Origin of the sequence: Bradyrhizobium sp. S3.3.6 (assembly GCF_040546905.1) — a bacterium.
GTDB classification, from domain to species: domain Bacteria; phylum Pseudomonadota; class Alphaproteobacteria; order Rhizobiales; family Xanthobacteraceae; genus Bradyrhizobium; species Bradyrhizobium cytisi.
This window is the reverse complement of record NZ_JBEPOT010000002.1, coordinates 728085-785084: the sequence shown is the minus strand read 5'-3', so window position 1 is coordinate 785084 and position 57000 is coordinate 728085. Positions and strand designations below refer to the sequence as shown.

Here is a 57000-nt window from a genome sequence, read left to right as displayed (position 1 = left end):
TGGGTGAACTGCCAGATCACTGTGACGATCAGGATGGGGGACGAGAGCGGCAGGATGATGCGCCAGAAAATACGGAAGAACCCGGCGCCGTCGATGCGTGCCGCCCGGATCAGTTCATGCGGAATGGCGACATAGTAGTTCCGGCAGAACAGCACGGTGAAGGAAAGCCCCTGGATCGTGTGAATCAGCACGAGGCCCCACAGCGTGTTGATGAGCCCGATGTCCCGCAACACGATGGTCCAGGGCAGCAGGCGCATCTGCTGGGGCAGGAAGAGGCCGAGGGTGACGATGCCGTAGATCCAGTTGTCGCCGCGAAAACGCCAGAGCGACACGGCGTAACCCGCCACAGCACCGAGCAGGGTGGAGAAAATCGTCGCGGGGATCGTGATGAGCGCGGAGTTCAGCATGTATGGCCGGATTCCGGCGCAGGTCTCGGCGATGCAAAAGCCGCTCCAGGCAGTGAGGTAGTTGCGCCAGGCCATGTGTTGCGGCCAGCCGATCATCGAACCCTGCGCAATCTCCTCATTGGTCCGGACCGAGTTCAGCACGACGACGACCAGCGGCGCGAGATAAGCGGCCGCGAACAATGTCACGACGAGATAGATCAAAATCCTGCTCGGCGCGAAGCTGCGGTCACGCATGGGCGGCCTGCCGTCGCTGGACATAACGCCACGCCGCATAGGGCAGCAGCACGGCGAGAAGGATGAGCAACATGAGCACCGCCGCCGCCGCGCCACGGCCGAGCTGGCTGCGCTGGAACATCAAATCGTAGACGACAAGGGCCGGCAGCTGGGTCGCGATGCCGGGCCCGCCGTTGGTGAGCGCGCGGACGAGGTCGAAGGCCGAAATCGCAAATTGCAGCTGGACGACGACGACGGTGATGGTGATCGGCCAGAGCGTCGGCAGAATGACGCGCCAATAGGTTCGGATCGGCCCAGCGCCGTCGATCTGCGCGGCCCTGATAATGTCGGTGTCGACGGAGCGAAGGCCGGCCAGGAACAGCGCCATGGCGAAGCCCGAGGATTGCCAGATCGCAGCGATGACGATGGTCCAGATCGCCATGTCGCGATTGACCAGCCAGTCGAAGTGGAAGGAGCTCCAGCCGAGATCATGGACGAGCTTCTCGATCCCGATACCGGGATTGAGCAGCCAGCTCCAGACCGTGCCGGTGACGACGAACGATACCGCCAAGGGGTACAGGAAGATGGTGCGCAGCACGTTCTCGCCGCGAATGCGCTGATCGAGCAGGATCGCCAGCACGAGACCGGTGATCAAGCTCAGCAGCACGAACGCGATGCCGAACAGCAGCAGATTGTCGAAGGCGATTTGCCAGTTCCGCGACGCCAGGACCGAATTGTAGTTGCGCAGACCCACCCAGCCCGTGACCGGCACAAGGGTGGATGGCGTGAACGAAATCCAGATCGTCCAGATCGAAAACGAAATGAGGTGCGCTGCGGACAACAGCAGCGGCACCCAGATCATCAGATATTCGGGCAGCCGGCGCACCATGTCAAAGGTCGCCGGCCAGCCCGGTCGCGTTGCTGTGGAGACGGCGTCGGTCAACGCGAGCCCTCGACGGCCTCGGCAAGGCGGGTGACGGCTTGATCCGGCGTGATCGTCTTGTTCTTCGCGTATTCGGTGAACACGTCGATCATCGCAGCGGTCAGGCCATTTTCCTGCGCCATGTTGTGGGCGAGGCTCAGGACGGCCTGATTGCTGGCGACAGCGTCCTTGAGTGCGGCTGCGGTTCGCCGTTGACCATCCGACCAGCCCTCACCGGACAGATCGACATCGGTGCGCACGGGGATCGATCCCGTGATTTGCGAATACATGGTCTGGATCGCCGGGTCCATGACGAGCTGGGCCATCAACATCTGGCCGGCTTGCAGATCGGGCTCCTTGCGCTGCCAGAAGATGAAGGCATCGGCATTCAGCAGGAATACCGGCTTGCCATTGTCGCTGGGGCCTGGCGCGATGACGAAGTCATCGAACTTGAAACCGGCGTTCCGCAGCACGCCCTGCGCCCAGCCGCCCATGATCAACATGCCCATGTCGCCATCGACGAAGCGCTTCAAATTGATGGCATAGGGTTGGGCGCCGACATTGGGGTCCATCCAGTTGGTGATCTTGCGCATCTGTGCGAAGGCAGCCTTGATCTCGGGACCCTCCAGGGCCTTCTTGTCGAGATTCATGGCGGCTGCGCGATATGCAGCGGGACTGATGCCGGCGAGCGAGGCCTCGAATTTTTGCCCATCGTCGGCGCGGGTGCCACCGTTGGCGACGGGAAAGGTGACCCCGGCGGTTTTCATCTTCTCGGCAAGATCGTTGAAGTCAGCCCAGGTCACGGGGGGCTTGTCGGCCTTGGCTTTGTCCATCGCGCGCTTGGAGAGAAACAGCATGTTGGTGCTGTAGATCTGCAAGGGCAGGGCAATCCACTTGCCTCCCGGCTTGTGCAATTTTGCAAGGTCCGGCGCGACGACCTTTTCGTAGCCGGCGGCAGCGACAACGGCGTCAAGATCGACGGTCGGCGCAATCTTCGACCAGGCGGCAATCTCCGGGCCCTTGAGCTGCGAGCAGGCCGGCGGATCGCCGGCGATGATCTGGGCGCGCAGCTTGTTCATCATCTCGGTGGTGAAGCCGGGGACGGGCGAGTGCTGCCAGATGCCGCCCTTCTCCTCGAATTTCTTGCCGAGCGCAGTGATCGCCGCTCCGTCGCTGCCTGCGGACCATTGCGAGATCGCGGTGAGGCGCGGCTTGACTGCGCCTTGCGCGCGAGCAAAGGCCGGCAGCGCGAGCGCGGCAGCAGATCCAGCGAGCAGACGGCGCCTTGTTGTTGTGATCGGCATGGCAAGTTCCTCCCGGGTGTGAACTCTTTTGCGCGAGAGCCGCGCAGGCTATGTCAGGCGGCCTCCGTCGATGCGGCCGGCATGCCGCCGCTTCTGGTCAGGCAGAGCGCGGCGAAGGCAAGTGCTGCCTGCGGATCGTTGCCCATCGAGGGCGGCACGAAGGCGAGCGACACCTGCGCCAGTTTCCGGCCGCCGAGCAGGCAGGAGTCGATCCCGTCGATGACGGCCTTTCGATCGTCTTCAGTGAGCAGCGACGGCCAGCCGCTGACGACAACGCCGCGGCATGGCTTGACGTTCAATGTGTTGCCGATGGCGAGGCCAAGCCTGAAGAGGCGCTGGCGCAATTCCTGGCGCACCCGCGATGTGAGGGGGATCGTGGTCACCCATTCACTGCCGAGTCGGAGCAATTCTGCTTCGGTGACGCGCAGAAGGTCGGCCAGCGCCGGCAGCGACGTATAGGCTTCGACGCAACCGTGATGTCCGCAGCGGCAACGCGGGCCGTCGGTTCCGAACACCATGTGGCCGAGCTCGACCGGGTCGAGCGCGTCGTTCTCGATCGGATCATCCAGCCAGGCGCCCGCGACGCCCTGGCCGACGAAGACGAACAGATGCGCATCGCTGAACGGATAGTTCTCGGTGCGGCAGCGGTGAAATGTGGCGTGCGCCACCACCGAATTGGTGAAGGTGACCGGCACGCCCGCGAACAATTCGCCGAACATGTCCCCGATAGCTCCGACGTCGCACGGAATGATCGGATTGCCTGATACACTCAGGCGGCCGAGGCCGGGAACGGTCACGCCGACCTGTGCGAGCCTGATGCGGCGCCGGCGCGTCCAGTCGCGCAGCAATGCCAGTGCTTCGCGAAACACCCGGCCGACGGATTCAACGGTCGGCTTCTTCGGCAGCGGCACACGCTCGGTGTAATGCAGTTCCCCTGACAGGCCGCCAACGCCGACGCTGAGCCATTGGCCGGTCAGCTCGAGGGCGGCAAGCGCCACCGTGCGGTCGAGCGACACCAGACCCGTCGGGCCGCCGACATAAGGGGCGGGGCGCCGCACTTCCTCGATCAGGCCTTCGGCTTTCAAGTCGAACAGGATACGCGACAGGCTTGCTTCGGACAGGCGCACGGCGCGCGCCAGGGGCGGCCGGAACGAGCCGCCGGACTGGAGCAAATGAGTCAAAATGGCAGCACGCGTCTGCCGCCGACTTCTCGGCTGCTCCGGCATTTCCATCCCTGTCGTCATTCTTACTTAGTGTAAGAATGCGCGCGGAGCATTTCGACTGTCAAGCGTTCGCCGGCGCGATGCTGCGACTTGTTGTTGTGCGCGGCAGCAAGATTGGGGCGGCCCACGAGTTTCGTAGGGTGGGCAAATCGAAGCGTGCCCACTATTTTTGTCGCGCTCGCAGAGTTGCGGTGGGCACGCTGCGCTTTGCCCACCCTACAAGGTGATCGCAAAAACAAAAACGGCGCCATCCGGAGACGGCGCCGCATTGATAGCCCTCAGGCTGAGACTTACTTGCGATCCTTGATCGCGACGTAGTCGCGGCGGGTGACGCCGGTGTAGAGCTGGCGCGGACGGCCGATCTTCTGCTGCGGGTCCTCGATCATCTCGCTCCACTGGCTGATCCAGCCGACGGTGCGGGCGACCGCGAACAGCACGGTGAACATCGAGACCGGGAAGCCCATCGCCTTCAGCGTGATGCCCGAATAGAAGTCGACGTTCGGATACAGCTTGCGGTCGATGAAGTACTGGTCGCTGAGCGCGATCTTCTCGAGCTCGAGCGCCACCTTCAGCATCGGATCGTCGCCATGGCCGGTCTCCTTGAGAACGGCGTGACACATCTTCTGCATGATCTTGGCGCGCGGATCGTAGTTCTTGTAGACGCGGTGACCGAAGCCCATCAGGCGGACTTCGGAGTTCTTGTCCTTCACCTTGGCGATGAACTCGGGGATCTTGTCCACGGAGCCGATCTCGGCAAGCATCGCGAGCGCAGCTTCGTTTGCGCCGCCATGCGCCGGGCCCCAGAGGCAGGCGATGCCGGCGGCGATGCAGGCGAACGGGTTGGCGCCGGAGGAGCCGGCGATACGCACCGTCGAGGTCGAGGCGTTCTGCTCGTGGTCGGCGTGCAGGATGAAGATCTTGTCCAGCGCGTCAGCGAGCACCGGGTTGATCTTGTACTCCTCGCACGGAACGGCGAAGCACATGTTGAGGAAGTTCTCCGCGAAGGAGAGCGAGTTCTTCGGATACACGAAGGGCTGGCCGACCGTGTACTTGTAGGCCATCGCGGCCAGCGTCGGAATCTTCGCGATCATGCGCATCGAAGCGATCATGCGCTGCTTCGGGTCGTTAATGTCGGTGCTATCGTGGTAGAACGCGGCGAGCGCGCCGACGGAGGCAACCATCACGGCCATCGGATGGGCGTCGCGGCGGAAGCCCTGGAAGAAGCGGGCCATCTGCTCGTGCACCATCGTGTGATGGATCACGCGGTGGTCGAAATCCTTCTTCTGCGCGGCAGTCGGCAGATCGCCAAAGAGCAGCAGGTAGCAGGTCTCGAGGAAGTCGCCGTTCTCGGCGAGCTGCTCGATCGGGTAGCCGCGGTATTCCAGCACGCCCGCATCACCGTCGATATAGGTGATCTTGGACTGGCAGCTCGCAGTGGAGGTGAAGCCGGGATCGTAGGTGAACAGTCCGGACTGGCCGTACAGCTTGCCGATATCGATGACATCAGGTCCGACGCTGCCGCTGTGGATCGGAAGATCGTAGTTCTTGTTTCCGACCGTCAGCGTGGCGGTCTTGTTGCTTGAGTTTGCGTCCATCAGAGGTCCCCGATGTAAGGTGAAACGGGCCGGACCCGGAAGGCCCCGATGACATGGGTGGGGCAGGCCGGATGTTCCAGAATGTACGGGGAGATGGGTATATTATTGCTGTGTGCACTGCAAGATCATGGCAGCTATGGACTTACGTCGTAGACTGATCCTTAAGCCGCCCCAGGCTTTCCTGGCGTCCCAGCACGTCCAAAACCTCAAAGATCCCAGGCGACGTGGTGCGCCCGGTCAGCGCGGCCCGCAACGGCTGGGCGACTGCGCCGAGCTTGAGACTATTTTCCTCGGCAAAAGCACGCAGTGCGGCCTCCGTGGTGGCGCCGCTCCAGGTCGCGACATTCTCCAGCGCGGAATGCAGCTGACCGATCAGCTTGCGGTTCTCAGGCGTCAGCAGGGCGGCCGCCTTGGGATCGAGCTGCAGAGGCCGGTCGGCGAAGATGAAATAGGCGCCGTCGATCAGCTCGATCAGCGTCTTGGCGCGCTCCTTCAGGGCCGGCATCGCCTTGAGCAGCTGGGCGCGCGTGGTGTCGTTCAGCTTGGCCTTAATCTCGTCGCGGGCGGGCACCAAATGGTCGAGCACGTCCTCGAACATCTTCACGAGCGATTGATCGTCGGCGTGGCGGATGTAATGGCCGTTGAGGTTTTCCAGCTTGGCGAAATCGAAGCGGGCGGCGGCGCGGCCGACATTGGCGAGGTCGAAGGCTGCGATCATCTCCTCGGTCGAGAAGATCTCCTGGTCGCCATGGCTCCAGCCGAGGCGGACGAGGTAGTTGCGGAGCGCGGCCGGGAGGTAGCCCATGGCGCGGTAGGCATCGACGCCGAGCGCACCGTGCCGCTTGGACAGCTTTGAGCCGTCCGGACCGTGGATCAGGGGGATGTGAGACATGCTCGGCAGTGCCCAGCCCATCGCATCGTAGATCTGCTTCTGGCGCGCGGCGTTGATCAGATGGTCGTCGCCGCGAATGACGTGGGTGACGCCCATGTCGTGGTCGTCCACGACCACTGCGAGCATGTAGGTCGGGTTGCCATCACCGCGCAGCAGGACGAGATCGTCGAGGTTCTCGTTCTGCCAGACCACGCGGCCCTGGACCTGGTCCTCGATCACGGTCTCGCCGGTCTGCGGCGCGCGCAGGCGGATGGTCGGCTTGACGTCCGACGGTGCCGTCGCCGGGTCGCGGTCGCGCCATAGGCCGTCATAGAGACGGGTGCGGCCCTCTGCGCGCGCCTTCTCGCGCATGGCGGTGAGCTCCTCGGCGGTGGCGTAGCAGCGATAGGCCTTGCCGTCCGCCAGCAACTGCTCGGCGACCTCGCGGTGACGGGCGGCGCGGCTGAACTGGTAGATGACGTCGCCATCCCAGCCGAGCTCCAGCCATTTCAGCCCGTCCAGAATCGCGCCAATCGCAGCCTCGGTAGAGCGCTCCCGGTCGGTGTCCTCGATCCGGAGCAGCATCTTGCCGCCGTGCTTCTTCGCATAGAGCCAGTTGAACAGCGCCGTGCGGGCACCCCCGATATGGAGGAAGCCGGTCGGGGAGGGAGCGAAGCGGGTGACGACGGAATTGGTCATTCGTGGCAGGGCCTATGCATGGGAGGCGGTGGTATATAACAGGACCGGAGCATAACTAAAGCCCGGCAGCGGACCGCTTAAGGCCTTGCTTAAACCCTTGGCTCAGCCAAGCAAATTTGGCAGAAGGACCGCTGATTTCCCTACAGGATTTTCGTAATGACAGAACTGGTGGCGACTGAGGTTGGGCGCGATTTCATTCGTGACATCATCCAGGCCGACCTCGATCAGGCCAAGTACAAGGAGATCGTGACCCGGTTCCCGCCGGAGCCGAACGGCTACCTGCATATCGGCCACGCCAAGTCGATCGCCCTCAATTTCGGTATCGCCCAGGAATTTCCGGGCCGCTGCCATCTGCGCTTCGACGACACCAATCCGGTCAAGGAAGAGCAGGAATATATCGATGCCATCCAGGCCGACGTGCGCTGGCTCGGCTTCGACTGGGGCAAGAACCTGTTTTTCGCCTCGGACTATTTCGACCGCCTGTACGAATGGGCGGAGAAGCTGATCCGCGATGGCTTGGCCTATGTTGACGATCAGACCCAGGAGCAGATCCGCACTTCGCGCGGCACGTTGACCGAGCCGGGCAAGAACTCGCCGTTCCGTGACCGCAGCGTCGACGAAAATCTCGACCTGTTCCGCCGCATGAAGGCCGGCGAATTCCCCAACGGCGCGCGCGTGCTGCGGGCCAAGATCGACATGTCCTCGGGCAACATCAATCTCCGTGATCCGGTGCTGTATCGGATCCTGCATGCGCATCATCCGCGCACCGGGACCAAGTGGAGCATCTATCCGAGCTACGACTATGCCCACGGCCAGTCGGACGCGATCGAGGGCATCACCCATTCGATCTGCACGCTGGAGTTCGAGGACCACCGGCCACTTTACGATTGGTTCATCGAGAAGCTGCCGGTGCCGTCCAAGCCGCACCAGTACGAAATGGCGCGGCTCAATTTGACCTACACGCTGCTGTCCAAGCGTGTGCTGACCCAGCTCGTCCGCGACGGTCATGTCGCCGGCTGGGACGATCCGCGCATGCCGACCATGGCGGGGATGCGCCGCCGCGGCGTGCCGCCGGCGGCTTTGCGCGAATTCGTCAAGCGCATCGGCGTGGCCAAGGCCAACAGCGTTGTCGATGTCGGCATGCTCGAGTTCTGCATTCGTGAGGAACTGAATCGCACGTCGCAGCGGCGCATGGGCGTGCTGCGGCCGCTCAAGGTGGTGATCGAGAACTATCCGGAAGGGCAGACCGAGGAGCTCGAGGCGATCAACCACCCCGACGACGCTAGCGCGGGCACGCGCAAGATCACGTTCGGCCGCGAGCTCTATATTGAGCAGGACGACTTCATGGAGAATCCGCCCAAGAAATTCTTCCGCCTGTCGCCGGGCAACGAGGTGCGGCTGCGCTACGCCTATTTCGTCAAGTGCACCGGCGTGATCAAGAACGACGCCGGCGAAGTGGTGGAGCTGCGCTGCACCTACGATCCCGCGACCAAGGGCGGCAATGCGCCCGATGGCCGCAAGGTCAAGGCGACCATGCACTGGCTGCCGGCGGCGAGTTCGGTGCCGGCGGAGATTCGCATCTACAACCAGCTGTTCGCCAATCCGAGCCCGGACGCCTCGAATTTCGCGGCCGACCTCAATCCGCAGTCGCTGGAGATCCTCGCTGATGCCCGGATCGAGGCATCGGTTGCGGAAAGCAATTCGACCGAGCCGATGCAGTTCGAGCGCCAGGGCTATTTCGTGCGCGACAGGGACTCGACGCCAGGCAAGCCGGTGTTTTCGCGCACCATCGGCCTGCGTGACACGTTCGCGAAGGAAGTCGCCAAAGGCTGAGACACGCATGAGCCGAGAAGCCGACGCGATCGTTTCCGCCATCGTCGCGAAATGGTGCGCCGGCTTCATGCCTCGTCACGCGCGCCGTTGATCTGACGGGGCACACGGCATCGTCATTCCGGCGAGGCAACGAACGCGTCCCCTGCGCGTTGTGTGGGTCCCCAATTGAGGATCTCCCATGCAGAACATCGCAGAGCATATGGAAGTCATCGGCGCCGACGGCGTCCACATCGGTACCGTCGACAAGGTCGAGGGTAATCGCATCAAGCTGACCAAGAAGGACAGCGGCGAGGGCAGCCACAAGGGTCATCATCATTTCATCGACAAGGGGCTCGTCGCCGGTGTCGAGGGCAACAAGGTCCGGCTGTCGGCCAAGGCGGATGTCGCCGTGACGATGGAAGAGGAAAAGTAGGGCTGCGGCCCCTTCGTTCCTGATCCGTACCGCTATTCGCACCGCTGCACGTTCCGGTAGCCTCTGCGCCAGTCGCGTATCGCAGGGTTGCTAAGGAATGGCGGAGCCGGGTCGGCCGCAACGGGTCTCGCAGGGTATCGCCGGCGCGCCGATTGCAGGGACTTGGCCAACCGGCCGGACCGCATCGGCGGGCGGCTTTGTGCCGGCGGGCTTTGACGTTTGGCCCGCGATCGTCGCGCGGCTTCGCGAATGGGCCAAGGCCGAAGCCGGCGCCGGGCGACTGTTTCCCTGGGTGCCGATCGCCTTCGGCTGCGGCATCGCGCTCTATTTCGCGGCCGATCATGAGCCGGTGCTGTGGGTCGTTGCCCCGACGACGGTGGCGCTGGCGCTCGGGGCGGTGTTGTTGCGCCGGAGCCGGTGGTTTGCGCCGGCGATCATGATCGCGGCGGTCGCGGCCGGCTTTGCCATGGCAACCTGGAAGACGGCGCGCATCGCCCACACGGTGCTCGCAAGGCCGCTTTATTCGGTGTCGCTGTCGGGCTTCGTCGAGACCCGCGACATCCGCGAACGCACCGACCGTTTCGTGCTGCGCGTCACCGCGATGGAGGCGCAGCGCAGCGACGTGAAGCTGGAGCGCGTCCGCCTCTCCGTGCGCAAGGGGACGGCGCCCGATGTCGGCAGCTTCGTGCAGCTGAAGGCGCGGCTGATGCCGCCGCTCGCGCCGTTGCGGCCGGGCAGCTACGATTTCTCGCGCGACATGTTCTTCCAGGGCATCGGCGCCTCCGGCTTCGTGATGGGATCGATCACGGCCGTGGCGCCGCCCGATGCCGGCGGCCTGCAACTGCGCTATGCGGCGGTGATGCAGGGCCTGCGCGATGCGATCGACGCGCGCATCCGCGCCACGCTCGACGGCGACAACCGCGCGATCGCGACTGCGCTTTTGACCGGCCGCCGCGATGCCATCACCACGCCCGTCAACGATGCGATGTTCATCTCCGGCCTCGGCCATGTTCTGTCGATCTCCGGGTACCATATGGCTGTCGTCGCCGGCGTCGTCTTCTTCGCGGTTCGCGCGCTGCTGGCGCTGATCCCCGGGCTGGCGGTCGGCTTCGCAATCAAGAAATGGTCGGCCGCCGCGGCGCTGGTCGCGTCCGCGTTCCATCTGCTGCTCTCGGGCGCGGAGGTTGCGACCCAAAGGTCGTTCTTCATGACCGCGGTGGTGCTGATCGCTGTCATGGTTGACCGCCGCGCCATCACCTTTCGCACGCTGGCGGTGGCAGCGCTGATCGTGCTTGCGGTCGCGCCTGAGGCGCTGGTGCATCCGAGCTTCCAGATGTCCTTTGCGGCAACGCTCGGCCTGGTGGCGCTGGTGCAGATCGGTATGCCGAACCTGTTTGCCTCGCCCGATCACTCGACAACCGCGCGCATCGCGCTGTGGGGCGGCCGCGAGATCGCGATGCTATTCATGGCCTCGATGATCGCGGGGTTTGCGACCACGCCCTATGCCGCCTTCCATTTCCATCGCGTCACGCCCTATGGCGTGCTTGCCAATCTCGGCGCGATGCCGGTGGTCTCGGCGCTGGTGATGCCGGCCGGGCTGTTGGGATTGCTCGCGGCACCGTTCGGGCTCGACGGGGTGTTCTGGTGGTTGATGGGGATCGGTATCGACTGGATGGTGGCGGTCTCGCGATGGGTCGCGGCGCTGCCCGGCGCGATCGGCCACGTCAGTGCCTTCGGCACTGCGCCGCTGATCGCGGCGAGCCTCGGCCTCGTCCTGATGGGACTGCTACGCACGCCGCTGCGCTGGTCGGGCGCGTTCGTGCTCGTGGCGGCAATCGTCTGGGGTCTGTCGGTCCGGCAACCCGATATCCTTATCGCCGGTGACGGCCAGAGCGTTGCCGTGCGGGGCAGGGACGGGCAGCTGCACCTGATCAGGACGAGCAAGGACAGCTTTCTGCTCAAGGAGTGGCTCGCGGCCGATGCCGACTCTCGCGATCCCGGCAGCGTCGCGCTTGCCGATGGTGTGTCGTGCGACGAGTCAGGCTGCGTGACGCCGCTTGCCGACGGACGCATCGTTGCGCTGGCGTTGCGCATTGACGCGCTGGGAGACGATTGCAGCCGCGCGGCACTGGTGGTGACGGCAAGGCCCGCGCCGCCGGATTGTGGTGCGATGGTGGTCGATCGGCCACGTCTCGTGCGTCAGGGCGCGCTGGCGCTGACGCCGCGTGGCGACGGCTTTGCGATTCAGGCGGTAAAGGCGAGGGGCGCAAACCGCCCCTGGTCGCCGGCGGCGGCCGGCGATGGAGATTTCGAACAGACCCTCATGCCGCGGTCGGCAGCTCCGCGCTCCAAAGACGCAACGCCGTCTGACACCGACCTGCAGGCCGATGACTGAGATCGACGGCTTAGCCGATCGGCAGGCGCGGGGACGTGGAGCGGCTGTCGGCGACCTGCGGCTTGTGCTCGCGCTCGCCGAGCGGCTGGGTCACGGGCAGTTGCAGCACGGTTGCGCGCTGGCCTTCGACCAGCTGCGTCACCAGCACGTATTTGCCGTCGGGGAATTCGATCGCGTCGTGATGGCGGTCGGGAATGTGCGGATCGACCTTGCCGAACTTGCCGACGCGCGAGTTGATGGTGCGCGTCCAGATCCAGCGATTGTCGTAGCGGACGTTGTCGGCGAAGGCGAGCTCCGTTCCCGGCAGCAGGCAAACCGCGACGGACATGTCGGCTTCGGAGGCGAAGCCGCGCGTCGAGGTGCCGCGGAACGTTGTCGTGACGATCGTCTCGCCAACTTCTGCGGGACGCGTCGCGACGGCATGCAGGCTATAGTCACACATCGGGTGCTCCTCAATCAGGATAGAGCACCCGCGCCTCTGTCTCGGAGGCGCAGGCCCCTATCAGAGTGGAAGCTCATCTTATGCTTGTTTGTGGGCAAATCTGCGGCTCGCATCAGCAGAGCGCGATCACATTATCTTTTTCAAATGCACGAGGAACAAAGCCTGCTCCCGCGCATTCGGTGAGCGCGTTGCTTCAGCGGCCGGCTGGCGCTGACCAGCCCGAATATTGCCAAGCCGGCTGCGCGACGGCGTTACGGGCATTGCGGAATTGCTCGGTCGTTGCGCGCGGTGCTTTGCGAGCGTGGTGCTGCGGCTGCGCAGCCAAGGCTTGCGACCCCAAGGCTTGCGACCCCAAGGCTTGCGAGCCCAAGGCTTGCGACACTAAGGCCTGCGACGCTGATACTGCGATCAGCGTCATCGTGACGGTGCTCAAAATGATCTTGCGCATGTTGGTCTCCTCGGTCTGGCAAAGGCCCTGCGAAGCAATGCGTGCTTCGTTGCGGCGTGCCGAGGATGTAGCGCTGGAGAAGGGGCCGGATAATCTGTGCAAAACCAGAAAGACTACCCAGCCGGAGCGGACAATCGTCCGCTCCAATCGTTGATTGCGCTCGCCGATAGCGACGCGATCAGTACTTCCGGTACAGCCCGATCAGCTTGCCCTGGATCTTGACCCGGTTGGGCGGCAGGATGCGAACCTCATAGGCCGCGTTGGCCGGCTCGAGCGCGATCGAGGCGCCGCGACGGCGGAAACGCTTGAGTGTCGCTTCCTCGTCGTCGATCAGGGCGACCACGATGTCGCCGGTATCGGCGCTCTCGTTGCGCTGGATCAGCGCCATGTCGCCATCGAGAATGCCGGCCTCCACCATGGAGTCGCCGCGCACTTCGAGCGCGTAATGCTCGCCCGAGCCGAGCATGTCGGGCGGGACGCTGATGGTGTGGCTGCGGGTTTGCAAAGCCTCGATCGGCGTGCCGGCCGCGATCCGGCCCATCACGGGCACTGCGACTGGACGCTCACCCTCGTCGGCCGGCAGGCTCGACGCCGGGCGCACCTTGCCGAGATTGCCCTCGATGACGCTCGGCGTGAAGCCGCGGCGGCTGCCAGCGGCGGCCTGGAGCTCAGGCAGCTTGATCACCTCGATGGCGCGGGCGCGGTTGGGCAGGCGGCGGATGAAGCCGCGCTCCTCGAGCGCAGTGATCAGGCGATGGATGCCTGATTTTGAGCGCAGATCGAGCGCGTCCTTCATCTCGTCGAAGGAGGGCGGCACGCCGCTTTCCTTCAGACGTTCACTGATGAACCGCAGGAGCTCGTACTGTTTGCGCGTTAACATCTCGACCAAAATCCCCCGGTTGATGTCGTTCGATTCCGAGACGCTGAAGTCAGCAATAAGCCGCTACATGCTCGAAACAAATCATGAACGGACACTATATGTTCGATACTTGTTCCGCAACTGCTTAATTTACCGTGAACGCGACAAAGTTCGCGGAACGCATGCGAACAATGCGCTCAGACGGGCAGTCGCAGCACCTCGCAGGGCGCTCCCGCTTCGGCCCTCGGTGCGAACGGTGCGCGCACGAGAAGTGCCTGTGCCGCAGCGAGATTCGCAAGCAGCGAGGAGTCCTGGTGATTGACGGGAAGGGCGATCAGCGTGCCGTCATCACGCACATCCAGGCGGGCGCGCAGATAGTCCTCGCGCTGGTCATTGGCGCCGACGTCGCGGCCGAGCACGGCGCGTTCGCGGCGGTGATGAACCATCGAACGGCCCGACAACGCACGAATCAGCGGCACCATGAACAGGAAGCCGCAAACGTAGGATGACACGGGATTGCCGGGCAGGCCGATTACGCGCATCGCCCCGAGCTGCCCGTTCATCATCGGCTTGCCCGGCCGCATCGCGATCTTCCAGAACGCCATCGAGGTGCCCTCGTCGCGGAGCGCCTGCTGCACCAGATCGTGGTCGCCGACCGAGGCGCCGCCCGTCGTGATCAGGATGTCGGCGCCGGAATCGCGGGCGCGGCGGATGCCGGCGGTGGTGGCGGCAAGCGTGTCGGCGGCAATCCCGAGGTCGATGGTGTCGGCCCCCTCGCTGCGGGCGAGCGCATGCAGGGCATAGCCGTTGGAATAGACAATCTGGCCATGACCGGGCGTCGTACCCGGCATCACCAGCTCGTCGCCGGTTGCGAGAATCGCGACCTTCGGACGGCGGCGGACCGCCAACTGCGGGTGATTCATGCCGGCGGCAAGCGCGAGGTCGCGCTCGGTCAGCCGGGCGCCCTTGCGCAGGAGCACGTCACCCTCGCGGAAGTCGATGCCGGCCGGGCGGATGTGCCGCCCGGCGACGGCGGCTTCCTTGATCGCGATGCGCTTGCCGTCGGCGACGGTGTCCTCCTGGATCACGACCGCATCGGCGCCGTCGGGAACGACGCCACCGGTGAAGATCCGGACGGCTTCGCCGGCACCGACAGTTCCTGCAAACGGCCGGCCGGCAGCGACCTCGCCGATGATATTGAGCTGCGCATCGACCCTGGCTGCATCGGCCGCGCGGACGGCATAGCCGTCCATCGCCGACATCGCCTGCGGTGGCTGCGTGCGCCGTGCGGCGAGATCGCGCGCCAGCACCCGGTGCCAAGCCTCATCGAGCGCAACCATCTCTTCAGCCAGCGGCTCCGCACCGGCGAGCACCGCGGCAAGCGCATCGGAAACCGGCATGAGGGCCACGGCTGAAAGCTCCTGCTTGGGCAACGCGACAATCAGGTCGCGGCCAGCGTTCTAGCCGACTGTGGCCGTTGAGGCAAAACGGATGCGCATACGCGCGGACGCAGCTATTTCTGGAGCAACAGCCGCACCAGCTCGGCCTGTCGCCCCACGCCGGTCTTGTCGAAGATCTTCGACAGATGGCTGCGCGCGGTTCCGTCCGCGATGCCGAGCCGTTCGGCCGTGGCTTTGCGGCCGCCGCCCTTGACGATCTCGAGCGCGAAGGCCGCTTCGGCACGGGTCAGGCCGTAACGCGCGCGTAGGGCGTCGAGTCTTGATCTCGCGTCCGGCTCGGGGTCGGTGATCAGCACCATCGCACTCGATCGCCAGCCGGAGGCGAGCGACACCGAGCTCTCCGCCCAATCGCTGCCGACCGGCGTTACCTGCACGTGCAGCGGCATGCGGCCGGGAAGCCGCCGCAGGCTCATCTCGCCTCCGATGCGATCGGGATTATCGATGCTGCACGAACCGACCAGCGTTTGCAGACAACGGCCATCGTCGCTGGTGATGGCGCTCAGCGCGCCCGCGTCGATCACGATGCCGTCGGCGGCGTCGAGCCATTCGCGCGCGCGACGATTGACGAAGATCGGGCGGGCCTGGGCGTCCGCGAGAATGAAACCCTGATCGAGGCCGTCGAGGCCCGCCAGCGCCGCGCGGCCGGCGATGTCGAGCTGGTGGGTACGCCGCTGGATCGCAACGGCGCGTACGAGATGCTGCGCCAACGTTGCAAACAGCCGCCGCGCCTTGTCGTCATACGGAGACAAATTGGACGGCCGATGGCTGGTCAGGATGCCTGTGGCGTTGTGATCGACCAGCAGATTCGTCGTCAACGGTTCGGTGTCGAAACCGCCCGGCTGCCACCATTCGTTGTAGAAATCGCTGCGGGTGAACTCATCGCGTGTGATGAAGTCGCCGATGGTGAAGACCTCGCCGGGCGTCCGGCCGATGCCAAGCGGCAACAGGGGATTGCGCGGGGCCCAGCCGAGTAGCTCTTGCACGCGGTCGGGGTCGATGCGTGGCGACAGCAGGCTGGAGAGGCCGCTTGCGGGATCAAAGACGCCGAACAGGGTACGGCCGCCGATGGCGTCGTCGATGCGCGTCAGCACATTTTCCCAGCGGCTTCCGTCGAGCGCAACCTCGTAGATGGCGCCGATGAGGTCCAATACGGATTCGTTGGAAATATCGTCCGTACCCAAGACAAATGCCTCAAAATGCAATGAGGCATCTCAGCGCAGCGTCACGGAACGAGCAAGAGCAGAAAAGCGGCAGTCGTGCCGATGTTGCCGCAAAGCCGCACCCCATTGGCATTCCCGACGCAATCATCGACGCATCCGACAAACGTCAGATGCCTCCATGTCCGGGCTTTGCAACATTTCCGAAAGGACATCATTCCTGCGATTCAGGGGACGGGGGCGAAAGTGTCGATTTCGGCAATCCATCGAGGTCGCAAGACCATCATTCCGGTCATCCAGAGCCTGTCTCGCAAGGCCGGCTTGCTCGCAAGCAGCATGCTCACCAGCGTGGGCGTGCTTGGCGCCGGAGTGGCGCTTTATCCCTCGGCAGCTCTTTCTGCCGACTACGCCGCCGGCGGCGGCGTGATCAACGCGCCCAGCGGCAACGCGACAGCGGTTGGCAGCGGCGCGACCACGACCGGCAACTTTGCGACAGCCTATGGTGCGGGCAGCATTGCGAACGGCACGTTCGCGACCGCGACTGGACCGGGCAGCACCGCAAACGGAACCAACGCGACCGCGACTGGAGCGTCCAGCCTCGCGGACGGCACCTATGCGACGGCGACGGGACAAAACAGCGTCGCGAACGGGACCTCGGCGACGGCGACGGGTACCTTCAGCGCCGCCGTTGGAACCCTCGCGACCGCGACCGGAGAGCAAAGCCGCGCAGACGGAACCAACGCGACCGCGACTGGACAGTTCAGCCTCGCCAACGGCACCTATGCAACGGCGACGGGACAAGCCAGCAACGCAAACGGGACCAACGCGACGGCGACGGGACAAGGCAGCGTCGCGAACGGCGTGGACGCGACCGCGACCGGTAGTCTAAGCAAGGCGAATGGCTTTGACGCAACGGCAACAGGGATTCAAAGTGCTGCGAATGGCACCTTCGCGACCGCGACGGGCGCCCAGAGCGTCGCCCACGGCGACAGCGCGACCGCGACCGGCCAAGGCAGTTTCGCAAATGGCGATTTCGCAACCGCGACTGGTCAAGGCAGCATCGCCAATGGCTTGACAGCCAGTGCGTTCGGCCAGGGTAGCAACGCGACCGGCGACGCCACCACCGCGATTGGCCAAGCCAGCACCGCCAGCGCCACCGGCGCGACTGCGATCGGTGCGGGCGCCACGGCTACCTTCGCCAATTCGACTGCGATCGGCGCGGGCGCGACGACATCAGCGCCCAATCAGGTCTCGATCGGCACCAGCACGAACACCTATCGCATGTCCGGCCTCACCTCGGCCGCGAGCCTTGCCGCACAATCCGGCCCGACGCAGGTGGTTACAACGGATGCCGCCGGGCATCTGGCCGCCGCAAGCTTCAGCGGAGCCGATATTTCCACGCTGCAGTCCAACGTCTCCACGTTGCAGACGCAAATGCGGCAGGCGTTCGAGGGCACCGCGATCGCCATTGCCATGGGCGGCTCGGCACTGCCATCGGACAAGCGGTTTGCGGTCTCCACCAATTGGGGCACGTTCCGCGGGCAGAACGCCATGAGCCTGGGCGCCCAGATGCGCCTCAACCAGTATGTCGTACTCAACGGCGGCGTCGCGGCCGGGTTCGCGCAAGGCGGCGTCGGTGGACGCGCCGGAGTGACGGTTGCGTGGTGACGGCGGCGTGCTGAGCGGAAAGCAACAGGGGTGGCGGGGTTTGATGCTTGCGGCTGCGCTGATGGTGGCGGCTGCCGCCGGTCATGCGGAAACGCCTCCGCCGGCGCCAAAGCCCGCGCAGATCGACCGCAACGGCGTGCTGATGCTGGTCCGCTCCTCGCTGCTTGCGCTCGACCACGCCAACAAGACCGGCAACTACACCGTGCTGCGCGATATCGGCGCGCCCGGTTTCCAAGTCAACTCGGCGGCGCGGTTGGGGGAGATTTTCGCCAAACTGCGCAACGACAATCTCGATCTCTCGGGTGTCGCCGTTATCGATCCGCAGCTCAACCTGCTGCCGCAGATCGAGGCCAACGGATTGATGCATTTGGCCGGCTTCTTTCCGTCGGTCCCGAACCAGGTCAATTTCGACCTGGCCTTCGCGCCGGTGAACGGACAGTGGCGGTTGTTCGGGATCTCGGTCTCAATTGGACAGAGCGGGCCGGCAGCGCCGAGCCCGCCCGAGCCGCGTGTTGAGCAAAAGCAGACCCCGACAAGTGCCAGCAAGCAGCCTGCGGCGGTCGCAAAGTCCGCACCGGCGACCAAGCCGGAGAACGCCCTCAAATAGACGCAGCAACTGAGCCTGACGAGCGAGAATGTTACCCGACGAAGCGCTGAAATCGATGAAAGTGATGTTTGCGACGCCTTGCTACATCTCGGCCGTCAGCATGCACTACGTCACCAGCATTTTCGAGCTGACCCATCACTGCAACCGGTTCGGGCTGCAATGCATCCTGCACATGCATTCGGAAAGCCTGATCACCCGCTCGCGCAACAAGATGGTGATCAAGTTCCTCTCCGACGAGACGCTCACCCATCTGTTCTGGATCGATTCTGATCTCGCCTTCACGCCGCAATCGGTCTGCCGCCTGCTCCTGATCGATCGCGACGTGACCGCCGGCATCTATCCGATGAAGAACTTCAACTGGCCGGAGGGAGGACTGCCGGCGGGAACGACCCGGCAGCAATTCGAGGATCGCTATACCGAATACCCCTTCAACCCAATCGGCCATGGCGTCGAGCGCATCAGCACCTATGCAGATGCCGATGGTTTTGCTGAGGTGGCGGAGGCGCCGACCGGTTTCATGTGCGTCAAGCGTGACGTGTTCAAGCAGATGATGGAGAAATATCCGGAGCTGAACTACGTCCCGGACGGCCCGCCGAATAATCCGCTGGCGCATCTGCATTGGCTGTTCTTCGACTGCATGGTCGATCCGGAGTCCGGCCGCTATCTCTCAGAGGACTATGCGTTCTGCCGCCGCTGGCGCGACATCGGCGGCAAGATATGGGTCGACCTGCAGTGCAAGTTGCTCCATCTCGGTCAGCACAATTTCCGCGGCGACCTCGAGGCGAGCCTGAGGCTTCAGGGCCGCTGGTGAGCCGGGGTACGCCCGAAGGGGCCGACGCGGCTCACCAGACGCAGGGACTGCTGAATTCGGGATGAGAAAAACGAATTGAAAGCAGCATGGCCAGGAGACGGCGGTCAGGCTGTCCCCGTTCCATGATCAGGATCGACATCCGGTGCCCTCAGGCTGTGATCCCCGCCGGGCATGGGATCGGCCCGAGATTTCAGATCCGCCGCTTTGCTCATCAGCTTGGCGGAAAGCTCGGAATCCGAGGTGGTCTTGGCGAACTTGACCAGCAGAGAGGCCTGCTTGGTGAGGTAGGTTTTGCCCAACACGATGATACGTCCGATGTAGAGGTTCCCAACGGACTCATTGAGTCCTGAACCGGGCATTCGTTCCGGGAACTCGGTATAAAAATGCACAAAGTGAGCTGGTTCCGCATTTTCAAGCGAAATAGTTCCTGAAACATCCAACGTGGACGATCCGCGACTTTGCCGTCACATACCCAGCGCTCTCAGCGCGTTCCCGACATCTCCGGGAGAGGTGACATGCACCGCCGTCAGCCCGCGGGCGCGGGCGCCTTCGACGTTTTCGGCGAGGTCATCGAAGAACACGATTCGCTCCGCCGGCACGCCGATCGCAGCCACCACGTGGTCAAACGCCTCCGCGTCCGGTTTGCGCAGGCCGATGCTGGAGGACAGATACAACTCGCGGAAATGGCCGAGCAGATCGGCATACTCTTTCGAAAAATGGTCTACATGCGGGCGGTTGGTGTTGGAGAAGGCATAGAGCGGCATCTGCTTCGCCGCGCGCGGCAGCAATTCGGCAACGTCGGGCATTTCGCCGGCGAAGATCGCGTTCCAGCCCTCCAGGAACTGCGCATCCGAAATGTCGATGCCGAGCGATGAGCGCAGCGACTGGAAATAGTCCTCGTCGCTGATCTTACCGAGCTCGTGCAGCCGGTAGGCCTCGCTGTCGCGCACATAACGCGCGAGGACGGCCTCAGGCTTGCACCCGGCATGTCCTGCCCAGCAGGCGATCGCCTTGGAGAAATCGATGTCGAGCACGACGCGCCCGAGATCGAACAGAAGCGCATCCGCGCTGCCGGGAGAGAGCGATGTCATTCTATCCTTCAGTATCGGTAGGGTTCATGGTCGAACAGCGGGAACGCGCTGAACACGCTCGGCGCATTGGTTGCGGCGGCCTGGTGCAGGCAGGATTTGTCGACCTCGGCGAACGAGGTGGCACCGAGGAGGCCGAGGCAGCGCAGCACCTCGTCCTCGAGCAGCTCGAGCATTCGCGTCACGCCGTTCTCGCCGGCCGCTGCCAGGGCCCAGCACTGCAGCCGGCCGATGCCGACGAGGTCGGCGCCCGCTGCGATCGCCTTGACGATGTCGGTGCCGCGGCAGATGCCGCCATCCACCATGATCTTGGCGCGACCCTTCACCGCCTCGACGATCTCGGGCAACACATGCATGGCACCGCGGCCGTGATCGAGCTGGCGGCCGCCGTGGTTGGAGACATAGATCCACTCGACGCCGTGATCGACCGCGATCTGCGCGTCCTCGGCGGTGGCGATGCCCTTGAGGATAAGCGGTATCCGGAACTTGTCCTTGACCATCTTCACGGTCCGCCACTCCAGCCCCTTCTGGAAATCGCCGCCAGTGGCGCGCAGGCGGCTTTCGCGAACGTAGCGCTTGGCGATGTCACGCTCACGACGGCTGTAATGGGCGGTGTCGACGGTCAGGCAGAAGGCGGCATATTTGGCCTTCTCGGCGCGGCTGACGACGTCGGCGACGAAGGCATCATCGCCGCGGACATAGAGCTGGTACATGCGCAGCGCATCGGGGGCGGCTTCGGCGGTCTTCTCCAGACCGGGCTCGGAGACCGAGCTCAACATGTGCGACGCCCCGAAGGTGCCGGCCGCGCGCGCGACGCTGGCGGCTCCATGCGGGTCGAAGATTTCCAGCGCGCCGACAGGGGCGAGCACCACGGGCAAGCGCATCTTGCGGCCGAACTGCTCGACCGAGCCGGAGACCTTGCGCACGTCACGCAGCACGCGCGGGCGAAAGGCGATCTCGTCCAGGGCCATGCGATTGCGGCGCATCGTGGTCTCGGTCTCCGCGGCGCCGACGATGTAGTCCCAGGCGTTCTGGTTGAGGTTGGAACGCGCCTTCCGGATGAATTCGTGCAGGTTCTGGAACGGCTCGTTGCTGGCGCCGAGTTCGACGTTCCGTTCCGGCCGGAGCGCTTCGTTCATTGTTATCCTCCCGAGAATTTGAAGCCTTATGCCATCGGGTATCCCGTTCAGGGCTGCAAAACCATCCTAAAATCGCATAGCAGCGAGGCGTGGGCCGGCCGACCGATTCCTGCTTTGCGCGAGGTGGTTTCCGAACGTTGCCAAAAGTTTAGGTCCAGACGAAGGGATTTCTACAAGCTGCCCGCCGGCGTGGCACCGCCGGCCTTGAAGAAACCGGAATGATATTGTGAGAACCGGTCTGGATCGCCATTTGCATGGCGGCTCCCAAGCCCGAACGAACTGCCCCAAGAGAACCGCGAAGCAAAAAGGCCAACCATTCCATGCGGAAAACCCTGCTGTTCCCCCTGGGCGCGCTCACCGGAGCATGCTTGACCCTCCTCGCATCCGGTCCGCATGGCGGACTATGGGCGGCGCGGGCGGCAGCGAATGCGGATGACGCCTATTCGCAGCTCAACCTGTTCGGAGAGGTGTTCGAGCGGGTGAAGGCGAGCTATGTCGAGAAACCCGACAATTCCAAGCTGATCGAAGGCGCGATCACGGGCATGGTGACCGCGCTCGATCCGCATTCCCGCTACATGAACGACAAGGCCTGGACCGAGATGCAGGAGACCACCTCCGGCGAGTTCGGCGGGCTCGGCATCGAGGTCACGATGGAGGAGGGCCTGGTCAAGGTCGTCTCGCCGATCGACGATACGCCGGCGTCCAAGGCCGGGCTCATGTCCGGCGACCTCATCAGCAAGATCGATGGCGAGGCCGTGCAGGGCATGACACTCGAGCAGGCGGTCAACAAGATGAAGGGGCCGGTCGACACCAAGACGAAGCTCACCATCATGCGCAAGGGCGCCGATGCGCCGCTCGATGTCGCGATCACGCGCGAGATCATCCATGTCCGCCCCGTCCGCTTCCACGTCGAGAACGGCGACATCGGCTACATCCGCGTCACCTCCTTCAACGAGCAGACCACCGACGGCCTGAAGAAGGCGATCGCCTCGATCTCCAAGGACGTCCCGCAGGAGAAGCTTGTCGGCTACGTGATGGACCTGCGCAACAATCCGGGCGGCCTGCTCGACCAGGCCGTGTCGGTGTCCAGCGCGTTCCTGCAGCGCGGCGAGGTCGTCTCGACCCGCGGCCGCAATCCGGAAGAGACCCAGCGCTTCACCGCGCATGGCGGCGACCTCACCAAGGGCAAGCCGCTTGTGGTGCTGGTCAACGGCGGCTCGGCGTCGGCGTCCGAAATCGTGGGCGGTGCGCTGCACGATCACAAGCGTGCCACGATCATTGGCACCCGCTCGTTCGGCAAGGGCTCGGTGCAGACCATCATTCCGCTTGGCGCTGGCAACGGCGCGCTGGCGCTGACCACAGCGCGCTACTACACGCCATCGGGCCGCTCGATCCAGGCCCAGGGCATCGCGCCTGACATCGAGATCCTCCAGGACGTGCCGGCCGAGCTGAAAGGCCGCGTCGACACCATGGCGGAGTCGCAGATGCGCGGCCATCTGCAGGCCGCTGACGGCAGCGAGCAGACCGGATCGCAATCCTATGTCCCGCCGGAAGAGAAGGACGACAAGGCGCTGCACGCGGCCTACGACTTCCTGCACGGCGTCACCGTGAACGCGGCCGCCGCGAAGCCGGCGCCGAAGACCACCGTGCCGAACTAGCTGATCGAGATGCCGTAGGTGGGCAAAGGAGCGTAAGCGACGTGCCCACCGCTTCTGCGTGTGCGGGAAGACAAGAGGTGGGCACGCTCGCTTTGCCCACCCTACGAAGTATTCCATCTACGAACTAGCGGTCCTTGCTAGCCTGCCTCGCGGCGGCGAGCTTCGTTGCCGTCGCGCTGGGCGAGGCGGCTGCGATGGAGCGCGAACAGCTCCACGACCTTGTCGGCCGGCTTTGCGGCGCTGAACAAATAGCCCTGCATCTCGGTGCAGCCGAGCGTGCGCAGCAGCCGCTGCTGTTCCTCGGTCTCGACGCCTTCGGCCGTGGTCGCCATGCGGCGGGCGCTGGCGAGGTTGACCACGGCCTGCACGATGCTGGCAGAGCCGTCGGGGCCTGCGATGTCGTTGACGAAGCAGCGGTCGATCTTGATCTTGTCGAACGGGAAGCGGTGCAAATAGCTCAGCGAGGAGTAGCCGGTGCCGAAATCGTCGAGCGCGATGCGGACGCCGATGGCGCGGAGCTGGTGCAGGATCGCAAGCGCGGTCTCGTCGTCGCGGATCAGCACGGCCTCGGTGATCTCGAGCTCGAGCCGGCTCGCCGGCAGATTGGAGGCGGCCAGCGCCGCCATGATCTTCAGCGCCAGCGTGCCGCTCTTGAACTGCACCGGCGAGACGTTGACGGCGAGGCGGATGTCGTCGGGCCAGCCGGCGGCGTCGCGGCAGGCAGTCGCCAGCACCCATTCGCCGATCTCGTTGATCAGCCCGGTATCCTCGGCAATCGGGATGAACTCGGCCGGCGAAACCATGCCGCGCTCGGGGTGGCGCCAGCGCACCAGCGCCTCGCAGCCGGTGATGCGGTCGTCCTTGAGGCTGAGGCAGGGCTGGTAATAGACCTCGAGGCCGCCATGAGCGATGGCGTGGCGGAGATCGATCTCCAGCTGTCGCCGCTCGCGCACCTTGGCGTCCATTTCCGGCTCGAAGAATCGGCAGGTGCGGCGCCCGGCGGCTTTGGCGGCGTACATCGCCATGTCCGCGTTCTTCAGGATCTGGTCCAGCGCGGTGCCGTGTCCCGGCGCCAGCGCAATGCCGATGCTGGCGTCGGTGGTGAGATGATGCCCCATGCAGTCGAATGGTGTGCGGATCGCCGCGAAGACCCGCGCGACGAGCTCGTTGACCTGGTCCTGGGAGGTCACCGCGCTCTGGACGATCGCGAACTCGTCGCCGCCGAGCCGCGCCACGAAGTCGGTGGGGCCGGCGCAGCCGCGGAGGCTCTCCGCCACCGATTTCAACAGCTCGTCGCCGACGAGATGGCCGAGCGCGTCGTTGACGCCCTTGAATTCGTCGATGTCGATGTAGTGCACGGCGAGCTCGTCGCCGTCGACGATGGCGAGCAGCTCTCCGCGCAGATGTTCGTGGAACATGGCGCGGTTCGGCAGGTCGGTCAGCGCGTCGTAATGCGCGAGATGGGTGATGCGCTCCTCGATGCGGCGACGTTCGGTGATGTCCTCATGGGTCGCGACCCAGCCGCCGTCGCCGAGCGGCTCGTTGACGATCTGGATCGAGCGGCCGTCGCCGGTATCAACGACCATGGAGTTGCGCACATGGACATCGCGCAGCACGCGTGCGACATACTGGTCCACGTCGCCCGGGAACGAACCCGTGGCCTTGCGGTGCGCGATGATGTCGAGAAAGCTGTAGCCTGGCTTCACGATCTCGGCCGACAAGCCGTACATCTCGATGTAGCGCTGGTTGCAAACCACGAGCTTTTGCGAGGCGTCGAACAGCAGCAGGCCCTGGGTCATGTTGTTGACGGCGCGGTCGAGGCGCTGCTTCTCCAGCGTCAGCCGCTCCCGGGACATGCGATGCTGCTCCACGAGCTTGCGCACGATCGCGATCAGCACGCCGGCGATCGCGAGCGCGGAGGCGCAGGCGACCGAAATCAGTATGCCGATCTGCTCGCGCCAGTCGGCAAGCGCCGCCGCGCGCGTGGTCGTCGCCATCATCAGGATCGGGAAGTGGGGCAGGGCACGCGCCGAGACCAGCCGGTCCTCGCCGTCGACCGGGCTCACGAAACGTCCGGCGAAGTGATCGAGCGTGAAGATCTTTTGCTGCTCGAACGAGCCGTTCCTGAAATTGTGTCCCATTATCTCGCTGGAATGCGGGAAGCGGGCAAGCAAAGTGCCGTCGCGATGCAGCATCGAGATCGTCGCGCCTTCGCCGAGCATGACGGTCTCGAAGAATTTCTCGAAATTGGCCGGCTCGATGCCCCGTCCGACGATGCCCATGAACTCGCCGTGCGGACCCATGATCTTGCGCACGATCAGGATGGTCCAGGCGCCGGAGATGCGGCTGTGCACCGGTTCGATCAGCACGTCGGGCGCCTGCGGATCGTATCGGAAGGTGCGATAATAAGAGCGGTCGGAAACGTTGACCTTCGGGGCCGGCCATGCCGTCGAGGAATTAATGACATTGCCGTCGGCGTCGATGATGTTGACGCCGCCCACGTAAGGCAGCGCCTCGATCTTCGAACGCAGCATTTGGTGCACGTCCTGGCCGGCGAGGCGCCCGCGATAGTCCTCCGCGGTCGTGATTCCGCTCGCGCGCACATGGCCGACGAAATCCTTCTGGATGACCGCGAAATCCTGCAATTGCTGATCGAAATGATGGGCGAGCAGCAGCACGGTGTTTTCCAGCTCACGGCCGGAGTTGCGTAGCGCGCGCTCGCGGAAGTTCTGCGCCATCAGCACCGCGCCGACGGCGATCGCAGCGATCAGGAGTGTGCCGCCCACCACCAGCCAGCGGATCGGTCCGCTGCGGACGAAGGCCTGGTCAAGGAGGCGACTGCCGTATCCCGTCATCATGTCGTCGCTGCCGTACACACGTCAGGGTCAATTCATGACCCCCGTACATCCGTCGGTTTACAGGATCGATGTGGAGGCGACGTTAGGAAGCGGGGTTAACGCGGCATAAACCGCAACACACAAATGCAATCGATGCGCATGGCGTGATCAGGCGCGGTAGTGGCCCGACTTGCCGCCGAGCTTCTCGACGAGCCGGATGCCCTCGATGCGGACGCCGCGCTCCACCGCCTTGATCATGTCGTAGATGGTGAGACAGGCGACAGAGACCGCCGTCAGCGCTTCCATCTCGACGCCGGTGGGGCCGGTCACCTTGACGCTGGCACGCACCACACAGCCCGGCAGCTTCGCGTCGGGCTCGATGTCGACCGTGACTTTCGACAGCGCGAGCGGATGACAGAGTGGGATCAGCTCGGAGGTGCGTTTCGCCGCCATGATTCCGGCGATGCGCGCGGTGCCGAGCACGTCGCCCTTCCTGGCATTGCCGGAGACGATCAGGTCGAGCGTCGCCCTTTCCATGACGACGCACCCTTCGGCGACGGCGAGCCGCTCGGTTGCGGTCTTGTCCGAGACGTCGACCATCCGCGCCTCGCCGGAGGCGCTGATATGGGTGAGGGCAGGGCTCGCCTTGTTCGACGGCTTGGTCTTCTGCTTGGTCTTGGACGGCTTGCGCGCCATCAGCGCGTGCCCGTGGCGCGAGCCTTGGACTCGCGCGCGAGCAGCGTGCGCGTCGCCGCGGTGACGTCGGCCTGCCGCATCAGGCTCTCGCCGACCAGGAAAGTCGACATGCCGACGCGCTCGAGCCGGGCGAGGTCGGCAGGCGTGAAGATGCCGCTCTCGCCGACCATCAGCCGCTCGTCGGGGATCAGCGGCGCCAGCGTCTCGCTGGTCGCAAGCGTGGTCTCGAAGGTGCGCAGATTGCGGTTGTTGACCCCGATCATCGGCGAACGCAGCTTCAGCGCGCGATCAAGCTCGGCGCCGTCATGGATCTCGATCAGCACATCCATGCCATAGGCGATGGCAGCGTCTTCGAGGTCCCTGGCGGTGGCGTCGTCGAGCGCGGCCATGATGATGAGAATGCAATCGGCGCCATGCGCGCGGGCCTCGACCACCTGATAGGTGTCGAACAGGAAATCCTTGCGCAGCACCGGCAGTGACGTGGCTGCGCGCGCGGCCACCATGAAGTCGAGATGGCCCTGGAACGAGGGCGTGTCGGTCAGCACCGACAGGCAAGCCGCGCCGCCCGCCTCATAGGCCTGGGCGAGCACGGGCGGATCGAAATCTTCGCGGATCAGCCCCTTGGACGGCGAGGCCTTCTTCACCTCGGCGATCAGCGCATAGTCGCCATTGGCGTGCTTGGCCCTGATCGCGCGCACGAAACCGCGCGGCGCGCCTTGCGCATTGGCCTTTGTCTCCACCGCCGCGAGCGGCTGCGCGCGCTTGGCTGCGGCAATCTCCTCGCGCTTGTAGGCTTCGATCTTGGTCAGGATATCAGACATGACAGGCTCAGCTGTTCGAGACCGCGATCAGATGCTTCAGCCGCGCGCTCGCCGCGCCGCCGTCGAGCGATTTTGCTCCGATCGCGACGCCCTCCTTAAGGTCCTTGGCGCGTCCGGCGACGATGAGCGCGGCCGCGGCGTTGAGGAGTGCGACGTCGCGATAGGGGCTCGGCATGCCGTCGAGCACGCTTTGCAGCGCGATCGCATTGGCGTCGGCATCGCCCCCCTTGAGTGCACCGGGCTCGCAGCGCGACAGGCCGGCGTCCTCGGGCGTCACCTCGAAATTCCTGATCTCGCCATTGTGGAGTGCGGAGACGAAGCTCGGGCCAGTGAGGGTGATCTCGTCCAGCCCGTCGGAGCCGTGCACCACCCAGGCGGATTCGGAGCCGAGGTTCTTCAGCACCTGCGCCAGCGGCTGCACCCATTGCCGCGAGAACACCCCGACCATCTGCCGCTTCACGCCGGCGGGGTTGGACAGCGGGCCGAGCAGATTGAAGATCGTGCGCGTCGCGAGCTCGACCCGGGTCGGGCCGACGTTCTTCATGGCGGGATGATGAGCCGGCGCGAACATGAAGCCGATGCCGCATTCGCGCACGCAGCGCCCGACCTGCTCGGGCTTGAGGTCGATCTTCACGCCGAGCGAGGCCAGCACGTCGGCGGCGCCCGAGCGCGAGGACAGCGCGCGGTTGCCATGCTTGGCCACGGGGAGGCCCGTGCCCGCGACGATGAACGACGCGCAGGTCGAGACGTTGACCGAGCCGGAGCCGTCGCCGCCGGTGCCGACGATGTCGACGGCGTCCGCAGGCGCATCGACCGTGAGCATCTTCGAGCGCATCGCCGTGACCGCGCCGGTGATCTCGTCCACGGTCTCGCCGCGCACCCGCAGCGCCATCAGCAGGCCGCCCATCTGCGAGGGCGTAGCCTCGCCGGACATCACGGCGTCGAAGGCGGAAGCGGCCTCGTCACGCGACAGGCTGGCGCCGGTCGCCACTTTTCCAATGATCGATTTCAGGTCGTCCATCGCGTGCTTTCAACTCACTGGTTCGCGCCGGTCACCTGCGCGAAGGCGGCCTGATTGATGGTGGTCCCGATGTCGGCTTCAAGCTTGTTGACGTAGGAAGCAACCTGCTCGTCGGTCAACGACCGGTCGGTGCTGTCCTTCAGCTTCTTGACGGCGTCGGAGGCCGTGTCGGCCGCGGGATCGACGATGTCGGTGACGCGGTAGACGATGACTTCGCCGCCGCCGGTCACGGGCGCCTGTCCGACGCCGTCCTTGGCGGTGCGGAAAGCGGCCGCAACGATGTTCGCGGGCACGCTGGCGGGCGTGTCGTCGCGCTTGAAGCCGCTGGCGGTCTCGACCTTGGCGTTGATCGCGGCCGCCTCGTCAGCGAGCCTGCCGCCCTGTTCGAGCTTCTGCACCATCTCGGTCGCCTTCGCCTTCAGCTTGGTGGCGATCTGGTCCTGGCGCCAGCGGGCCTCGACCTGGTCTCGAACCTCGTCGAGGTTGCGGTCGCGCGACGGCGTGATGGCGACCACGTCGTACCAGACATAGCCGCCCTTGAACGAGATCGGGTCGTTGTCGACGCCGACGTCGCTGTTGAAGGCCTGCGACACCACATCGAGGCCCTGCGGAATGTTGGCGACGGTCTGCCCGTTCGGCGCGCGGCCCGAGCGGTCGACGGCATCGATGGTCACGGCGGTGAGCCCGAGCTTCTGGGCGGCATCGGCGACGCTGGTGCCTGCGCCGCGCTCGTCTTCCATCTTGTCGCGGAGCTCGCCGACCTTGACGCGGGCGCGCTCGGTCGCGATCTGGCGCTTCACGTCGCCGGCAAATTTGGCGTAGTCGGCCTCGACGCCCGGCTCGATCTTGTCGACCTTGACGATCGAGACGCCGAGACGGCCCTGGATCGGCTGGCTGATCTCGCCTGCGGCAAGCGCGAAGGCGGCATCGCCGACAGCGGATTCGAGCGCGGATTTGGCCACGAGCCCGAGATCGACGTCGGTGGCGTTCAGTCCGCGCTCCTTGCCGAGGTCCTCGAAGGAGAGGCCGCCGGCGAGGCGCTCGCGCGCGGCCTGCGCGTCGGCAGCGTTCGGGAACACGATCTGGTAGATATGGCGCTTCTCCGGCGTGGAGAGCTGGTCCTTGCGCTGCTCGAACAGTTTCTTCGCGTCGTCATCTGAAACGTCGCTCCACTTGGCGATTTCCTCAGGCGAGATCACTGCGAAGACGATCTTGCGGTATTCGGGCGCGCGGAACTGGACCTTGTGATCCTCGAAATAGGCGGCGAGCGCCTCGGGCGAGGGCGCCTCGATGGTGCCTGCCTGGGCCGTGTCGAGCCTGACGAACTCGATCGCGCGCTGCTCGTTCTGGAAGCGCGTCGCGACGTCGAGCATGGCTTTCGGCGGCTCGAGGCCGGCGCCGATCGTGCCGGTGATCTGCCGGCGCAGTGCCACCTTGCGCTGCTCGGCGACGTAGCGCTGCTCGGTGTAGCCGAAATTACGGATCAGGCTCTGGAAGCGGTTCGCGTCGAATTTGCCATCGACGCCATTGAAGTTCGGATCGTTCATGATGAGCTGTCGGATCTGCTCATCGGATTGGCCGAGCCCGAGCCGGCGTGCGTTCTCGTCGAGGGCGGCTTCCGCAATCGTCTGCTGGAGCACCTGGCGATCAAGGCCGAACGCGCGCGCCTGTTCCGGTGTCAGCGGGCGGCCGAACTGGCGGCCGATCTGCTGGAGGCGGTCGGTGTAGATCTGGCGGAACTCGTTCAGCGAAATCTCGGTGTGGCCGACCTTGGCCACCGTGGACTGTCCAAAGCCCCGGAAGATGTCGGCGATGCCCCAAATGCCGAAGCTGATGATCAACACGCCCATCACGACGGCCATGATGGTCTTGCCGACCCAGTTTGATGAGGCCTTGCGCATTCCTCGAAGCATTTGGTCCAACTTGTCTGAAAGGAGGGGAACGGGAGCGCGTCTTAATGCAGATTCCGCAGAAGCGCGTCACCAAATTGATATGCCATCATAAAGTGGCGGCTTTCCCCCCGCAACCTCAGCTCAGGCCGCCCTTCGAAGCTGCGGTTAAAAGCCCCTGGTCTCTGGAACTGCCGCGGCACCTCTGCTAGCGCATGCACAAACCTCATTTTGCTGGGAATTGACATGACCGATGCCATCCGACCGCTGATTGCCGGCAACTGGAAAATGAACGGCCTGAAGGCCGCGGCCGCCGAATTCGACGCCATGCTCAATGGCGCGGCAGCGGTGGCCGGCAAGGCCGATCTGCTGGTCTGCCCGCCGGCAACCCTGATTGCAGCCTTTGCCGACAAGGCGCACGGCAAGAAGGTCGCCGTAGGGGCCCAGGATTGCCATCCCAAGGCCTCCGGCGCCCATACCGGCGACATCGCGGCCGAGATGCTGGCGGACGCGGGTGCGACCGCCATCATTGTCGGCCATTCCGAGCGCCGCGCCGACCATGGCGAGGGCGATGTGCTGATCCGGCAGAAGGCGGAAGCCGTCTGGCGGGCAGGAGCGGTCGCGATCGTCTGCATCGGCGAGACGCAGGCCCAGCGCGATGCCGGGGAGACCCTGGACATCGTCCGCGGCCAGCTCAACGGCTCGCTCCCGGACGGCTCCACCGCAGCCAATCTGGTCGTGGCCTATGAGCCGGTGTGGGCGATCGGCACGGGCCTGACTCCCACGTCCCAGGATGTCGAGCAAGTTCATGGCTTTATCCGGGAACTCCTGACGTCCCGTTTCAAGGCGGATGGGGCGGCGATGCGGATCCTGTATGGCGGCTCGGTCAAGCCGTCGAACGCGGCCGAGCTGATGGCGGTCAAAAACGTCAACGGCGCGTTGGTCGGCGGTGCCAGCCTGAAAGCGGCCGATTTCCTTGCGATCGCCAAGGGCTGCCCCTAGCTAATTCGTAAAGCGCGGGGCCGTGGCCGATCGGGGGTGGCAATGCCGTTTCCGATCGTGTAACACCGCGCAACTTCAGGAAAACCCGCGAAGCGCGATCGGCTGCCGGTACCGGCGCTGTCGGCTTGTGACGGAAGGATACTATGCAGACTGTTGTCATCGTCATCCACCTCATGATCGTGGCCGTCATGATCGGTGCCGTGCTGCTTCAGAAGTCGGAAGGCGGCGGCCTCGGCATGGGCGGAGGCGCGGGCTTCATGTCGAGCCGCGGCACCGCGAATCTGTTGTCGCGCACCACCGCGGTCCTGGCTGCCGGGTTCTTCCTGACCAGCCTGTTCCTGTCCTGGTACGCCGGCTATAACCGTGCACCGTCCTCGATCATCGGCCAGCCGGCGTCGCAGACCCAGCCGGCCGGCGGTGGACCGATCACCCCACCGACCTCGGGCGGCATTCTGGATACGCTGAAGAAGGCGGACGAGCAGCAGCAGGCCCCGGCAGCGCCGAGTGGCCCGCAGGTGCCTCGCTCGCAATAAAGCAGGGGCGCCATGCAGGGCGGTGGCTACCATCCTGCATCAACAGCCCCCATCAAGGCTCTGTCACCACTCTTAGTTTTGGCTCACCCACAGGCCCGCAGGATTCTTTGGGGCGGAATGCGAATCGCTTTGGCGAATCGGATTCGAGGGATTAGAGGTTAGGTCCCATGGCGCGGTACATATTCATCACCGGCGGCGTGGTTTCTTCGCTCGGCAAGGGTTTGGCTTCAGCGGCACTCGGTGCCCTGCTGCAGGCCCGGGGCTACAAGGTCCGCCTCCGCAAGCTCGACCCCTATCTCAACCTCGATCCCGGAACGATGTCGCCGTATCAGCACGGCGAAGTGTTCGTGACCGATGACGGCGCGGAGACCGATCTCGATCTCGGTCACTATGAGCGCTTCACCGGGCGGCCTGCGACGAAGCAGGACAACATCACGACGGGGCGCATCTACCAGGACATCATCTCGAAGGAACGTCGCGGCGATTATCTCGGCGCGACCATCCAGGTGGTGCCGCACGTCACCAACGCGATCAAGGAATTCGTCCTCTCCGGCAATGACGATTACGATTTCGTGCTGGTCGAGATCGGCGGCACCGTCGGCGATATCGAAGGCCTGCCGTTCTTCGAGGCGATCCGTCAGCTCAAGAACGAGCTGCCGCGCGATCACGCCATCTACATTCACCTCACGCTGCTGCCGTACATCCCGAGCGCCGGCGAGCTGAAGACGAAGCCGACGCAGCACTCGGTGAAGGAGCTGCGTTCGATTGGCATCCAGCCGGACATCCTGCTCTGCCGCACCGATCGCGAGATCCCGAAGGAAGAGCGGCGCAAGCTCGGCCTGTTCTGTAACGTGCGCGAGAGCGCCGTGATCGAGGCGCGCGACGCCGACAGCATCTATGCCGTGCCCGAAGCCTATCACGCGGCGGGCCTCGACGACGAAGTGCTCGCCGCCTTCGGCATCGAATCGCGCATCCCGCCGGTGCTCAAGAGCTGGCACCAGATCAACGAGCGCATCCGTAATCCCGAGGGCGATGTCACCATCGCCATCGTCGGCAAATACACCGGCATGAAGGATGCGTATAAGTCCCTGATCGAGGCGCTCTCGCATGGCGGCATCGCCAACAAGGTGAAGGTCAATCTCGACTGGATCGAGAGCGAGATCTTCGAGAAGGAAGATCCGGCGCCGTTCCTCGAGCACGTCAACGGCATCCTGGTGCCCGGCGGCTTCGGCCAGCGCGGCGCGGAGGGCAAGATCAAGGCGGCGCAGTTCGCGCGCGAGCGCGACGTGCCGTATTTCGGCATCTGCTTCGGCATGCAGATGGCGGTGATCGAGGCCGCGCGAAACCTCGTCGGCATCGAGGAGGCCAACTCCACCGAATTCGGCCCGACCAAGGAGCCGCTGGTCGGCCTGATGACGGAGTGGCTGCGCGGCAACGAGCTCGAGAAGCGCTCGCGGGCCGGCGATCTCGGCGGCACGATGCGGCTTGGCGCTTATCCCGCCGCGCTCGATCGCGGCAGCCGCGTCTCGCAGGTCTATGGCGGCGCAACCGAGATTTCGGAACGCCACCGCCACCGCTATGAGGTCAACACCGCCTACAAGGACCGTCTCGAGCAGCACGGCCTGAAATTCTCCGGCCTCTCGCCCGACGGCGTGCTGCCGGAGATCGTCGAGTACGAGGATCACCCCTGGTTCATCGGCGTCCAGTTCCACCCCGAGCTGAAGTCGCGCCCCTTCGAGCCGCACCCGCTGTTCGCCTCGTTCATCCAGGCGGCGATGGTGCAGAGCCGGTTGGTCTGATTCCTCAAGGCGAGGTGGTGAGGTCGTGCTCGCGATGCATTGCCTCGCGAGCGACCGGCACTGACGCGTTAGCTGCAACCGATCCGGCAATGAGCGTCATCTGCGGCCGCCGCGTCAGCTTGTAGACGGCGGCGGGCGGCACGTTCAGGAAGGCGCGATCGACCAGCGTCGCGCGCAGGCCGAGACGGTCGAGCACCGGCCGCGGGATCGGGCAGCTCATGCCATAGGTGAACTGGTAGAAGGCGCCGCCGGGGCGAACATAGCTGAATGCGCCGCCGAGGATCGAGACGACCTTGCGGGTCGACATGTTGAGCAGCGGCAGGCCGCTTACGACCGCGCCGACCGGCGCACCGTCATAGAGCCGCTCCGTCGCCAGCCGCGCCGCATCCATCCACAGCACGCGCGCGCCGGGGAAGCGCATCTGCAAGAGCTTCATGAAGTCCGAGCCGTATTCGATCAGCGTGAGGTCCTGTGGCCTGACGCCGCGTTTCAAGAGCTTGTAGGTGAAGGCGCCGGTGCCGGGACCGAGCTCGAGGATCGGGCCGGTCTTCTCGGTGATCTCGCGCGTGATGAGATCGGCGAGCGCCGCGCCCGATGGCGCAATCGCGCCGACCCGGCGCGGCGAAGACATCCAGGAAATAAAGAAGGACAGGAAATCGTTGGGCATGCGCACTCCGGCATTTCGATTGCACCTCGGAAGTTCAGAGGTGAGGCGGATGCACTGTCGCGGGAGTGGATTGCGACAGCATTGCGCTGTGAGCCGTGAAAGCGGATTGAATCAATTCTGTGGGCTTGGCCGCAGCGTCATTCTGAAGCAGGTGCCGCCGTCCACCCCGTCGGTGACCGAGACCTGTCCGCCATGCAGGAGCACGATCTCGCGCACCATGTTGAGACCGAGGCCGGCGCCGCGATCGAGCGGCGTGAGCCGGTAGAACGGTTCGAAAATCTGCGCGCGTTGATCAGCGGGAATGCCGGCGCCTTCGTCGGTGACCTCGATGCAGGCGGGCTTGCTCACGCGAATGCCGATCGTGCCGCGGCGAGGGCCGTGCTGGATCGCGTTCTGCACGAGATTGGTCAGCGCGCGCTCCAGCGCGGCGGCATCACCGATCGTCTCGATCGGCGTTGAGGGTGCATCGAGCTCCAGCTCGTAGCCCGCGGCGATCGCGAGCGGTGCGAGGTCGGCGGCCGCGCTTTGCGCCATCGCGACGAGGTCGACGCGCGTGAAGGGATGACCGCAACGGTCAAGGCGCTGGATGTCGAGCAACTGCTCGGCGAGCGTCGCCAGCCGCGCGGCATCCTCCAGCAGCCGGGTCTTGTCCGGACCGGAGGGGAGCGATTCCAGCCGCGTGTTCAGGATCGCGATCGGCGTCCGCAGCTCGTGCGCGGCATCCGCAACAAAGCGCTTGTGACGGGCATAGCCCTGATCGAGTCGCGCCAGCGCCTCGTTAACTGCGGTGACCAGCGGTACGACCTCCAGCGGAACTTTCTCCACCGACAGCCGCGCGCCGCGCTGATGGATGTCGATGCGCCGCGCCTGATCCGCGGTCGCATCCAACCCCCTGAAAGCGCGCTGCACGATCATCGGCGTCGCGATGAAGGTCGCGGTCCCCATCACGAGCAGGCCGGGCAGGGCGATGCCGAGAAACGCCAACGAGGTCATCAACAGCGCCTTGGCGCCGGTCAGCCGTCCCTGCGTCGCCGTGATGATCTGCACATTGCCGGCATCGGTGTCGACGCGCTTCAGCCGCGCCGCCGGCTTTCGCGGGTCGTCCTCGAACATCTGCCAGCCGAGCCGCGCCTGGCTGATCTGGTCGAGGCTGCCGCCGATTGCCGCGAATTCCGCCGGCGCGGCGCCTTCAGTGAGCGAATGTCCCTGCCGGTCGCGGACCAGAAACCAGAGGTCCGGTGTCTCGGCACGCAATTGTTTCAGGTCTGGCGTCTGGCGCAGGGTCAGGTCGCCTTCAGCGTTACGCGCGAGCGCGCGCTGCACGACATCGATGACGCGATCCTCGTCGCGATCCGCGAGCACGAAGCCTGAGGCGCAGAGCGCACCGACGACAACAGCAACCAGCGCCAGCAACAGTGCGGCCTGGAGCGCAAGCAGGCGCCAGCTCAATCGCGAGCGCAGGCAATAGGGATCGTCGTGCTTGCTCATGTTGGCTTCTTCAAGTCGGCAGCTTCCTCAGGAGATAGCCGACGCCGCGAATGCCGTGGATCTCCACGCCGGCGTCGGCATCAGTGAGCTTGCGGCGCAGCCGCGAGACATGGGTGTCCAGCGCATTCGACTGGATTTCGTCGTCGAAATTGTAGACAGCCTCTTCCAGCGCTGCGCGCAGCACCGTGCGGCCCATCCGGCGGATCAGGGCTTCGAGCACCAGCAGCTCGCGGCGCGGCAGCTCGAACGGCTGGTCGTCGATGCTGGCCTCGCGATGGCCGACATCGAAGGCGAGGCGGCCGGCGCGGATGACGTCCGGAGACAGCCCCGCGGGCCGCCGCAGCACGGCGCGCAGTCGCGCCAATAACTCCTCGACCGCGAACGGCTTGGCGAGATAATCGTCGGCGCCGCTGTCGAGCCCGGCGATGCGGTCGGCGAGCTCGCCGCGAGCGGTCAGGACGATGATCGGCACGCCGTCGGCGCGTGCGCGAAGCTTCGGGATCAGGGTGAGGCCGTCGCCGTCGGGAAGCTGGCGGTCGAGCAGGACGGCGGCATGGACGTCGGCGGAAATCGCTTCCTCCGCATCCGCAAGCGTGGGGGCGTGATCCACCACCATGTCGTAGCGCCTGAGCGCCGACGACAGCGCTGTGGCCATCTCCGCCTCATCCTCGACGAGCAAGATTCGCATGATCCGCCACCTCAACCCCATTGAGCCATTCTAGCGGCCCGATCATTGCGGCAGCATTGCGGGAACAGGACCAGCCATGCGCGAAACGCCGCGGGGGCCGCCGGGCAGGGCTCAAGACAGTATCAGGGCCGATCGTTATAACCTCCGCACCTGTTCAGGGAGGAATACAACAATGATCTACGAGATGCGCGTCTATCACTGCCTGCCCGGCCGCCTTCCGGCGCTGTTGAAGCGGTTCGAGACGGTGACGCTGAAGCTCTGGGAGAAGCACGGCATCCGCCAGGCCGGCTTCTTCACCACGCTGATCGGTGAATCCAACCAGGAGCTGACCTACTTCCTGGCCTGGGAATCGCTTGCCGAGCGCGAGACCAAGTGGGGCAAGTTCATGACCGACCCGGACTGGATAAAGGGGCGCGCCGAGAGCGAAGCGGACGGCCAGATCGTCGGCAACATCGTCAGCCAGCTGCTGACGCCGACCGCCTTCTCGTCGGTCAAATAGCGCTTGTCCGGCATGGGTTGCGACGGGAACCCTCGCGCAACCCTGATATTCTGATAGCCCGGGCCGAATGGGGTTGATCGGCCCCTCATCACCGCTATGGTCGCGGCGAAACGAGGGAATTGGCCTTGAGCTCTTCATCATCCGCGGCCCCGGTCGTCACTGTTGGCACGGCCAGGTTCGGCAATGAACTGCCGATCTCGATCATTGCCGGCCCGTGCCAGCTCGAAAGCCGCCAGCATGCGCTGGAGGTGGCCTCCGCGCTGAAGGAGATCGCCGCGCGGCTGAAGATCGGCCTCGTCTACAAGACCTCCTTCGACAAGGCCAACCGCACCAGCGCCTCGGCGGAACGCGGTCTCGGCTTGGCGCAGTCGCTCCCGATCTTCGCCGAGATCCGGTCCTCGCTCGGCCTGCCCGTGCTCACCGACGTGCACGATGCTGCGCAATGCGCCGACGTCGCACAGGCCGTCGACATCCTGCAGATCCCGGCCTTCCTGTGCCGCCAGACCGATCTGCTGCTGGCCGCGGCCGCAACCGGCAAGGTCGTCAACGTCAAGAAGGGCCAGTTTCTCGCCCCCTGGGACATGACGAACGTGGTCGCCAAGATCACCAGCGCGAACAATCCCAACGTGCTCGTCACCGAGCGCGGCGCCTCCTTCGGCTACAACACGCTGGTATCGGACATGCGCGCGCTGCCGATCATGGCGCGCACCACAGGTGCGCCCGTGATTTTCGACGCGACCCATTCGGTGCAGCAGCCGGGCGGGAAGGGTGCGTCCTCCGGCGGCGAGCGCGAATTCGTGCCGGTGCTGGCGCGCGCGGCGGTCGCCGTCGGTGTCGCCGGCGTCTTCATCGAGACTCACCCCGATCCCGACCGCGCGCCGTCGGACGGGCCCAACATGGTGCCGCTGCGCGAGTTCGAAGGCTTGATCCGTACGCTGATGGCGTTCGATACGATCGCCAAGGGCCAAATGCACTGATGCACGAGCCCGTGGCCAGGCCGTCGACCGACCAGAGGTTTCCGCCTGCGATCAACATCATCGCGCTTGCGAGCTTCTCGGCTGCATTGTCGACGCGGGCGCTCGACCCGGTGCTGCCGCATGTCGCGGAGGAATTTTCGATCAGCATCACGACGGCGGCGAGCATCGCGGCCGGCTACGCCCTGATCTACGCGCTGATCCAGCCGATCGTCGGTGCGGCGGCCGATCTGTTCGGCAAGGCGCGGCTGATGACGTTGTGCCTGGCGCTGCTCGGCGTCGCCTGCGTTCTCGGCGCGCTCTCGACCTCCTTCTCGGGCCTGTTCGCGAGCCGCATGCTCGCCGGCATCGCCTCGGGTGGCGTGTTCCCGGTTGCGCTCGGCCTCACCGCCGACCTGGTAGCACCAGCCAAGCGGCAGGTGGCGATCGGACGCACGCTTGCCGGTTCGATGACCGGCAATCTGCTCGGCGCGACCGCCTCGGGCATCATCGGCGATCTCGTCGGCTGGCGCGGCGTGCTCGTGATCGTCGGGGCGCTCGGGCTGATCGCGGCTGTCGCGGTCGCGGCGGGCTTTCGCGGCGCCGCCCTGACGGCGCCGCCGAAGAGCGACCTGAAGACCTTGCGGCAGGGCTATCGCACCATCCTCGCCAATCCCAACGCGCGCTATTGCTATTCGGCCGTGTTCGTCGAGGGCTGCTGCGTGTTCGGGCTGTTTCCCTTCATCGCCGCCTTGCTGTTCGATCTAGGCGAGACCTCGCTGTCGATCGCGGGCATCGTGATCGCGGGTTTCGCGGTCGGTGGGCTGTTCTACACGTTCACGGTCTCGCGCTTCCTGCCGCGACTGGGCGTCAGGGGCATGATGATCGCAGGCGCGAGCCTCGTCGCGCTCCAGCTCGCGGCACTCGCTCTTGGGCCCGGCTGGAAAGTCCAATTCGCCATCATGCTGCTGATGGGCTGGGGCTTCTACATGATCCACGGCTGCCTGCAGGTGTTCGCCAGCGAGCTGTCGGTCGAGGCGCGTGCGACGGCGATGTCGCTGCACTCGTTCTTTTTCTTCATGGGCCAGACGGTCGGACCGCTGGCCTACGGGTTCGGGCTTGCGCATACCGGCAAGGCGCCGACGCTGGTCGCGAGTGCCGTGCTCATGGTGCTGCTGGGCCTTGCCTGCGCCGCGCTCCTCAAGCCGCGGGCACCGTCCGACGCGCGTGCCTGAGGCCAGTGTTTCGCGGGCCGAGATATTGAGATTGAAATAAAAGCGAATAGACCGGAGGCCGGGATCGGACCATATTCGGAGGCATCACTTGCAGGGGGCAATCAGCAAGGAGCCACCCAATGTACGCCAATATCCTCTTGAGCACCGACGGCTCGGATGTCGCAAGAAAAGGCGTTGAGCATGGAATTGCTCTGGCAAAGGCCTTGAATGCCAAAGCGACAATCGTCACCGTGACGGAACCGCTGCCGATCGACTATGGCGGCGGATTCGATTCGGGATGGGTTCCCTCGCAAGAAGAGATTGATCAGTTTGACGCAGCCTGCAGGCAACGCGCGGGCAAGGTGCTCGATCAAGCTCGATCCATGGCAGAGCGGAGCGGGCTGCCGGTAGAGCTCTTACACGTTCCGAATGCGCACCCCGCCACCGCGATTGTCGAAACGGCAAAGTCCAGGGGCTGCGATTTGATTGTCATGGCCTCGCATGGACGTCGCGGCCTCAGGAAGCTGTTCCTGGGAAGTCAGACGTCCGAAGTTCTCGTCAACGGAAGCGTGCCGGTATTGGTCGTGCCGTAGTCGCGAGCACGCCCGTTGGCCGCCAATCCGTCGAGCCAGTCGAGCTCGCTCACGGCTGAAGGCGACAGCTTCATTGTTGGCGCGGCGGCTGATGCGCGCAAACGCGAAGGCCTGTTTTCCCAGCGCGTACGAGACGGGCCGAGGCGCATCTTGAAGGTGTGGCACGAGCTTTGTGCTTGCCAAGTTCCGGCATTGTGAAAGAATGAATTTGGAGCGGCCGGCTCCCAATGCAATTTCGGGGAGAGACGCGTGAGTGAATCGCTTCATCCCGCCGCCCCGCATCACCTGCCTTCCTTCATCACCGCGCCGGGTGACACCGATGTCCTGATGGTTGTCGTCGGAATCGTTCTGGTCGGCGCCGTTCTCGCAGTCGGAAATATCTATCTGCACCTGCACACTTTGCCGGAGCGGAAGGCTCACAAATCGCAGAAATTCCAGTTTGAGATCGTGGCCGTACTGGGACTGCTGGCGCTGTTCACGCACAACCACCTGTTCTGGGTGATCGGCCTGTTCCTCGCCATGATCGATCTGCCCGACTTCAGCACGCCGCTGCGCAAGATTGCCGGCTCGGTCGAGAAGATGGCCGGCGTCGCGCCGGAGCAAGATCCGACCGAGCCACCGAATGGAGCTGGTGCTGCGCAACCTCCTGTGGTCGGCGATGCCAAGGCTGAGAGCGTCAAGGCTGAGAGCGCCAAGAGCGAGGTGGCCGGTCATGCTTGAGCTGCTGCTCTGCTCGCTCCTGACAATATTTCCCGACTATCTCTATCGCCGATATCGGCAGGGAAAGCGCCTCGGGCACGAGATTACGCTTTATTCGGTCTGGTTCGAATTGCGATTTGGCATCATCGCCTGCCTGATGCTGACCGTCTCGCTGATTACGATGATTTTCTATTATCACCCGTCGACCACATCGGCTACGTTGTACTATCGGACCGTGCCTATCGTCCCCGAGATCACCGGACGGGTGGCAGAGGTTCATGTCGACTACAGCGCGCCGATCAAGCAAGGCGACGTGATCTTCAGGCTCGACAATTCCAAACAGCAGGCGTCGCTGGAGACGGCGAAACGCAAGGTCGCCGAAGTCGATGCATCGATGCTGACGGCGCAGGCCGATATTCTCAAATCGGAAGGCCAGATTCAGGAAGCCAAGAGCGCATTGCAACAGGCCAACGACGAACTCGACGTCAAGCGCGAGCTACAGAAACGCAATCCGGGGATCGTGCCGCAGCGGGATATCGAAAAGCTCGAGGTGGCCGTCGCCGGCCGTCAGGGCTCGGTCGATGCTGCAACTGCGGCAAGGCAGTCCGTAACGACGCGCGTCAGCGCGCTTCTCCCGGCAGAGAAGGCAAGCGCGGAAGCCGCGCTCGCTGAAGCGCAGGTCGATCTGGACAAGACCTACGTTCGCGCCGGCGTGGACGGCCGTGTCGAACAATTCCTGCTGCGGCCGGGCGACGTCGTTAATCCCATGCTGCGGTCCGCGGGCGTCCTGATCCCCGAAGGCGCTGGGCAACGCGCACTTTCGGCGGGGTTCGGTCAGATCGAAGCGCAAGTCATGAAAGTCGGAATGGTGGCCGAGGCCGCCTGCATTTCAAAGCCATGGACCATCATTCCGATGGTGGTCACGGACGTGCAGGATTACATCGCAGCGGGCCAGTTCAGAGGCGGTGAGCAACTGCTTGAAGTGCAGAATACCGTTCGACCCGGCACGATTCTCGTTTTCATGGAGCCGATCTACAAGGGCGGCCTAGAGGGTGTGACGCCCGGCAGCAGTTGCATTGCTAACGCCTACACCAGCAATCACGAATTGATCGCGTCGGGCAAAATCGGTGCGTTTAAAAGCTTCGCATTGCACATCGTCGATGCGACCGGACTTGTGCACGCCATGCTGCTGCGGATTCAGGCCCTGCTGTTGCCGGTCAAGACGCTGGTGCTGAGCGGGCATTGATCTGCCCGCGAGCCCGCTCTCGTGGACACTAAGGCCCGATCGGCTCCATCCCGCGCGCGATGATCGCGTCGCGGGCCGCGGGCGAGGCGAGGAATTTGATCAGGGCCCGGCCGGCCTCTTGTTCTTTCGATACGGTCGCGATCCCGGCCGAGAAGATCGTGATCTGCTGCAATTCCTTCGGCAGGGGACCTACGATGTCGATGCCCTTCACGGGCTTCAATTCGCTGATCTGCTGGAAGCCGAGCTCGGCCTCGCCGTGCGCGACGATCTCGCCGACCGGCGTCGCCGGAATCTTTCGCGCCTTGTCCTTCATGGCTTCGGTGATTCCGAGCTTGTCGAACATCTCGGTCGAGACGTAGACGCCGCTGGCGCTGTCGGAATAGGCGATCGTCTTCGCGGCCAGTAGCGCCTGCTTGACTGCGTCCACCGAGCTGATGTCCGGCTTCGGCGCCCCCGATTTCACGGCGACCCCGATCGGCGATCGCGTCAGATCGATCTGGCTGCCGGCCACGACCTTGCCCTTGCTGACGAGATCGGTCAGCGCGTAGCCCACCATGATCAGCACGTCCGCCGGCTCGCCGCGCTCGAGCCGGACCGGAATCGCATTGGTGGTGGTGCCCATCGACGGCCCGTAGGCGGTCAGCACCTTGTTGCCGGTGGCTTTCTCGAACTCAGGCACGAGCGCCTGAAAGGCCGCCGTCAATCCTCCCGAGATCATCACGCGGACTTCGGCAGCGTGGGACGCGCCGGTGAACCACAGGACGCCAAGAAGGCCGAAGGCAACGCCGCGGAATTTTGCAGGTATCGATGTCATCGTCACGGGTCTCCAACTAGCCCCGGCCGCGATAGGGCGCGACGCCTTGTTCGGGCAACCATAGGCCCTTCGGCACGCGGCCGGTCTGCCAGAACACATCGATCGGGATGCCGCCGCGCGGGTACCAGTAGCCGCCGATGCGCAAGAATTTCGGCTTGATCTCGGCGGCGATGCGCTTGCCGATCATCACGGTGCAGTCCTCATGGAAGGCGCCGTGGTTGCGGAAGCTCGCGATGTAGAGTTTCAGCGATTTCGACTCCAGCAGCCATTGGCCGGGCGCGTAGTCGATCATCAGATGGGCGAAATCGGGCTGGCCGGTCACCGGGCAGAGCGAGGTGAACTCCGGCACGGTGAAACGGACCAGATATTCGGTCCCTCCTTGCGGATTCGGGACTCGGTCGAGCTTCGCCTTCTCGGGCGCATCCGGCCATTCCACGGCACGGCCGAGCTGCAGGGCAGGGGAATCTGAACGTGAGTTGCTTGATTTGCTGGGTTTTTTCGACATGAGGCCGCCTCCGAGCGGCCCTCTTAGCCAATCGTGGCGCGGCCGTCACCCGGCCTTTTCCGCTTCGATGCATTGCGGTAGAAGCACCGCCAACTGCCCCCCTTTGCTCCCCGAAAAGAGGCCCTCATGACCGCCATCATCGAAATCATCGGACGCGAAATCCTCGATAGCCGCGGCAATCCCACTGTCGAGGTCGACGTCGTGCTGGAAGATGGCGCGCTCGGCCGCGCCGCCGTGCCCTCCGGCGCCTCCACCGGCGCCCATGAGGCGGTCGAGCTTCGCGACGGAGACAAGACCCGCTATCTCGGCAAGGGCGTCACCAAGGCGGTCGGCGCCGTCAATGGCGAGATCTTTGAGGCCCTGAGCGGCCTCGATGCCGAGCAGCAGGCGCAGATCGACCAGATCATGATCGACCTCGACGGCACGCCGAACAAGAGCCGGCTCGGCGCCAACGCCATTCTCGGCGTCTCGCTTGCCTGTGCCAAGGCGGCCGCGAATTCGCTCGACATGCCGCTCTACCGGTATGTCGGCGGCACCTCGGCGCGGTTGCTGCCGGTGCCGATGATGAACATCATCAATGGCGGCGTGCATGCCGACAACCCGATCGACTTCCAGGAGTTCATGATCCTGCCCGTGGGCGCGTCCTCCTTCGCCGAAGGCCTGCGCTACGGCGCGGAAGTGTTCCACACCCTGAAGTCCGAACTGAAGAAGGCCGGCCACAACACCAATGTCGGCGACGAGGGCGGCTTCGCCCCGAACCTGCCGTCGGCGGATGCCGCGCTTGAGTTCGTCATGAACGCGATCGGCAAGGCGGGCTACAAGGCAGGCAGCGATATCGTGATCGGCCTCGATTGCGCCTCGACCGAATTCTTTAGGGACGGCAAGTACGTCTATGAAGGCGAGGGCAAGACCCGTTCGGTCTCCGAGCAGGCCAAGTACCTTGCCGACCTCGTCGGCCGCTATCCGATCGTCACCATCGAAGACGGCATGTCGGAAGACGACATGGACGGCTGGAAGGAGCTCACCGACCTCATCGGCAAGAAATGCCAGCTGGTTGGCGACGATCTCTTCGTCACCAACGTCAAGCGTCTCGCCGAAGGCATCAAGGCCGGCCGCGCCAACTCGATCCTGATCAAGGTCAACCAGATCGGCACGCTGACCGAGACGCTCGCCGCCGTCGAGATGGCGCACAAGGCCGGCTACACCTCGGTCATGTCGCACCGCTCGGGCGAGACCGAGGATTCCACGATCGCCGACCTCGCGGTCGCCACCAATTGCGGTCAGATCAAGACCGGCTCCCTTGCACGTTCCGATCGCACCGCCAAATACAACCAGCTCCTCCGCATTGAGCAGCAGCTCGGCAAGCAGGCGCTCTACGGCGGCAAGGCGGCACTGAAGGCGCTGGCATAAGCCAGCGCTTGAACAAGGACAGGGGAGGATCGACATGAGCGACGGCAAGACCGGACTGCAACTGCGTTCGCTGATCAAGAAGAGCGGAGAGCTCGAGATCCTGCTTCTGGACGTGCCGACTCCCGAGCCCGCGGATGACGAGGTCGTCGTCCGCATCGAGGCGGCGCCGATCAACCCGTCCGACCTCGGCCTGCTCGTCGGCGCTGCCGACATGAGCACGGCGAAGGCGTCTGGCACGAAAGAGGCGCCCGTCATCACCGCGAAGGTGCCTGATGGTGCGATGCGCGCAATGGGCGCGCGGCTCGACCAATCCCTGCCGGTCGGCAATGAGGGTGCCGGCGTCGTCATTAAGACCGGCTCGTCGGATGCGGCGAAGGCGCTGATGGGCAAGACCGTCGCGATGATCGGCGGTGCCATGTACGCGCAGTACCGGACCCTGAAGGCGAGGGACTGCCAGCCGTTGCCCGAGGGCACGACGGCGGCAGAGGGCGCATCCTGGTTCGTCAATCCGCTCACTGCGCTCGGCATGACCGAGACGATGCGGCGCGAAGGCCACAAGGCGCTGGTGCACACCGCAGCCGCCTCCAATCTCGGTCAGATGCTGAACAAGATCTGCATCAAGGACGGCATCGGGCTCGTCAACGTCGTGCGCAGCAAGGAGCAGGCCGAGATCCTGAAGAAGATCGGCGCCAAGCATGTTGTCGATTCCAGCGTGCCTGATTTCCTCGACGATCTCACGGCTGCGCTGGTCGAGACCGGCGCGACCATCGCCTTCGATGCCATCGGCGGCGGCAAGCTCGCCGGCGACATCCTCAACTGCATGGAAATCGCGATCAACAAGACCGCGAAGGAATACAGCCGTTACGGCTCCAGCGTGCACAAGCAGGTTTACGTCTACGGCGCGCTCGATATCCGTCCGATCGAGCTGCCGCGCGGCTTCGGCATGGCTTGGGGCGTTGGCGGTTGGCTCTTGACTCCGTTCCTGCAGAAGATCGGACCTGCCGACATCGGACGGCTGCGTCAGCGCGTCGTGAGCGAATTAAAGACCACCTTTGCCAGCCACTACACCAAGGTGGTGTCGCTGCAGGAGGCGCTCGATCCCGCCAATATCGCGGTGTACGCCAAACGTGCCACCGGCGAAAAATTCCTCATCAATCCGAATAAATCTTCGTGATCGGCGACGGCAGATTACCTAAAAGAGGTCTTGCCTTCTGAGAGAAGCGGGAGATTATTCCGCCGCGTTGAAAGCGGAAAAACCGTAACGCGCTCAGAAGGGGACATCTCCATGACCGATCTCAATCGCCGTCATCTGCTTGCAGGCGCCGCTGCAGTCGGCGCGGCCGCCGTCACGGGATTGCGACCAATCGCAACCAATGCCGCGGTGCCGCAAGCCGGCGCGCAGGCGCCGGGCTTCTACCGCTACAAGGTCGGCAGCTTCGAGTGCACCTCGATCAATGACGGCGCGCGCAGCTTCCCGATGCCGGACAAGTTCGTCGCCAACATTCCGAAGGAGGAAGCGCTCGCCGCTGCCGACGCCGCCTACATGCCGAAGGGCATGGTCACGGTCCCGTTCAATCCGCAGCTCATCAACACCGGCTCCAAGCTCGTGCTGATCGATACCGGCAACGGCGTCGCCAATCTGGAGCCCAGCAAGGGCGCGGTCGGCCGCACCCTGCAAAACCTGCAGTCCGCCGGCGTCGATACGAAGAGCATCGACATCGTGCTGCTGTCGCACCTGCATCCCGACCACACCAACGGCATCCGCCTGGCCGACGGCTCGCTCGCGTTCCCGAATGCCGAGATCATGGTGCCGGTGAAGGATTGGGAGTTCTGGACCAGCGAGGACAACGCCGCCAAGGCGCAATCCAGCGACATGATGAAGAACTACTTCGCCAACGTGAAGAAGACCTTCGCCGGCATCGAGTCCAAGGTGACGAAGTATGAATGGGGCAAGGAGGTCGCGCCCGGAATCACCTCGATCGCGACGCCCGGCCACACGCCCGGTCACACTTCGTTCGCGGTCGCCTCGGGCGACAAGAAGGTGCTGATCCAGTCCGACGTCACCAACATTCCCGAGCTTTTCTTGCGCAATCCGGACTGGCACGTGGCATTCGACACCGACGGCGCGCTGGCGCAGGAGACCCGCCACAAGTTCTACGACATGGCGGGCAGCCGAGAAGGCGACCGTGGTCGGCTTCCACTTCACCTTCCCCTCGGTCGGCCATGTCGAGAAGGACGGCGCCAGGTATCGCCTGATCCCGTCGGCGTGGAATCCGACGATCTGATCCCGTTTGCAGATTTGCACGAAAGATCGGGCCGCCGCTTGGCGGCCCGGTTGTTTTGGACGACCATCTGCTTTCAAGAAACTCAGCGTTTCCAAATCGGGTCGGTTCATGCACTTGCATCCATCGGTCCGGATCGCTTAAGTGCTGCCGCGGAACTCTCGCTCCAGATCTCAAGGACAACCCATGGCCTACAATATCGTCGTGATCGCCGGCAGCCTGCGCAAGGACAGCTTCTCTCGGAAGATCGCCAATGCGCTGACCAAGCTCGCGCCGGCATCTCTCAAGCTCGAGGTCGTGACGCTCGGGGGCATCTCGTTCTTCAACCAGGATCTCGAAAGCGCGCCGCCGGCCGACTGGCTGGCTTTCCGCGAGAAGCTGCAGAAGTCCGACGGCGTCATCTTTGTCACGCCGGAATACAATCGCGCCATCCCGGGCGTGCTGAAGAACGCTATCGATGTCGCCTCACGGCCCTATGGCAAGAGCTCGTTCAACGGCAAGCCTGTCGGTATCATCTCCAACTCGCCGGGCCCGCTCGGTGGCGTCAGCGCCGCCAAGACGCTCCAGAACATCCTGCCGGGCATTGCCGGCCCGATCCTGCAGCAGCCCGAGATCTATCTGAATGCGGTCGGCGACGCTTTTGATGCCGAGGGCAATCTGGTCAAGGAGTCGCTCAAGCCCGTGCTCCAGGCCTACATCGACGCGTTCGCCGCGCACGTTGCCAAGCATCACGGCTGATAAGGTCCGAGCCTCCGTCATGTCCGGGATAAACCAAGGATAAACCCCGGGCATGACGGGTCCGTAATACGGGAAAGGGAAGATTAGCACTCCCTTAACCAAGCTGCCCCATCTTGCCAAAATGGTCTCTCGCGCCCGCCTCAAATCGGTCCTGACCGGTCTCGCCCTCTATGCGATGGCGGCCGCCATCGTCGGCTATTTCGGCGTCAACGCCTATACCGGCAAATACGGCCTCAACGCCCGCCAGGAGCTCGACCAGGAGATCATCGCGCTGACCAGCGAGCTCGCCCAGCTCAAGCGCGAGCGCGCCCGGAGCGAGCAGCGCGTCTCGCTGCTGCGCACTGAGAAGATCGATCCTGACATGCTGGATGAGCGGGCGCGGTTCCAGCTCGACTATGTCAATCCGCACGATCTCGTTCGGATGATCCCGCAGAACTGAATCGCCTGCCTTCCGCCGTCATCCGCATGTCAGAGTCTTAAGACAAGACAGCAAGCCCGGCATTGATGCGTTGCCGCGAAGATGGAGGCTTGTCATGACGAACGATCGTTCCCGACGGACGCTGCGTATTGGAGCGATGCTGTTCAGCGCGGCATTCCTGCCGCTGTCGATGGCATATGCACAGACCGCCTCGTCGCCATCAGGCGCAAAACCCTTCCTGACCGTTGACGGAAAGGCGCCGCTGATCCTCGGCCATCGCGGCGTGCCGGGGCTAGTGCCCGAAGAGACCGAGGCCTCGTATGACCTCGCCGCGGCGCTCGGAACCGACGCGCTCGAAGAGGACCTGCACCTGACCAAGGACTGCGTCCTGGTCGCGCGTCACAACCCCTGGCTCGCGGATAACACTGACGTGGCCGAGGTGGCGAAGACCAATGCGGCAGTCGCGGCCCGCAAGCGCACGGTGCCCGGCGTGCGTGTCAAGGCGCCTTCTCCCACCAACGGGCCCGCCGACTACCTCGTCGATCTCACCGATCCGGCCGATCCCAAATCGGTGCTGAAGTCATTGATCGTCGACGGCGAAGATCACACCAACGACTGGTCGATCACCGACTTCACCATGGCCGAGCTGAAGCAATGGATCGGCGGCACCACCTACGATGCGGCCAATGAGCGGCCGAAGGTGTTCAACGGCAAATTCCCGGTTATCAGCTTCCAGGACATCCTCGATATCGCCAAGGCCAAGAGCAAGGAGACCGGGCGTCCCATCCTGGTCTATCCGGAAACCAAGAACCCGACCTGGAACAATGCGCAGGCCATCGCCAACGGCTGCGGCGCGCCGGGCAGCCATCCACTCGAGGATGCCCTAATCAAGATCATCAAGGACAACGGCCTCAACACCAAGGACGCGCCGATCCTGGTCCAGAGTTTCGAGCCCGGCAGCCTGAAATATATGCGCGGCCATGGCCTGGAGACGCGGCAGGTTCAGCTCATCGATGGTAACGGCATCGACTTCAAGACCGGCAAGGTCCTGCTCAACAACATCACCAACTCCCGTCCGTTCGACTGGACGGTAGCCGGTGACGCGCGCCTGTACGATGCGATGCTGAGCCCCGTGGGTCTCGCCGAGATCAAGACCTATGCCGACGGCATCGGCCCGTGGAAGGCCTATATCGTTCCGCTCAAGGTCGCGCCGTGGAAGGACAGCAATGCCGACGGCACGCCCTACAAGGGCTCGACGCCCGAGGCATCGACGCAGGAGGCAACCAGTCTGATCGCCGACGCGCACAAGCTCGGCCTATTCGTCCACGTCTTCACGTTCCGGAATGAGAAGAAATATCTCGCGGCCGACTATCACGCCGATCCGGCCCAGGAATATCTCAAATTTTTCCGTCTCGGCGTCGACGGGGTCTTCACCGACTTCACACACACCGGCGTTGCCGCCCGCGCAACGTATTTGCGAGAGCTCGGCTGGTGAGCCGAGCATTGCCAAAGCCGAATGTTGCCTGATCAAGCCCAAAGATTTTGCAAAATTTCCGCCACGTTGCAGTGCGGCATAATGAAAGTCGTGCCATGTCGCTGCGGTGCTTTCACACGCGATTGAGTTGGGTTAGAGAGGGCTTAGTTTTCTCTGACCCGGAATTCCCATGGCCGCCCCCAAGAAAGCCGCCGCAAGCAGCCCACAAGACAAGACCGACGGCGGTTCGCCCCCGGAGTTCACCAGGGAGCAGGAGCTGAAGGCGCTCCGCGACATGTTGCTGATCCGGCGATTCGAGGAAAAGGCCGGTCAGCTCTACGGCATGGGCGCGATCGGCGGCTTCTGCCATCTCTATATCGGCCAGGAGGCCGTGGTGGTCGGCATGCAGATGGCCCTGAAGCAGGGCGATCAGGTCATCACCGGCTATCGCGATCACGGACATATGCTTGCCACCGGCATGGAAGCCAACGGCGTGATGGCCGAGCTCACCGGCCGCCGCGGCGGCTATTCCAAGGGCAAGGGCGGCTCCATGCACATGTTCAGCAAGGAGAAGCACTTTTACGGCGGCCACGGCATCGTCGGCGCCCAGGTCTCGCTCGGCACCGGTCTCGCCTTCGCCAACAATTATCGCAGCAATGGCAATGTCAGCGTCACCTATTTCGGCGACGGCGCGGCCAACCAGGGCCAGGTCTATGAGAGCTTCAACATGGCGGAGCTCTGGAAGCTGCCGGTGATCTTCGTCATCGAGAACAACCGCTACGCCATGGGCACCTCGGTCTCGCGCGCCTCCGCGCAGCAGGATTTCTCCAAGCGCGGCGCCTCTTTCAACATCCCCGGAATGCAGGTTGACGGCATGGACGTCCGCGCGGTCAAGGCTGCGGCTGATGAAGCTGCCGCCTGGTGCCGCTCCGGCAAGGGCCCGATGATCCTGGAGATGCAGACGTACCGCTATCGCGGCCACTCGATGTCCGATCCTGCAAAGTACCGCACGCGCGAGGAGGTCGAGAAGGTTCGCCACGACCAGGATCCGATCGAGCAGGTGCGCAACCGACTGCTCGCGGCCAAGGTCAGCGAGGCCGACCTCAAGGCGATCGACGCCGGGGTGCGCGACATCGTCAACGCGTCCGCCGACTTTGCCCAGCACGATCCCGAGCCGGATGCCGCCGAGCTCTGGACCGACGTTTACCGCTGAAACGCGCGCAAGCTTTCTTTTGGAGAAGATATGCCAATTCAAGTGCTGATGCCCGCGTTGTCGCCCACGATGGAAAAGGGCAACCTTGCCAAATGGCTGAAAAAAGAGGGCGAGACGATCAAGTCCGGCGACGTGATCGCCGAGATCGAGACCGACAAGGCCACCATGGAGGTCGAGGCGACCGATGAGGGCACGCTCGGCAAGATCCTGATCCCCGAGGGCACCGCCGACGTCGCCGTCAACACGCCGATCGCGACCATCCTCGCCGACGGCGAGAGTGCCGCCGATCTCGCCAAGGCGCCCGCGCCGGCCAAGCAGGAGAAGGCTGCGGAATCCGCACCTCCCGCCGCTGCCAAAGCCGAAGCGCCCGCGCCAAAGGCCGCGCCTGCGCCGCAGGCCGTCGCCGAGCCAGATCCCGAAGTGCCTGCCGGCACCGAGATGGTGACGCAGACCATCCGCGAAGCGCTGCGCGACGCCATGGCGGAAGAGATGCGCCGCGACGCCGACGTCTTCGTGATGGGCGAGGAGGTCGCCGAATATCAGGGCGCCTACAAGGTCACCCAGGGCCTGCTCCAGGAATTCGGCGCCAGGCGTGTCATCGACACCCCGATCACCGAGCATGGCTTTGCCGGTGTCGGGGTCGGCGCGGCCATGACCGGCCTGAAGCCGATCGTCGAGTTCATGACCTTCAACTTCGCCATGCAGGCGATCGACCAGATCATCAACTCCGCGGCCAAGACGCTCTACATGTCCGGCGGACAGATGGGCTGCTCAATCGTGTTCCGCGGACCGAACGGCGCGGCTGCGCGCGTCGCCGCCCAGCACAGCCAGGATTACGCGTCCTGGTACTCGAACATTCCGGGTCTCAAGGTGGTCGCGCCGTTCTCGGCCGCCGACTACAAGGGTCTGCTCAAGGCCGCGATCCGCGATCCCAATCCGGTGATCTTCCTCGAGAACGAGATGCTCTACGGGCACACCGGTGAAGTGCCGAAGCTCGACGACTTCGTGATCCCGATCGGCAAGGCGCGGATCGTACGCTCGGGCAGCCATGTCACGATCATCTCCTGGTCGAACGGCATGTCCTATGCGCTCAAGGCCGCCGACGAGCTCGCCAAGGAGGGCATCGAGGCCGAGGTGATCGATTTGCGCACGCTGCGCCCGATGGACACCGAGACGATCATCAACTCTGTCAAGAAGACGGGCCGTGCCGTCACGGTGGAGGAGGGCTGGGCCCAGAGCGGCGTCGGCGCCGAGATCGCTGCGCGCATCATGGAGAACGCCTTCGACTATCTGGATGCGCCGGTCGCCCGCGTCACCGGCAAGGACGTGCCGATGCCCTATGCGGCAAACCTGGAGAAGCTTGCGCTGCCCTCGGCGGCTGAAGTGGTCGAGGCCGCCAAAGCTGTCTGCTACAGGTAGGCCATGGCGGGCCCGAAGGAGCAGCCATTGCCGCCCGACGTCCTCGCCCGCGACGACGCGGTCGAGATCCTGCGCGTGTTCGTGCTGGATGGCGGGCTGTCGATGGCGTTCCAGCGTGCCTTCGAAGAGCCCGACATGTGGGGCCTGCTGCTCGTCGATCTCGCCCGTCACGCCGCGCGCGCCTATGCGCGCGAGAGCGAATACACCGAGGAGGACGCGATGAACCGGATCCTCGAGATGTTCCAGGCGGAAATCGAGCGTCCCACCGACACCGGCACCACGACCCCGCGCGGGAAGGGACACTGACCGTGGCGATCGAATCCCACCATTACGATCTCATGCTGGAGGCGATCCGCGAAGCGGAAGCCTCGATTGCGCAAGGCGGCCTGCCGATCGGCGCCGTGCTGACGCGCGACAACAAGATCATCGCCCGCGGTCACAACAACCGCGTGCAGGAGAACAATCCGATCCTTCATGGCGAGATGAGCTGCCTGCGCGAAGCCGGTGCGATCTCGTTCCATGACACCGTCATGTACACCACGTTGTCGCCGTGCTCGATGTGTGCCGGCGCGCTCGGCTTGTTCAAGGTTCAGCTGGTGGTGATCGGGGAATCCGTCACCTTCGAGGGTTCCAAGGATATTCTCGACAAGTTCGGAATCCCCTGGCTCGACCTTGCCGACGACCGCTCCATCGCCATGATGAAGAATTGGCGTTCCATCCCTGCCAATGAGCGCCTGTGGCAGGGCGACATCGGCAACTAAACCTGGTCTGTTCGTCTTCGCTGTCGGAGACGACGTTTTGCAAAATTCTTCTTGAGGTCAGCATGCCCATCAACATCCTGATGCCCGCTCTTTCGCCGACGATGGAGAAGGGCAACCTCGCCAAGTGGCTGAAGAAGGAAGGCGACAAGGTCAAATCCGGCGATATCATCGCCGAGATCGAGACCGACAAGGCGACCATGGAGGTCGAGGCCATCGACGAGGGCACGATCGCCAGGATCCTCGTGCCCGAGGGCACGCAGGACGTCCCGGTCAACGACGTGATCGCGGTGCTCGCCGGCGAAGGCGAGGACGTGAAGGCGGCTGGCGCCGCCAAGCCCAGCGCGTCGGCCGCGCCTCCGAAAGCCGCTGCTGCGCCTGCTGCCGCTCCTGCTGCCGCTCCTGCGCCTGCCGCCCCCAAGGCTCCGCCGCCTGCTGCCGCTGCTTCGGCGCCGCAGGCCGCTGCTGCACCGGTTGCGCAGAGCAACGGCCAGGGCGGCCGCGTGTTCTCCTCGCCGCTGGCGCGCCGCATCGCCAAGGAAGTTGGCATCGATGTCGGCATGGTCATCGGCACCGGTCCGCACGGCCGCGTCGTTGCGCGCGACGTCGAGCAGGCCAAGTCCGGCAAGGGTCTCAAGGCACCCGCCGCGGCGCCGTCCGGTGCACCCTCGATTGCCCCGACTATGTCGGACAAGCAGATCCTCTCGCTATTCGAGCCTGGCTCCTACGAGGTCGTCCCGCATGACGGCATGCGCCGCACCATCGCGCAACGCCTGACCGCCTCGATCCAGAACGTCCCGCACTTCTACCTGACCATCGACTGCGACATCGGCAAGCTGCTCGCCGCGCGCGAGGAGATCAATGCGGCTGCTCCGAAGGACAAGGAGAAGAAGCCGCTCTACAAGATCTCGGTCAACGACTTCGTCATCAAGGCGATGGCGGTCGCGCTCCAGAAGATCCCGAACTGCAATGTGAGCTGGACCGAAAGCGGCATGGTCAAGCATCATCATTCCGACGTCGGCGTCGCGGTGGCGATGCCCGGCGGCCTGATCACGCCGATCATCCGCAAGGCCGAGACCAAGACGCTCTCCACCATCTCCAACGAGATGAAGGATTTCGCCGCGCGGGCCCGTTCTCGCAAGCTGAAGCCCGAGGAATACCAGGGCGGCACCACCGCAGTCTCCAACCTCGGCATGTTCGGCATCAGCCACTTCACCGCCGTGATCAATCCGCCGCACGCCACCATTTTGGCGGTCGGCACCAGCGAGGAGCGGCCCGTCGTGCGCGGCGGCAAGATCGAGATCGCGAACATGATGAGCGTGACGCTGTCCTGCGATCACCGCGCCATCGACGGCGCGCTCGGCGCCGAGCTGATCGGCGCCTTCAAGCAGCTGATCGAAAACCCCGTCATGATGATGGTGTGAGCCGAGAACGGTGGATACGTAGGGTGGGCAAGGGCGCAAGGCGCCGTGCCCACCTTATTTCATGGCGTTAGACGGCGGTGGGCACGCTTCGCTTTGCCCACCCTACGAATTTAAGTTGAATGGGAGCCGCAATGGCCGACACATCCTTCGACGTCATCATCATCGGCTCCGGTCCCGGCGGCTATGTCACCGCGATCCGCGCCGCGCAGCTCGGTCTCAAGACCGCGATCGTCGAGAAAGCCTATCTCGGTGGCATCTGTCTGAATTGGGGCTGCATCCCGACCAAGGCGCTGCTACGCTCCGCCGAGATCTACCACTACATGCAGCATGCCAAGGATTACGGCCTGTCAGCTGAGAAGGTGTCGTTCGATCCGAAGGCGGTGGTGCAGCGTTCGCGCGGCGTCTCCAAGCGGCTGAACGACGGCGTCGGCTTCCTGATGAAGAAGAACAAGGTGAGCGTGATCTGGGGCGCCGCCTCGATCGATGCCCCCGGCAAGGTCACCGTGAAGAAGTCCGACGTCGAGGCACCGAAGGGGACCCTCGGCGAGGGGAGCTACCAGGCCAAGCACATCATCGTCGCGACCGGCGCGCGTCCGCGCGTGCTGCCAGGGCTCGAGCCCGACAAGAAGCTGATCTGGACCTATTTCGAGGCGATGGTGCCGGAGCGGATGCCGAAGTCGCTGCTGGTGGTCGGCTCGGGCGCGATCGGCATCGAGTTCGCCTCGTTCTTCCACACCATGGGTTCTGACGTCACCGTCGTCGAGGTGCTGCCTCAGATCCTTCCCGTCGAGGACGCCGAGATCGCAGGCCTCGCCCGCAAGCGCCTGGAGAAGCAGGGCATCAAGATCATGTCCTCGACCAAGGTGACCAAGCTCGAGAAGAAGGCCGACAGCGTCGTCGCCACGATTGATGACGGCAAGGGCAAGCCGGCCACGACCGAGTTCGAGCGCGTGATCTCGGCTGTCGGCGTGGTCGGCAATATCGAAAATCTCGGGCTCGAAAAGCTTGGCGTCAAAACCGACCACGGCTGCATCGTGATCGACGGCTACGGCAAGACCAACGTCCCCGGCATCTATGCCATCGGCGATGTCGCCGGCCCCCCGATGCTCGCGCACAAGGCCGAGCATGAAGGCGTGATCTGCGTCGAGGCGATCAAGGGCCTGCATCCGCATCCCATGGACAAGAACCTGATCCCGGGTTGCACCTATTGCCAGCCGCAGGTTGCCTCCGTCGGTCTCACCGAAGCCAAGGCCAAGGAAAACGGCCGTGAGATCCGCGTCGGCCGCTTCCCGTTCGTCGGCAACGGCAAGGCCATCGCGCTTGGCGAGGACCAGGGCCTGGTCAAGGTGATCTTTGACAAAAAGACCGGCCAGCTGCTCGGCGCCCACATGGTCGGTGCTGAAGTGACCGAGCTGATCCAGGGCTACGTCGTCGCCATGAATCTGGAGACCACGGAAGAAGAGCTGATGCACACGGTGTTCCCGCATCCGACCCTGTCGGAAATGATGAAGGAAGCCGTGCTGGATGCTTATGGGCGGGTGCTGAATATTTGAGGGGCGCCATCGCCGCCCACCGCTCGCAATGACGAGCGGCGAGAGCCGTTTGCAAAATGAGAAGGAAATCACCCCATGCACGACAATGACAACCTGACCATCGAGCGCCCGACCTTCGTCACGCATCTGGAATGCGCGATGGAAGGCGATCATTACGCCGCCGATCAGGTCCACAACCTTTCCAAGGCCGGCAAGCCGCTGCTGGTGCGCTACGACCTCGCCGGTGTGAAGAAGGCGCTGACCAAGGACGCGCTGGCCCAGCGTCCCGCCGACATGTGGCGCTATCGCGAGCTGCTGCCGGTGCGCAAATGCAAGGACATCGTCTCGCTCGGCGAAGTCACCACGCCGCTGATCCGGCTGCCCAAGCTCGGCCAGAAGCTCGGCGGGGGCGAGATCATCGTGAAGGACGAGGGTCGGCTGCCGACCGGCTCGTTCAAGGCGCGCGGCCTCGTGATGGCGGTGTCGATGGGCAAGGCGCTCGGCGTCAAGCATATGGCGATGCCGACCAACGGCAACGCCGGTGCGGCGCTCGCGGCCTATGCAACCTCCTGCGGCATCAAGACCACGATCTTCTGCCCGGCCGATACGCCCGAGGTGAATGTCAGCGAGATAGAGCTGCAGGGCGCGACCGTTTATCGCGTCAACGGCTATATCGACGATTGCGGCAAGATCGTTGGCGAGGGCAAAGCAAAAGTGGGCTGGTTCGACACCTCGACCTTGAAAGAGCCGTACCGCATCGAAGGCAAGAAGACGATGGGTCTCGAGCTCGCCGAGCAGCTCGGCTGGGACGTGCCCGACGTGATCTTCTATCCGACCGGCGGCGGCACCGGCCTGATCGGCATGTGGAAGGCTTTCGACGAGCTCGAGAAGATCGGCTTCATCGGCTCGAAGCGTCCGCGCATGGTCGCGGTGCAGGCTTCGGGCTGTGCGCCGATGGTGCGCGCCTATGAGGCCGGCACCGAGCACGCCACCCGCTGGGAGGATGCCCACACCATCGCATCCGGCATCCGCGTGCCGCAGGCGATCGGCGACTTCCTGATTTTGCGCGCGGTGCGGCAGAGCAAGGGTTTTGCCATCGCGGTCGACGACGACAAGATCTCGGCGGCGCTGAACGAAGTGGCGCGCGAGGAGGGGCT

At 64.4% G+C, this 57000-nt stretch carries 52 protein-coding genes and 1 pseudogene (2 of these 53 running past the window's edge); 29 read left to right on the top strand and 24 right to left on the bottom strand.

Going from position 1 to position 57000, the window contains the following annotated elements; genetic code table 11:
• The 6 genes from ABID59_RS08370 to gltX form a co-directional block, all read right to left on the bottom strand.
• On the bottom strand, nt 1-641 hold the 5' portion of the coding sequence (locus ABID59_RS08370) for a carbohydrate ABC transporter permease (protein ID WP_354083051.1). 217 nt of this gene lie to the left of the window's left edge; only the first 641 of its 858 coding nucleotides appear in the window; it begins with the start codon at nt 639-641; its stop codon lies beyond the left edge, outside the window.
• Nucleotides 634-1563 carry a carbohydrate ABC transporter permease gene (locus tag ABID59_RS08365; RefSeq protein ID WP_354083050.1) on the bottom strand — a complete coding sequence of 310 codons (930 nt, stop codon included), beginning with the start codon at nt 1561-1563 and terminating at the stop codon, nt 634-636. The genes ABID59_RS08370 and ABID59_RS08365 overlap by 8 nt, the downstream gene beginning before the upstream one ends.
• Nucleotides 1560-2846, bottom strand: a complete 1287-nt coding sequence (locus ABID59_RS08360; RefSeq protein WP_354083049.1) for an ABC transporter substrate-binding protein — start codon at nt 2844-2846, stop codon at nt 1560-1562. Before ABID59_RS08360 ends, ABID59_RS08365 begins: the two co-directional genes overlap by 4 nt.
• A gap of 53 nt (nt 2847-2899) precedes the next feature.
• Nucleotides 2900-4078, bottom strand: coding sequence for an ROK family transcriptional regulator (locus ABID59_RS08355; protein ID WP_187435139.1), 1179 nt, complete (start codon nt 4076-4078; stop codon nt 2900-2902).
• A gap of 281 nt (nt 4079-4359) precedes the next feature.
• Nucleotides 4360-5664, bottom strand: a complete 1305-nt coding sequence (gene gltA / locus ABID59_RS08350) for a citrate synthase (protein WP_354037044.1) — start codon at nt 5662-5664, stop codon at nt 4360-4362.
• A 142-nt stretch (nt 5665-5806) separates the two neighbouring features.
• Nucleotides 5807-7234 carry a glutamate--tRNA ligase gene (gene gltX, locus ABID59_RS08345; protein WP_354083048.1) on the bottom strand — a complete coding sequence of 476 codons (1428 nt, stop codon included), beginning with the start codon at nt 7232-7234 and terminating at the stop codon, nt 5807-5809.
• Nucleotides 7235-7390: 156 nt separating this feature from the next.
• Here gltX and ABID59_RS08340 point away from each other — a divergent pair, with 156 nt between their 5' ends.
• From ABID59_RS08340 to ABID59_RS08330, 3 genes are all read left to right on the top strand, one after another.
• Nucleotides 7391-9067, top strand: coding sequence for a glutamine--tRNA ligase/YqeY domain fusion protein (locus ABID59_RS08340; protein ID WP_354083047.1), 1677 nt, complete (start codon nt 7391-7393; stop codon nt 9065-9067).
• A 178-nt stretch (nt 9068-9245) separates the two neighbouring features.
• Complete coding sequence (locus ABID59_RS08335; protein ID WP_063194708.1) at nt 9246-9479, top strand: DUF2171 domain-containing protein; 234 nt, start codon at nt 9246-9248, stop codon at nt 9477-9479.
• 97 nt (nt 9480-9576) lie between these two features.
• Nucleotides 9577-11874: a ComEC/Rec2 family competence protein gene (locus tag ABID59_RS08330; protein ID WP_354083046.1), complete on the top strand. Its 2298-nt coding sequence runs from the start codon at nt 9577-9579 to the stop codon at nt 11872-11874.
• 10 nt (nt 11875-11884) lie between these two features.
• Here the strand turns inward: ABID59_RS08330 and ABID59_RS08325 are convergent, their stop codons facing one another.
• The 5 genes from ABID59_RS08325 to ABID59_RS08305 all read right to left on the bottom strand — a co-directional run bounded on the left by ABID59_RS08325 (nt 11885) and on the right by ABID59_RS08305 (nt 16264).
• Nucleotides 11885-12316, bottom strand: coding sequence for a hypothetical protein (locus tag ABID59_RS08325; protein WP_187435141.1), 432 nt, complete (start codon nt 12314-12316; stop codon nt 11885-11887).
• Between the two features lie 193 nt (nt 12317-12509).
• Complete coding sequence (locus tag ABID59_RS08320; protein ID WP_148753848.1) at nt 12510-12764, bottom strand: hypothetical protein; 255 nt, start codon at nt 12762-12764, stop codon at nt 12510-12512.
• Nucleotides 12765-12942: 178 nt separating this feature from the next.
• On the bottom strand, nt 12943-13644 hold the full coding sequence (lexA, locus tag ABID59_RS08315) for a transcriptional repressor LexA (protein ID WP_148753706.1): 702 nt from the start codon (nt 13642-13644) through the stop codon (nt 12943-12945).
• Between the two features lie 176 nt (nt 13645-13820).
• Nucleotides 13821-15032, bottom strand: coding sequence for a molybdopterin molybdotransferase MoeA (locus tag ABID59_RS08310; RefSeq protein WP_354083045.1), 1212 nt, complete (start codon nt 15030-15032; stop codon nt 13821-13823).
• 104 nt (nt 15033-15136) lie between these two features.
• A complete protein-coding gene (locus tag ABID59_RS08305; protein WP_354083044.1) occupies nt 15137-16264 on the bottom strand; it encodes a helix-turn-helix transcriptional regulator in 1128 nt (375 codons plus the stop codon).
• A gap of 222 nt (nt 16265-16486) precedes the next feature.
• Between ABID59_RS08305 and ABID59_RS08300 the strand changes: the two genes are divergently transcribed.
• Genes ABID59_RS08300 through ABID59_RS08290 form a run of 3 tightly spaced genes read left to right on the top strand, consistent with a single transcriptional unit; the run spans nt 16487 to nt 19326 of the window.
• Nucleotides 16487-17908 (top strand): YadA-like family protein, encoded by a 1422-nt coding sequence (locus ABID59_RS08300; protein WP_354083043.1) that lies wholly within the window; start codon nt 16487-16489, stop codon nt 17906-17908.
• A 43-nt stretch (nt 17909-17951) separates the two neighbouring features.
• Nucleotides 17952-18515 carry a hypothetical protein gene (locus ABID59_RS08295; RefSeq protein ID WP_354083042.1) on the top strand — a complete coding sequence of 188 codons (564 nt, stop codon included), beginning with the start codon at nt 17952-17954 and terminating at the stop codon, nt 18513-18515.
• 28 nt (nt 18516-18543) lie between these two features.
• On the top strand, nt 18544-19326 hold the full coding sequence (locus ABID59_RS08290) for a hypothetical protein (protein ID WP_354083041.1): 783 nt from the start codon (nt 18544-18546) through the stop codon (nt 19324-19326).
• Nucleotides 19327-19430: 104 nt separating this feature from the next.
• Here ABID59_RS08290 and ABID59_RS08285 read toward each other — a convergent pair whose 3' ends face one another.
• Genes ABID59_RS08285 through ABID59_RS08275 form a run of 3 tightly spaced genes read right to left on the bottom strand, consistent with a single transcriptional unit; the run spans nt 19431 to nt 21553 of the window.
• Nucleotides 19431-19766: a hypothetical protein gene (locus tag ABID59_RS08285; protein WP_354083040.1), complete on the bottom strand. Its 336-nt coding sequence runs from the start codon at nt 19764-19766 to the stop codon at nt 19431-19433.
• Between the two features lie 24 nt (nt 19767-19790).
• The gene (locus tag ABID59_RS08280) at nt 19791-20417 is read right to left on the bottom strand and encodes an HAD family hydrolase (protein ID WP_354083039.1); all 627 of its coding nucleotides are present in this window, start codon (nt 20415-20417) and stop codon (nt 19791-19793) included.
• Nucleotides 20418-20425: 8 nt separating this feature from the next.
• On the bottom strand, nt 20426-21553 hold the full coding sequence (locus ABID59_RS08275; protein WP_148753712.1) for an alpha-hydroxy acid oxidase: 1128 nt from the start codon (nt 21551-21553) through the stop codon (nt 20426-20428).
• A 320-nt stretch (nt 21554-21873) separates the two neighbouring features.
• Between ABID59_RS08275 and ABID59_RS08270 the strand changes: the two genes are divergently transcribed.
• Nucleotides 21874-23211 carry a S41 family peptidase gene (locus ABID59_RS08270; protein WP_354083038.1) on the top strand — a complete coding sequence of 446 codons (1338 nt, stop codon included), beginning with the start codon at nt 21874-21876 and terminating at the stop codon, nt 23209-23211.
• Nucleotides 23212-23348: 137 nt separating this feature from the next.
• Here ABID59_RS08270 and ABID59_RS08265 read toward each other — a convergent pair whose 3' ends face one another.
• The 5 genes from ABID59_RS08265 to ABID59_RS08245 form a co-directional block, all read right to left on the bottom strand.
• Complete coding sequence (locus ABID59_RS08265) at nt 23349-26069, bottom strand: bifunctional diguanylate cyclase/phosphodiesterase (RefSeq protein WP_354083037.1); 2721 nt, start codon at nt 26067-26069, stop codon at nt 23349-23351.
• A 147-nt stretch (nt 26070-26216) separates the two neighbouring features.
• Entirely contained in the window at nt 26217-26744 is a 528-nt protein-coding gene (gene moaC, locus ABID59_RS08260; protein ID WP_354037023.1) for a cyclic pyranopterin monophosphate synthase MoaC, read from the bottom strand.
• Nucleotides 26744-27565: an indole-3-glycerol phosphate synthase TrpC gene (trpC, locus tag ABID59_RS08255; RefSeq protein WP_354083036.1), complete on the bottom strand. Its 822-nt coding sequence runs from the start codon at nt 27563-27565 to the stop codon at nt 26744-26746. Before trpC ends, moaC begins: the two co-directional genes overlap by 1 nt.
• Nucleotides 27566-27572: 7 nt before the next feature.
• Nucleotides 27573-28586 (bottom strand): anthranilate phosphoribosyltransferase, encoded by a 1014-nt coding sequence (gene trpD / locus ABID59_RS08250; RefSeq protein WP_354083035.1) that lies wholly within the window; start codon nt 28584-28586, stop codon nt 27573-27575.
• A gap of 14 nt (nt 28587-28600) precedes the next feature.
• Nucleotides 28601-30499 (bottom strand): SurA N-terminal domain-containing protein, encoded by a 1899-nt coding sequence (locus ABID59_RS08245; protein ID WP_354083034.1) that lies wholly within the window; start codon nt 30497-30499, stop codon nt 28601-28603.
• 222 nt (nt 30500-30721) lie between these two features.
• On the opposite strand from ABID59_RS08245, the gene tpiA reads away from it, so the two are divergent.
• From tpiA to pyrG, 3 genes are all read left to right on the top strand, one after another.
• On the top strand, nt 30722-31477 hold the full coding sequence (tpiA, locus tag ABID59_RS08240) for a triose-phosphate isomerase (RefSeq protein WP_354083033.1): 756 nt from the start codon (nt 30722-30724) through the stop codon (nt 31475-31477).
• A gap of 143 nt (nt 31478-31620) precedes the next feature.
• Nucleotides 31621-32010 (top strand): preprotein translocase subunit SecG, encoded by a 390-nt coding sequence (secG, locus tag ABID59_RS08235; protein WP_148753720.1) that lies wholly within the window; start codon nt 31621-31623, stop codon nt 32008-32010.
• Nucleotides 32011-32177: 167 nt separating this feature from the next.
• Nucleotides 32178-33809 (top strand): CTP synthase, encoded by a 1632-nt coding sequence (gene pyrG / locus ABID59_RS08230; protein WP_148753721.1) that lies wholly within the window; start codon nt 32178-32180, stop codon nt 33807-33809.
• Nucleotides 33810-33813: 4 nt separating this feature from the next.
• Here pyrG and ABID59_RS08225 read toward each other — a convergent pair whose 3' ends face one another.
• From ABID59_RS08225 to ABID59_RS08215, 3 genes are all read right to left on the bottom strand, one after another.
• On the bottom strand, nt 33814-34476 hold the full coding sequence (locus tag ABID59_RS08225; RefSeq protein WP_354037014.1) for a class I SAM-dependent methyltransferase: 663 nt from the start codon (nt 34474-34476) through the stop codon (nt 33814-33816).
• Between the two features lie 111 nt (nt 34477-34587).
• A complete protein-coding gene (locus ABID59_RS08220) occupies nt 34588-35964 on the bottom strand; it encodes a sensor histidine kinase (RefSeq protein WP_354083032.1) in 1377 nt (458 codons plus the stop codon).
• Between the two features lie 10 nt (nt 35965-35974).
• The gene (locus ABID59_RS08215) at nt 35975-36652 is read right to left on the bottom strand and encodes a response regulator transcription factor (protein ID WP_354083031.1); all 678 of its coding nucleotides are present in this window, start codon (nt 36650-36652) and stop codon (nt 35975-35977) included.
• Nucleotides 36653-36824: 172 nt separating this feature from the next.
• Here ABID59_RS08215 and ABID59_RS08210 point away from each other — a divergent pair, with 172 nt between their 5' ends.
• The 6 genes from ABID59_RS08210 (at nt 36825) to ABID59_RS08185 (ending at nt 41856) form a co-directional block, all read left to right on the top strand.
• Nucleotides 36825-37151, top strand: a complete 327-nt coding sequence (locus ABID59_RS08210; RefSeq protein WP_148753725.1) for an NIPSNAP family protein — start codon at nt 36825-36827, stop codon at nt 37149-37151.
• Between the two features lie 125 nt (nt 37152-37276).
• A complete protein-coding gene (kdsA, locus tag ABID59_RS08205; protein ID WP_354083030.1) occupies nt 37277-38128 on the top strand; it encodes a 3-deoxy-8-phosphooctulonate synthase in 852 nt (283 codons plus the stop codon).
• Entirely contained in the window at nt 38128-39339 is a 1212-nt protein-coding gene (locus tag ABID59_RS08200) for an MFS transporter (protein WP_354083029.1), read from the top strand. The genes kdsA and ABID59_RS08200 overlap by 1 nt, the downstream gene beginning before the upstream one ends.
• 119 nt (nt 39340-39458) lie before the next feature.
• The gene (locus tag ABID59_RS08195) at nt 39459-39911 is read left to right on the top strand and encodes a universal stress protein (RefSeq protein WP_354083028.1); all 453 of its coding nucleotides are present in this window, start codon (nt 39459-39461) and stop codon (nt 39909-39911) included.
• Nucleotides 39912-40160: 249 nt separating this feature from the next.
• Nucleotides 40161-40631 (top strand): hypothetical protein, encoded by a 471-nt coding sequence (locus ABID59_RS08190; protein ID WP_354083027.1) that lies wholly within the window; start codon nt 40161-40163, stop codon nt 40629-40631.
• Entirely contained in the window at nt 40624-41856 is a 1233-nt protein-coding gene (locus tag ABID59_RS08185) for an HlyD family secretion protein (RefSeq protein ID WP_354083026.1), read from the top strand. The genes ABID59_RS08190 and ABID59_RS08185 overlap by 8 nt, the downstream gene beginning before the upstream one ends.
• Before the next feature lie 28 nt (nt 41857-41884).
• Here ABID59_RS08185 and modA read toward each other — a convergent pair whose 3' ends face one another.
• Together modA and queF are read right to left on the bottom strand one after the other, a co-directional pair.
• Nucleotides 41885-42670 (bottom strand): molybdate ABC transporter substrate-binding protein, encoded by a 786-nt coding sequence (gene modA / locus ABID59_RS08180; protein ID WP_354083025.1) that lies wholly within the window; start codon nt 42668-42670, stop codon nt 41885-41887.
• 16 nt (nt 42671-42686) lie between these two features.
• Nucleotides 42687-43175 (bottom strand): preQ(1) synthase, encoded by a 489-nt coding sequence (gene queF, locus ABID59_RS08175; RefSeq protein ID WP_354037005.1) that lies wholly within the window; start codon nt 43173-43175, stop codon nt 42687-42689.
• Between the two features lie 126 nt (nt 43176-43301).
• Between queF and eno the strand changes: the two genes are divergently transcribed.
• From eno to ABID59_RS08110, 13 genes and pseudogenes are all read left to right on the top strand, one after another.
• Nucleotides 43302-44585 (top strand): phosphopyruvate hydratase, encoded by a 1284-nt coding sequence (gene eno, locus ABID59_RS08170; protein WP_354083024.1) that lies wholly within the window; start codon nt 43302-43304, stop codon nt 44583-44585.
• 34 nt (nt 44586-44619) lie between these two features.
• Complete coding sequence (locus tag ABID59_RS08165) at nt 44620-45759, top strand: zinc-binding dehydrogenase (protein WP_354083023.1); 1140 nt, start codon at nt 44620-44622, stop codon at nt 45757-45759.
• Between the two features lie 111 nt (nt 45760-45870).
• Nucleotides 45871-46870, top strand: a pseudogene (locus ABID59_RS08160) (MBL fold metallo-hydrolase).
• 183 nt (nt 46871-47053) lie between these two features.
• Complete coding sequence (locus ABID59_RS08155; RefSeq protein WP_148753736.1) at nt 47054-47605, top strand: NADPH-dependent FMN reductase; 552 nt, start codon at nt 47054-47056, stop codon at nt 47603-47605.
• A gap of 121 nt (nt 47606-47726) precedes the next feature.
• Nucleotides 47727-48044: an FtsB family cell division protein gene (locus tag ABID59_RS08150; protein ID WP_148753737.1), complete on the top strand. Its 318-nt coding sequence runs from the start codon at nt 47727-47729 to the stop codon at nt 48042-48044.
• Nucleotides 48045-48138: 94 nt separating this feature from the next.
• Nucleotides 48139-49518 carry a glycerophosphodiester phosphodiesterase family protein gene (locus tag ABID59_RS08145; protein WP_354037000.1) on the top strand — a complete coding sequence of 460 codons (1380 nt, stop codon included), beginning with the start codon at nt 48139-48141 and terminating at the stop codon, nt 49516-49518.
• Nucleotides 49519-49687: 169 nt separating this feature from the next.
• Nucleotides 49688-50710 carry a pyruvate dehydrogenase (acetyl-transferring) E1 component subunit alpha gene (pdhA, locus tag ABID59_RS08140; protein ID WP_148753738.1) on the top strand — a complete coding sequence of 341 codons (1023 nt, stop codon included), beginning with the start codon at nt 49688-49690 and terminating at the stop codon, nt 50708-50710.
• Nucleotides 50711-50740: 30 nt separating this feature from the next.
• Complete coding sequence (locus ABID59_RS08135; RefSeq protein WP_148753739.1) at nt 50741-52129, top strand: pyruvate dehydrogenase complex E1 component subunit beta; 1389 nt, start codon at nt 50741-50743, stop codon at nt 52127-52129.
• Nucleotides 52130-52132: 3 nt separating this feature from the next.
• On the top strand, nt 52133-52435 hold the full coding sequence (locus ABID59_RS08130) for a DUF5076 domain-containing protein (protein WP_015685879.1): 303 nt from the start codon (nt 52133-52135) through the stop codon (nt 52433-52435).
• A 2-nt stretch (nt 52436-52437) separates the two neighbouring features.
• Complete coding sequence (locus ABID59_RS08125) at nt 52438-52890, top strand: nucleoside deaminase (RefSeq protein WP_354083022.1); 453 nt, start codon at nt 52438-52440, stop codon at nt 52888-52890.
• 62 nt (nt 52891-52952) lie between these two features.
• Complete coding sequence (locus tag ABID59_RS08120; protein WP_354083021.1) at nt 52953-54311, top strand: pyruvate dehydrogenase complex dihydrolipoamide acetyltransferase; 1359 nt, start codon at nt 52953-52955, stop codon at nt 54309-54311.
• Between the two features lie 131 nt (nt 54312-54442).
• Nucleotides 54443-55864, top strand: a complete 1422-nt coding sequence (gene lpdA / locus ABID59_RS08115) for a dihydrolipoyl dehydrogenase (protein WP_354083020.1) — start codon at nt 54443-54445, stop codon at nt 55862-55864.
• Between the two features lie 75 nt (nt 55865-55939).
• On the top strand, nt 55940-57000 hold the 5' portion of the coding sequence (locus ABID59_RS08110) for a threonine synthase (protein ID WP_354083019.1). The gene runs 181 nt beyond the window's last position; the window shows 1061 of its 1242 coding nt (coding positions 1-1061); the start codon lies at nt 55940-55942; the stop codon falls past the right edge of the window.

What these genes read in the sequence shown, in the direction of transcription:
- ABID59_RS08360 (WP_354083049.1), bottom strand. Translation starts at nt 2,846, where the DNA reads ATGCCGATCACAACAACAAGGCGCCGTCTGCTCGCTGGATCTGCTGCC.
- ABID59_RS08355 (WP_187435139.1), bottom strand. Translation starts at nt 4,078, where the DNA reads ATGGAAATGCCGGAGCAGCCGAGAAGTCGGCGGCAGACGCGTGCTGCC.
- gltA (WP_354037044.1), bottom strand. Translation starts at nt 5,664, where the DNA reads ATGGACGCAAACTCAAGCAACAAGACCGCCACGCTGACGGTCGGAAAC.
- gltX (WP_354083048.1), bottom strand. Translation starts at nt 7,234, where the DNA reads ATGACCAATTCCGTCGTCACCCGCTTCGCTCCCTCCCCGACCGGCTTC.
- ABID59_RS08340 (WP_354083047.1), top strand. Translation starts at nt 7,391, where the DNA reads ATGACAGAACTGGTGGCGACTGAGGTTGGGCGCGATTTCATTCGTGAC.
- ABID59_RS08335 (WP_063194708.1), top strand. Translation starts at nt 9,246, where the DNA reads ATGCAGAACATCGCAGAGCATATGGAAGTCATCGGCGCCGACGGCGTC.
- ABID59_RS08330 (WP_354083046.1), top strand. Translation starts at nt 9,577, where the DNA reads ATGGCGGAGCCGGGTCGGCCGCAACGGGTCTCGCAGGGTATCGCCGGC.
- ABID59_RS08325 (WP_187435141.1), bottom strand. Translation starts at nt 12,316, where the DNA reads ATGTGTGACTATAGCCTGCATGCCGTCGCGACGCGTCCCGCAGAAGTT.
- ABID59_RS08320 (WP_148753848.1), bottom strand. Translation starts at nt 12,764, where the DNA reads ATGCGCAAGATCATTTTGAGCACCGTCACGATGACGCTGATCGCAGTA.
- lexA (WP_148753706.1), bottom strand. Translation starts at nt 13,644, where the DNA reads ATGTTAACGCGCAAACAGTACGAGCTCCTGCGGTTCATCAGTGAACGT.
- ABID59_RS08295 (WP_354083042.1), top strand. Translation starts at nt 17,952, where the DNA reads ATGCTTGCGGCTGCGCTGATGGTGGCGGCTGCCGCCGGTCATGCGGAA.
- ABID59_RS08290 (WP_354083041.1), top strand. Translation starts at nt 18,544, where the DNA reads ATGTTACCCGACGAAGCGCTGAAATCGATGAAAGTGATGTTTGCGACG.
- ABID59_RS08280 (WP_354083039.1), bottom strand. Translation starts at nt 20,417, where the DNA reads ATGACATCGCTCTCTCCCGGCAGCGCGGATGCGCTTCTGTTCGATCTC.
- ABID59_RS08275 (WP_148753712.1), bottom strand. Translation starts at nt 21,553, where the DNA reads ATGAACGAAGCGCTCCGGCCGGAACGGAACGTCGAACTCGGCGCCAGC.
- ABID59_RS08270 (WP_354083038.1), top strand. Translation starts at nt 21,874, where the DNA reads ATGCGGAAAACCCTGCTGTTCCCCCTGGGCGCGCTCACCGGAGCATGC.
- ABID59_RS08265 (WP_354083037.1), bottom strand. Translation starts at nt 26,069, where the DNA reads ATGATGACGGGATACGGCAGTCGCCTCCTTGACCAGGCCTTCGTCCGC.
- moaC (WP_354037023.1), bottom strand. Translation starts at nt 26,744, where the DNA reads ATGGCGCGCAAGCCGTCCAAGACCAAGCAGAAGACCAAGCCGTCGAAC.
- trpC (WP_354083036.1), bottom strand. Translation starts at nt 27,565, where the DNA reads ATGTCTGATATCCTGACCAAGATCGAAGCCTACAAGCGCGAGGAGATT.
- trpD (WP_354083035.1), bottom strand. Translation starts at nt 28,586, where the DNA reads ATGGACGACCTGAAATCGATCATTGGAAAAGTGGCGACCGGCGCCAGC.
- ABID59_RS08245 (WP_354083034.1), bottom strand. Translation starts at nt 30,499, where the DNA reads ATGCTTCGAGGAATGCGCAAGGCCTCATCAAACTGGGTCGGCAAGACC.
- tpiA (WP_354083033.1), top strand. Translation starts at nt 30,722, where the DNA reads ATGACCGATGCCATCCGACCGCTGATTGCCGGCAACTGGAAAATGAAC.
- secG (WP_148753720.1), top strand. Translation starts at nt 31,621, where the DNA reads ATGCAGACTGTTGTCATCGTCATCCACCTCATGATCGTGGCCGTCATG.
- pyrG (WP_148753721.1), top strand. Translation starts at nt 32,178, where the DNA reads ATGGCGCGGTACATATTCATCACCGGCGGCGTGGTTTCTTCGCTCGGC.
- ABID59_RS08225 (WP_354037014.1), bottom strand. Translation starts at nt 34,476, where the DNA reads ATGCCCAACGATTTCCTGTCCTTCTTTATTTCCTGGATGTCTTCGCCG.
- ABID59_RS08220 (WP_354083032.1), bottom strand. Translation starts at nt 35,964, where the DNA reads ATGAGCAAGCACGACGATCCCTATTGCCTGCGCTCGCGATTGAGCTGG.
- ABID59_RS08215 (WP_354083031.1), bottom strand. Translation starts at nt 36,652, where the DNA reads ATGCGAATCTTGCTCGTCGAGGATGAGGCGGAGATGGCCACAGCGCTG.
- ABID59_RS08210 (WP_148753725.1), top strand. Translation starts at nt 36,825, where the DNA reads ATGATCTACGAGATGCGCGTCTATCACTGCCTGCCCGGCCGCCTTCCG.
- ABID59_RS08200 (WP_354083029.1), top strand. Translation starts at nt 38,128, where the DNA reads ATGCACGAGCCCGTGGCCAGGCCGTCGACCGACCAGAGGTTTCCGCCT.
- ABID59_RS08195 (WP_354083028.1), top strand. Translation starts at nt 39,459, where the DNA reads ATGTACGCCAATATCCTCTTGAGCACCGACGGCTCGGATGTCGCAAGA.
- ABID59_RS08185 (WP_354083026.1), top strand. Translation starts at nt 40,624, where the DNA reads ATGCTTGAGCTGCTGCTCTGCTCGCTCCTGACAATATTTCCCGACTAT.
- modA (WP_354083025.1), bottom strand. Translation starts at nt 42,670, where the DNA reads ATGACATCGATACCTGCAAAATTCCGCGGCGTTGCCTTCGGCCTTCTT.
- queF (WP_354037005.1), bottom strand. Translation starts at nt 43,175, where the DNA reads ATGTCGAAAAAACCCAGCAAATCAAGCAACTCACGTTCAGATTCCCCT.
- eno (WP_354083024.1), top strand. Translation starts at nt 43,302, where the DNA reads ATGACCGCCATCATCGAAATCATCGGACGCGAAATCCTCGATAGCCGC.
- ABID59_RS08165 (WP_354083023.1), top strand. Translation starts at nt 44,620, where the DNA reads ATGAGCGACGGCAAGACCGGACTGCAACTGCGTTCGCTGATCAAGAAG.
- ABID59_RS08155 (WP_148753736.1), top strand. Translation starts at nt 47,054, where the DNA reads ATGGCCTACAATATCGTCGTGATCGCCGGCAGCCTGCGCAAGGACAGC.
- ABID59_RS08150 (WP_148753737.1), top strand. Translation starts at nt 47,727, where the DNA reads ATGGTCTCTCGCGCCCGCCTCAAATCGGTCCTGACCGGTCTCGCCCTC.
- ABID59_RS08145 (WP_354037000.1), top strand. Translation starts at nt 48,139, where the DNA reads ATGACGAACGATCGTTCCCGACGGACGCTGCGTATTGGAGCGATGCTG.
- pdhA (WP_148753738.1), top strand. Translation starts at nt 49,688, where the DNA reads ATGGCCGCCCCCAAGAAAGCCGCCGCAAGCAGCCCACAAGACAAGACC.
- ABID59_RS08135 (WP_148753739.1), top strand. Translation starts at nt 50,741, where the DNA reads ATGCCAATTCAAGTGCTGATGCCCGCGTTGTCGCCCACGATGGAAAAG.
- ABID59_RS08130 (WP_015685879.1), top strand. Translation starts at nt 52,133, where the DNA reads ATGGCGGGCCCGAAGGAGCAGCCATTGCCGCCCGACGTCCTCGCCCGC.
- ABID59_RS08120 (WP_354083021.1), top strand. Translation starts at nt 52,953, where the DNA reads ATGCCCATCAACATCCTGATGCCCGCTCTTTCGCCGACGATGGAGAAG.
- lpdA (WP_354083020.1), top strand. Translation starts at nt 54,443, where the DNA reads ATGGCCGACACATCCTTCGACGTCATCATCATCGGCTCCGGTCCCGGC.